At 73.8% G+C, this 55536-nt stretch carries 52 protein-coding genes; 21 read left to right on the top strand and 31 right to left on the bottom strand.

Annotated elements, in window-relative coordinates; translation table 11 throughout:
- Positions 1-147 precede the first annotated feature (147 nt).
- A complete protein-coding gene (locus ABEE00_RS26485) occupies positions 148-843 on the bottom strand; it encodes a type 1 glutamine amidotransferase domain-containing protein (protein ID WP_345748191.1) in 696 nt (231 codons plus the stop codon).
- 140 nt (positions 844-983) lie between these two features.
- A complete protein-coding gene (locus tag ABEE00_RS26490; RefSeq protein WP_345748192.1) occupies positions 984-1967 on the bottom strand; it encodes a LysR family transcriptional regulator in 984 nt (327 codons plus the stop codon).
- Positions 1968-2170: 203 nt separating this feature from the next.
- On the opposite strand from ABEE00_RS26490, the gene ABEE00_RS26495 reads away from it, so the two are divergent.
- Positions 2171-3148 (top strand): EamA family transporter, encoded by a 978-nt coding sequence (locus ABEE00_RS26495; RefSeq protein WP_345748193.1) that lies wholly within the window; start codon positions 2171-2173, stop codon positions 3146-3148.
- Between the two features lie 261 nt (positions 3149-3409).
- Here the strand turns inward: ABEE00_RS26495 and ABEE00_RS26500 are convergent, their stop codons facing one another.
- A complete protein-coding gene (locus ABEE00_RS26500) occupies positions 3410-3769 on the bottom strand; it encodes a histone-like nucleoid-structuring protein Lsr2 (protein ID WP_345748194.1) in 360 nt (119 codons plus the stop codon).
- Between the two features lie 779 nt (positions 3770-4548).
- On the opposite strand from ABEE00_RS26500, the gene ABEE00_RS26505 reads away from it, so the two are divergent.
- From ABEE00_RS26505 to ABEE00_RS26515, 3 genes are all read left to right on the top strand, one after another.
- Positions 4549-5412: an MFS transporter gene (locus tag ABEE00_RS26505; RefSeq protein WP_345748195.1), complete on the top strand. Its 864-nt coding sequence runs from the start codon at positions 4549-4551 to the stop codon at positions 5410-5412.
- A gap of 206 nt (positions 5413-5618) precedes the next feature.
- Positions 5619-6410: a VOC family protein gene (locus ABEE00_RS26510; protein WP_345748196.1), complete on the top strand. Its 792-nt coding sequence runs from the start codon at positions 5619-5621 to the stop codon at positions 6408-6410.
- A 150-nt stretch (positions 6411-6560) separates the two neighbouring features.
- Complete coding sequence (locus tag ABEE00_RS26515; RefSeq protein ID WP_345748197.1) at positions 6561-8132, top strand: MFS transporter; 1572 nt, start codon at positions 6561-6563, stop codon at positions 8130-8132.
- A 151-nt stretch (positions 8133-8283) separates the two neighbouring features.
- On the opposite strand, the gene ABEE00_RS26520 is transcribed toward ABEE00_RS26515, so the two are convergent.
- Complete coding sequence (locus ABEE00_RS26520) at positions 8284-8706, bottom strand: PPOX class F420-dependent oxidoreductase (protein ID WP_345748198.1); 423 nt, start codon at positions 8704-8706, stop codon at positions 8284-8286.
- Between the two features lie 195 nt (positions 8707-8901).
- Between ABEE00_RS26520 and ABEE00_RS26525 the strand changes: the two genes are divergently transcribed.
- Positions 8902-10437, top strand: coding sequence for an ATP-dependent DNA ligase (locus ABEE00_RS26525; protein WP_345748367.1), 1536 nt, complete (start codon positions 8902-8904; stop codon positions 10435-10437).
- A gap of 99 nt (positions 10438-10536) precedes the next feature.
- Here ABEE00_RS26525 and ABEE00_RS26530 read toward each other — a convergent pair whose 3' ends face one another.
- Complete coding sequence (locus ABEE00_RS26530) at positions 10537-13089, bottom strand: glycoside hydrolase family 3 protein (protein ID WP_345748368.1); 2553 nt, start codon at positions 13087-13089, stop codon at positions 10537-10539.
- A 168-nt stretch (positions 13090-13257) separates the two neighbouring features.
- On the opposite strand from ABEE00_RS26530, the gene ABEE00_RS26535 reads away from it, so the two are divergent.
- Positions 13258-13875, top strand: a complete 618-nt coding sequence (locus ABEE00_RS26535; protein ID WP_345748199.1) for a TetR/AcrR family transcriptional regulator — start codon at positions 13258-13260, stop codon at positions 13873-13875.
- A 165-nt stretch (positions 13876-14040) separates the two neighbouring features.
- Here the strand turns inward: ABEE00_RS26535 and ABEE00_RS26540 are convergent, their stop codons facing one another.
- Complete coding sequence (locus tag ABEE00_RS26540) at positions 14041-14418, bottom strand: ATP-binding protein (RefSeq protein WP_345748200.1); 378 nt, start codon at positions 14416-14418, stop codon at positions 14041-14043.
- Between the two features lie 434 nt (positions 14419-14852).
- Here ABEE00_RS26540 and ABEE00_RS26545 point away from each other — a divergent pair, with 434 nt between their 5' ends.
- Both ABEE00_RS26545 and ABEE00_RS26550 read left to right on the top strand, forming a co-directional pair.
- Positions 14853-15143 (top strand): hypothetical protein, encoded by a 291-nt coding sequence (locus ABEE00_RS26545; protein ID WP_345748201.1) that lies wholly within the window; start codon positions 14853-14855, stop codon positions 15141-15143.
- A gap of 194 nt (positions 15144-15337) precedes the next feature.
- On the top strand, positions 15338-15709 hold the full coding sequence (locus ABEE00_RS26550; RefSeq protein WP_345748202.1) for a hypothetical protein: 372 nt from the start codon (positions 15338-15340) through the stop codon (positions 15707-15709).
- A gap of 91 nt (positions 15710-15800) precedes the next feature.
- Here ABEE00_RS26550 and ABEE00_RS26555 read toward each other — a convergent pair whose 3' ends face one another.
- A complete protein-coding gene (locus tag ABEE00_RS26555) occupies positions 15801-17519 on the bottom strand; it encodes a hypothetical protein (RefSeq protein ID WP_345748203.1) in 1719 nt (572 codons plus the stop codon).
- Positions 17516-19351 carry a flavin-containing monooxygenase gene (locus ABEE00_RS26560; RefSeq protein WP_345748369.1) on the bottom strand — a complete coding sequence of 612 codons (1836 nt, stop codon included), beginning with the start codon at positions 19349-19351 and terminating at the stop codon, positions 17516-17518. Before ABEE00_RS26560 ends, ABEE00_RS26555 begins: the two co-directional genes overlap by 4 nt.
- 239 nt (positions 19352-19590) lie before the next feature.
- Here ABEE00_RS26560 and ABEE00_RS26565 point away from each other — a divergent pair, with 239 nt between their 5' ends.
- Positions 19591-20046, top strand: coding sequence for a MarR family winged helix-turn-helix transcriptional regulator (locus ABEE00_RS26565; RefSeq protein ID WP_345748370.1), 456 nt, complete (start codon positions 19591-19593; stop codon positions 20044-20046).
- A gap of 33 nt (positions 20047-20079) precedes the next feature.
- Here the strand turns inward: ABEE00_RS26565 and ABEE00_RS26570 are convergent, their stop codons facing one another.
- The 3 genes from ABEE00_RS26570 to ABEE00_RS26580 form a co-directional block, all read right to left on the bottom strand.
- Complete coding sequence (locus tag ABEE00_RS26570) at positions 20080-20670, bottom strand: hypothetical protein (protein ID WP_345748204.1); 591 nt, start codon at positions 20668-20670, stop codon at positions 20080-20082.
- A gap of 149 nt (positions 20671-20819) precedes the next feature.
- The gene (locus ABEE00_RS26575; RefSeq protein ID WP_345748205.1) at positions 20820-21401 is read right to left on the bottom strand and encodes a DUF6233 domain-containing protein; all 582 of its coding nucleotides are present in this window, start codon (positions 21399-21401) and stop codon (positions 20820-20822) included.
- Positions 21402-21481: 80 nt separating this feature from the next.
- Entirely contained in the window at positions 21482-22459 is a 978-nt protein-coding gene (locus ABEE00_RS26580) for a quinone oxidoreductase family protein (RefSeq protein ID WP_345748206.1), read from the bottom strand.
- Positions 22460-22557: 98 nt separating this feature from the next.
- On the opposite strand from ABEE00_RS26580, the gene ABEE00_RS26585 reads away from it, so the two are divergent.
- Positions 22558-22902, top strand: a complete 345-nt coding sequence (locus ABEE00_RS26585) for an ArsR/SmtB family transcription factor (protein ID WP_345748207.1) — start codon at positions 22558-22560, stop codon at positions 22900-22902.
- Between the two features lie 144 nt (positions 22903-23046).
- Here the strand turns inward: ABEE00_RS26585 and ABEE00_RS26590 are convergent, their stop codons facing one another.
- The 9 genes from ABEE00_RS26590 to ABEE00_RS26630 form a co-directional block, all read right to left on the bottom strand.
- Entirely contained in the window at positions 23047-24003 is a 957-nt protein-coding gene (locus ABEE00_RS26590; protein WP_345748208.1) for an NAD-dependent epimerase/dehydratase family protein, read from the bottom strand.
- Positions 24003-24194, bottom strand: a complete 192-nt coding sequence (locus ABEE00_RS26595) for a hypothetical protein (protein WP_345748209.1) — start codon at positions 24192-24194, stop codon at positions 24003-24005. Before ABEE00_RS26595 ends, ABEE00_RS26590 begins: the two co-directional genes overlap by 1 nt.
- Positions 24194-25399, bottom strand: a complete 1206-nt coding sequence (locus ABEE00_RS26600; RefSeq protein WP_345748210.1) for a cytochrome P450 — start codon at positions 25397-25399, stop codon at positions 24194-24196. Before ABEE00_RS26600 ends, ABEE00_RS26595 begins: the two co-directional genes overlap by 1 nt.
- Positions 25400-25460: 61 nt before the next feature.
- Positions 25461-26216 (bottom strand): glycosyltransferase family 2 protein, encoded by a 756-nt coding sequence (locus ABEE00_RS26605; protein WP_345748211.1) that lies wholly within the window; start codon positions 26214-26216, stop codon positions 25461-25463.
- On the bottom strand, positions 26213-27064 hold the full coding sequence (locus ABEE00_RS26610) for a YhjD/YihY/BrkB family envelope integrity protein (protein ID WP_345748212.1): 852 nt from the start codon (positions 27062-27064) through the stop codon (positions 26213-26215). The genes ABEE00_RS26605 and ABEE00_RS26610 overlap by 4 nt, the downstream gene beginning before the upstream one ends.
- Positions 27061-28620: a class I adenylate-forming enzyme family protein gene (locus tag ABEE00_RS26615; RefSeq protein ID WP_345748213.1), complete on the bottom strand. Its 1560-nt coding sequence runs from the start codon at positions 28618-28620 to the stop codon at positions 27061-27063. The genes ABEE00_RS26610 and ABEE00_RS26615 overlap by 4 nt, the downstream gene beginning before the upstream one ends.
- Positions 28621-28783: 163 nt before the next feature.
- Complete coding sequence (locus ABEE00_RS26620) at positions 28784-29548, bottom strand: glycosyltransferase family 2 protein (RefSeq protein ID WP_345748214.1); 765 nt, start codon at positions 29546-29548, stop codon at positions 28784-28786.
- Positions 29545-30654, bottom strand: a complete 1110-nt coding sequence (locus ABEE00_RS26625; RefSeq protein ID WP_345748215.1) for a 3-oxoacyl-ACP synthase III family protein — start codon at positions 30652-30654, stop codon at positions 29545-29547. Before ABEE00_RS26625 ends, ABEE00_RS26620 begins: the two co-directional genes overlap by 4 nt.
- 177 nt (positions 30655-30831) lie before the next feature.
- Positions 30832-31257, bottom strand: coding sequence for a MarR family winged helix-turn-helix transcriptional regulator (locus ABEE00_RS26630; RefSeq protein WP_345748371.1), 426 nt, complete (start codon positions 31255-31257; stop codon positions 30832-30834).
- Positions 31258-31545: 288 nt separating this feature from the next.
- Here ABEE00_RS26630 and ABEE00_RS26635 point away from each other — a divergent pair, with 288 nt between their 5' ends.
- From ABEE00_RS26635 to ABEE00_RS26660, 6 genes are all read left to right on the top strand, one after another.
- Complete coding sequence (locus ABEE00_RS26635) at positions 31546-32514, top strand: SDR family NAD(P)-dependent oxidoreductase (protein WP_345748216.1); 969 nt, start codon at positions 31546-31548, stop codon at positions 32512-32514.
- A gap of 23 nt (positions 32515-32537) precedes the next feature.
- Positions 32538-33410, top strand: coding sequence for an amidohydrolase family protein (locus ABEE00_RS26640; protein WP_345748372.1), 873 nt, complete (start codon positions 32538-32540; stop codon positions 33408-33410).
- Between the two features lie 45 nt (positions 33411-33455).
- Entirely contained in the window at positions 33456-35000 is a 1545-nt protein-coding gene (locus tag ABEE00_RS26645) for an acyl-CoA synthetase (protein ID WP_345748217.1), read from the top strand.
- Between the two features lie 52 nt (positions 35001-35052).
- Complete coding sequence (locus tag ABEE00_RS26650) at positions 35053-35523, top strand: MaoC family dehydratase (RefSeq protein WP_345748218.1); 471 nt, start codon at positions 35053-35055, stop codon at positions 35521-35523.
- 54 nt (positions 35524-35577) lie between these two features.
- The gene (locus tag ABEE00_RS26655) at positions 35578-37002 is read left to right on the top strand and encodes an alpha/beta hydrolase (protein WP_345748219.1); all 1425 of its coding nucleotides are present in this window, start codon (positions 35578-35580) and stop codon (positions 37000-37002) included.
- A 72-nt stretch (positions 37003-37074) separates the two neighbouring features.
- A complete protein-coding gene (locus ABEE00_RS26660) occupies positions 37075-38448 on the top strand; it encodes a hypothetical protein (RefSeq protein WP_345748220.1) in 1374 nt (457 codons plus the stop codon).
- A gap of 103 nt (positions 38449-38551) precedes the next feature.
- Here the strand turns inward: ABEE00_RS26660 and ABEE00_RS26665 are convergent, their stop codons facing one another.
- The 4 genes from ABEE00_RS26665 to ABEE00_RS26680 form a co-directional block, all read right to left on the bottom strand.
- Complete coding sequence (locus tag ABEE00_RS26665; RefSeq protein ID WP_345748221.1) at positions 38552-39157, bottom strand: hypothetical protein; 606 nt, start codon at positions 39155-39157, stop codon at positions 38552-38554.
- Positions 39158-39401: 244 nt separating this feature from the next.
- Positions 39402-40973 (bottom strand): MDR family MFS transporter, encoded by a 1572-nt coding sequence (locus tag ABEE00_RS26670; RefSeq protein WP_345748222.1) that lies wholly within the window; start codon positions 40971-40973, stop codon positions 39402-39404.
- Between the two features lie 217 nt (positions 40974-41190).
- Complete coding sequence (locus ABEE00_RS26675; RefSeq protein WP_345748223.1) at positions 41191-42414, bottom strand: glycosyltransferase; 1224 nt, start codon at positions 42412-42414, stop codon at positions 41191-41193.
- A gap of 213 nt (positions 42415-42627) precedes the next feature.
- Positions 42628-43962 (bottom strand): UDP-glucose dehydrogenase family protein, encoded by a 1335-nt coding sequence (locus tag ABEE00_RS26680; protein ID WP_345748224.1) that lies wholly within the window; start codon positions 43960-43962, stop codon positions 42628-42630.
- Between the two features lie 272 nt (positions 43963-44234).
- On the opposite strand from ABEE00_RS26680, the gene ABEE00_RS26685 reads away from it, so the two are divergent.
- The 4 genes from ABEE00_RS26685 to add all read left to right on the top strand — a co-directional run bounded on the left by ABEE00_RS26685 (position 44235) and on the right by add (position 48531).
- Positions 44235-44993, top strand: a complete 759-nt coding sequence (locus ABEE00_RS26685) for a TetR/AcrR family transcriptional regulator (RefSeq protein ID WP_345748225.1) — start codon at positions 44235-44237, stop codon at positions 44991-44993.
- A 164-nt stretch (positions 44994-45157) separates the two neighbouring features.
- Positions 45158-46729 (top strand): murein biosynthesis integral membrane protein MurJ, encoded by a 1572-nt coding sequence (gene murJ, locus ABEE00_RS26690; protein WP_451918674.1) that lies wholly within the window; start codon positions 45158-45160, stop codon positions 46727-46729.
- Positions 46730-46930: 201 nt separating this feature from the next.
- A complete protein-coding gene (locus tag ABEE00_RS26695) occupies positions 46931-47521 on the top strand; it encodes a histone deacetylase (protein ID WP_345748374.1) in 591 nt (196 codons plus the stop codon).
- 71 nt (positions 47522-47592) lie between these two features.
- The gene (gene add, locus ABEE00_RS26700; RefSeq protein WP_345748226.1) at positions 47593-48531 is read left to right on the top strand and encodes an adenosine deaminase; all 939 of its coding nucleotides are present in this window, start codon (positions 47593-47595) and stop codon (positions 48529-48531) included.
- On the opposite strand, the gene ABEE00_RS26705 is transcribed toward add, so the two are convergent.
- From ABEE00_RS26705 to ABEE00_RS26725, 5 genes are all read right to left on the bottom strand, one after another.
- Entirely contained in the window at positions 48512-50005 is a 1494-nt protein-coding gene (locus ABEE00_RS26705; RefSeq protein WP_345748227.1) for a sugar porter family MFS transporter, read from the bottom strand. The genes add and ABEE00_RS26705 overlap by 20 nt on opposite strands.
- 203 nt (positions 50006-50208) lie before the next feature.
- Entirely contained in the window at positions 50209-50586 is a 378-nt protein-coding gene (locus tag ABEE00_RS26710) for a hypothetical protein (protein ID WP_451918675.1), read from the bottom strand.
- A 50-nt stretch (positions 50587-50636) separates the two neighbouring features.
- Positions 50637-51071, bottom strand: coding sequence for a cupin domain-containing protein (locus tag ABEE00_RS26715; protein WP_345748229.1), 435 nt, complete (start codon positions 51069-51071; stop codon positions 50637-50639).
- 2 nt (positions 51072-51073) lie between these two features.
- Positions 51074-52375 (bottom strand): globin domain-containing protein, encoded by a 1302-nt coding sequence (locus ABEE00_RS26720; protein ID WP_345748230.1) that lies wholly within the window; start codon positions 52373-52375, stop codon positions 51074-51076.
- A 109-nt stretch (positions 52376-52484) separates the two neighbouring features.
- Positions 52485-52931 carry an RrF2 family transcriptional regulator gene (locus tag ABEE00_RS26725; RefSeq protein WP_345748231.1) on the bottom strand — a complete coding sequence of 149 codons (447 nt, stop codon included), beginning with the start codon at positions 52929-52931 and terminating at the stop codon, positions 52485-52487.
- A gap of 178 nt (positions 52932-53109) precedes the next feature.
- Here ABEE00_RS26725 and ABEE00_RS26730 point away from each other — a divergent pair, with 178 nt between their 5' ends.
- Positions 53110-53448 (top strand): hypothetical protein, encoded by a 339-nt coding sequence (locus tag ABEE00_RS26730; RefSeq protein WP_345748232.1) that lies wholly within the window; start codon positions 53110-53112, stop codon positions 53446-53448.
- Between the two features lie 130 nt (positions 53449-53578).
- On the opposite strand, the gene ABEE00_RS26735 is transcribed toward ABEE00_RS26730, so the two are convergent.
- Positions 53579-53800, bottom strand: coding sequence for a hypothetical protein (locus ABEE00_RS26735; RefSeq protein ID WP_345748233.1), 222 nt, complete (start codon positions 53798-53800; stop codon positions 53579-53581).
- A 208-nt stretch (positions 53801-54008) separates the two neighbouring features.
- Positions 54009-55466 carry a sugar porter family MFS transporter gene (locus ABEE00_RS26740; protein WP_345748234.1) on the bottom strand — a complete coding sequence of 486 codons (1458 nt, stop codon included), beginning with the start codon at positions 55464-55466 and terminating at the stop codon, positions 54009-54011.
- Positions 55467-55536: the final 70 nt, after the last annotated feature.

The following is a 55536-nucleotide window of genomic DNA, read 5'->3' on the forward strand; positions in this document are numbered from 1 at the left end:
CCGTATAATTTAATTGAGAGCTGACGCCGCCCTCCGCAACTAACGCGGTGGGGGGAGGCGGCCGTGGCGGTGCTGCGCTCAGCACCGCCACGGCCGAACATGTGCGTTCCGCGCGCGGGCGTTCCGGACGCGGAATTCCCCGCGGCCTCAGGAGATCTTCTTGAGCAGTTCCTCGGCGAGGGGCGCGGAGGACGCCGGATTCTGGCCGGTGTGGAGCGTGCGGTCCACGACCACGTGCGGCGCCCAGGGCTCGCCCTCGCGGAAATCGGCGCCGATCTCCACCAGGCGGTCCTGGAGCAGCCACTTCGCCTTGTCCGCGAGTCCGGCCTGCCGTTCCTCGGCGTTGCTGAAACCGGTCAGCCGGTAGCCGGAGAACGCGTTGCCGCCGTCCGCACCGGTGGCCGCCAGCAGCGCGGCGGGCGCGTGGCAGACCACCCCGAGCGGCGTACCCGCGGACAATGCGCCGGTCAGCAGCCGTCCGGAGTCCTCGTTCACGGCCAGGTCCTCCATCGGGCCGTGCCCGCCGGGGTAGAAGACCGCGGCGTAGTCGGCGAGGTCGACGTCCTCCAGCCGCACCGGATTCTGGAGTTCCGTGAACGCGGCCAGGCCCTCGGCCACCTTGTCGGCCGCCTCCTGCCCGCCGTTCATCTCGGCGCTCAGGCTGCCCCGGTCGACGGTGGGGACGACGCCGCCAGGCGTGGCCACGACGACCTCGTGCCCCGCGCCGCGGAAGACCTCGTACGGGGCGACGGCCTCCTCGGCCCAGAAGCCGGTCGGATGCCGGGTGCCGTCGGCGAGCGTCCAGTGATCGGCGCCGGTCAGGACGAACAGGATCTTCGACATGGTTGCTCTTCTCCGGATCGGGGAGGCGGCGGTGGTGCTGTACGCGGTGATGGCGGCCGGTTCGCGCGCCACCCCGCAGCCCCGAAACTAGGCGCGCGAACCGCGCCCGTCCAACGGACCGCCCCGAGCCTCTTCCCAGCTCAGCGCGGTGAGCCTCCATGATCGGCTTCGGCGCCTGTGCGGTCGGCTCCCGTACGGGCACCGCCGGAACCCGTACGGGCACCGCCTGCCCCCGTACGCGCGGTGAGCAGGTCCGTCATGGCGGCCAGGGGCGGCCAGTCGAGGCGGCCGTGGCGGGCGACGGCGTACGCGCGCAGCTCCACCCGCGGGTGCGCGAGCGGCAGGATGCGCACCCCGGGCAGCGGCGGGTGGTCCATGGGCAGCAGGCCCACCCCGAGCCCCGCGGCGATCATGTCCTGGACCAGGTCGAGGTTGTCGGCCTTGTGCGTGATCCGGGGCGCGAAGCCGGCCATGGACGCGAGGGTGCGCACGACGTCCTCGTCCGCGGTGTTGCGCGAGTTCACGATCCAGTCGTCGCCGCCGAACCGCGCGAAGATCTCCAGCGCCGTCCCCGCCCCGCCTTGTGCGGTGGCCCGCTCGGCCGGTACGCCCAGGCCCCACAGGGTGCTCCACAGCGGCGTCGTACGGACGGTCGCGTCGGCCTCGGCCGGCGCGAGGTTGAAGTCGTAGGTGAGCGCCAGATCCGCCTCGTCGGCCGCCAGCACCCGCAGCGCCTCGTCGGGCTCGTGCTCGCGCACCAGCAGCCGCAGCCGCGGATTGCTCTCGGCCAGCTCCGCGACGATCGGCAGCAGATGCGCGCGGATCGCGGTGCCGAAGCCCGCCACCCGCACCGTGCCGCTGGGCTCCCCCTCCGGGCTCAGGTCGAGGCGGGCCGCCTCGACCGCGGCGAGGATGGACACCGCGTGCTCGGCGAGCCTGCGCCCGGCCGGCGTCAGCCGCACCCGCCGCCCGTCGGGCTCGATCAGCGCGGCGCCGGTCTCCCGCGCCAGCGCGGCGATCTGCTGCGAGACCGTCGAGGTCGTGGTGGACAGCACCTCGGCGACGGCTCGCATCGAGCCGAGCCGGGACAGTTCCACGAGGATCTCCAGCCGCCGGGTCTCCACTCCGCCGCTCCCTTCGCTCTGCACCGCTGATCCGCTGCACCGCTACACCGCTGCTCTCTCCCGGGCCGCCGTGCCCCTCCCCCGTCCTCCTCGTCACCGGCCGCCGTGACGGCTCCATCGTTCCCATTGTTCAGGATCCGCGAACGGACCGTCCATGATCGGCACGTGGACATCAACGGTCCGCACCGCGTCTACTGCTCCGCATGACCTCGCCGACCAGCACCGCAGCACCCTCGGGGCCCTCCGGGCCCGCCGCGCCCTCCGCCTCCGCCGCCTCGCGTACGGGGTGGGGCTCGTCCGCCGGGGGCGGTGCGCTGATGGCCGTCGCGTCCATGTCCTGCGTGCAGCTCGGGCTCGCGCTCTCGGTGCAACTCTTCGACCGGATGGGCCCGTTGGGCACCGCCTGGCTGCGGCTGGCCTGGGCGGGCGTACTGCTGCTGATATTCGTACGGCCGCGCCCCTCGCATTTCACCCGCCGGGGCCTGGCCGCCTGCCTGGTGCTGGGCGCGGCGACCGGCGGGCTGATGCTGCTGTTCATGCTCGCCGTGGCGCGCATTCCGCTGGGCACGGCGAGCGCGCTGGAATTCCTGGGCCCGCTCGCGGTATCACTCGTCGGCGCGCGGGGACTGCGCAGGCTCTGGGCACTGCCCGCCGCGCTCGGGGTGCTGCTGCTCACCGAGCCCTGGCACGGCGGCACCGACCCGGTGGGCATCGCCTTCGCGCTCGCCGCCGCGGCGTGCTGGGCCGCGTACATCCTGCTCACGCAGCGGGTCGGCGACCAGGTCACCGGGCTGAAGGGGCTGGCCGTCTCGATGCCCGTCGCGGCGCTGGTCGCCACCTTCGCCGCCGGGCCCGCCGAAATCGGCAACCTCACCTGGCCGCTGCTGCTGACCGGCGCGGCGCTCGCCGCGCTCCACCCCGTACTGCCGTTCAGCCTCGAATTCCTGGCGCTGCGCCGCCTGTCCACCCACGCCTTCGGCATCCTGATGAGCCTGGAGCCGGCCATCGCCCTCCTCATCGGCCTGCTCACGCTCGGCCAGGTGCCCGGCGCGGCCCCGGCGGCCGGCGTCGCCTGCGTGGTCTTCGCGGGCATCGGCGCGACGTTCGGCGGGGGCCGCGAGACGTCCTCGGAGGGCGAGGGCGAGGCCAGGGACGCCGAGGAGGGGCAACTCTCGCGCTGACGGCGGGAGTTCCGGGGGTCGAGCCGCCCGGTTGCGAAGCACCGTGAACGACCGGCTACGCGCTCGTACGTGCGTTCCGGTGCGGGGAGCGGGATTCCCGAACTGTCCGGCTTTGCCTCGCTCAATTCAGCGGCAGCCGTCATAAATCATGCGTACCGGCGGATACGCTCCGGGCCCGGAGGCAGACATATAGCCCGAGTACGCAAAAAGCCCCCTCCCGGAAGAGGGGGCTTCTCAGGCGGGGGGCTTCCCCGGGAGACGTCAGGCGCCGGCCTTCTCGTAAGCCTCACGGATATTGGCAGGTACGCGGCCCCGCTCGTTCACCTCATAGCCCTGTTCCTTCGCCCAGGCGCGAATCTTCGCGGTGTCCTGGGTGCCGCCCTGCGAGCGGCCGGCGGACTTACGGGTGACGGCGCCGGGCTTCACGGAATCCTTGATGCGGCCCGACCTGCGGCCGGCCTTCATGTAGGGGCCCATGTCCTCGAGGAACTTGTCCTTCGATTCCGGCGAGAGGTCGATCTCATAAGCCACGCCGTCGATCGAGAAGGTGACGGTCTTCGCGTCCTCCGTCTCTTCCCCGGTGAGATCGTCGGTGTAGATGGTGATGACTTTCTGAGCCATGGGTGCCCCTCCATAGGTATCGCTATGCAGGCATCTTGAACCGTCGGCACCTTAATCGTCAATTCCCGCTGCTTTTGCTCCCGCAGCCGCCCTCGCGTTGACCGTGCTTGGGCAAGGGAAACCACCGGGGAACCCACTGCGCGCGGCAGTTCGAGTACCGCCCGGATCATTCCCGCACATCCACAATCAGCGCCGCGGCGGCCGGCGCCGTTACGCCCGGCCTCTCACGTGCTTCTTCTCACCCCGGCGCCCCGTGACTTCCGGAGAACCCGCCCCAACTGCACCCGCGCGCGGACCGGTTCGGACCCGTACGCGGCATACTCCGGCCGTACGCGGCATACTCCGGAAAACCCGCTGGACCGCGTGAGCCGGGCGTGATTACTGTGGCGGCCATGTCGAGCCCCGAGGCGTCAAGACGCTAGCCACCGGCACTCCGGTGGCTCTTCCGCGCCGCCGCCCCCGCCTTGTGCGGCGGGCTCGCGGGGCGCTGTGACCTTCGCCTCCGGAGCGCCTCGCCGCCTTCGCGCGGACTCTTCTTCCCCCGGGCCGTGAGGGCTTCCGGGCCCGCTTCCCCGCGGGTTCCCTGCGGGCTTAGTCGCGAGCGCGCGTTCCCGCTTCGGCCCGCTCCGGCCCGCTTCGGCATTCCCCGGATTCCGCGCGCCTTCCCGCACGCGGCGCTTGCCGCGGCTTCGGCAACTCGCCGGTTCTTCCCCGCAGTTCCTCGACTTCCGCTCCGCTTACGTCCCCGTGCGGTTCGCGGCGCGGCCCGGAGACTTCTCGTGCCATTCGCTCTCTACGCTCTCGCCCTGGTGGTCTTCGCGCAGGGGACTTCCGAGTTCATGCTGTCCGGGCTGATACCGGACATCGCCCGGGACATGGCGGTGTCCCTCCCGGCCGCCGGCTCGCTGACCTCGGCCTTCGCCCTCGGCATGCTCGTGGGCGCCCCCGCGGCCGCGATGCTCGGCCAAGTGTGGGGCTGGCGCGCGGCGTTCTGGGCGGTGGCGCTCCTCTCCGTGCCGGCCCTCGCGGCGATCCTCCGCTCCGTGCCCGCGGGCTCCCCGGCGCGCCGAGCGCTCCGGGCGCCCCCGAGGCCACCGGCGCCCCCTCCCCCGCTCCCGGACTCCGCTCCGAACTGCGCGCGCTGCGCCGGGCGGTACGCCGGCGCGCGGCCGGACGCCGTGCTGCTGGGCGGCGGAACGGCGCTGCTCACGGGCTGGATCGCCTTCGCGCTCTCGGCCGGCAACCCCGTCGCGGCGACCGCACTCACCCTCGTACAGGGCACGCTCTCCTTCGCCGTCGGCTCCACGCTGATCTCGCGCGTGCTGTACGCGGCGTCCGGCGCGCCCTCGCTGGCGGGCGGGTTCGCCACCGCTTCCCTCAACGTCGGCGCGGCGCTGGGCCCTTGGTGCGGCGGCCTCACCCTCTCCGCCGGCCTCGGCTGCCGCGCGCCCCTGGGCGTCAGCGCGCTGCTGGTGGGGGTGGCCTTCGCGGAGGCGGGGGTGGTGTTCGCCGCGCGGCGGGTCGTCGGGCGGCGGGTGGCTGAGCGGCAGGGTCCCGCCGCGCGTCAGGAGCTCGCCGTACGGGGTGGGGAGGGGCTCGTACGGGAGTCGGCTCGGGCGTCATGCGACGAGCTCCAAGGGTGACCGGCGACGGCCGGGCGGGGTGACGGGCGCGGCGGCCGCCAACCACTCCCGGTTGCAGCGTATCCGGCATCGCCCCTGGTCACGACGTACGGAATCGGGAGCGGAGGGCGATTGTCAGTGGGCGCTGCCATGCTGACGGCAGTCGGGGATGCGGGAGTGCGGCGGAGCGCCGCGGCCGCCCCGGCCGAACGGGAGAGGACCCCACCATGCTCACCACCGACTACGTGCCGGGCGCTCCGAACTGGCTGGATCTCGGGACGCCCGACACCGCCGCCTCAGCCGAGTTCTACGCCGCCCTCTTCGGGTGGGAATACCAGCCGGCGGGCCCCGGCGCGGGCGGCTACGGCTTCTTCCTGCACGAGGGGAAGACGGTGGCCGGGATCGGCCCGCTCACCGAGGAGGGCGCCCGGCCGTCCTGGACGGTGTATTTCCACACCCCCGACGCCGACGCGACGGCGAAGGCCGTGGAGCAGGCGGGCGGCACCGTCCGCACGGCGCCCGACGACGTCTTCACCTTCGGGCGCCTGGCCGCCTTCACCGATCCGACGGGCGCCGAGTTCGCCGTCTGGCAGCCGCGCGACACCAGCGGCCTGGAGAAGGTGGACGACCCCGGCTCGCTGTTCTGGACGGAGCTCTACACCACCGACGTGTCAGCGGCGAAGGACTTCTACCGCTCGGTGTTCTCCTGGCGGATGGACGACCTGACCGCCAGCGGACTGACGTACACGGTCCTCACCCCGGCCGACGGCGGGGAGGACGCCGCGCAGGGCGGCCTCATGCAGCTTCCGCAGGCGAATCTCGACAACGGCGCGTTCTCCGAATGGCACCCGTATTTCGCGGTCGCCGACTGCGACGCGAGCGCGGCGGCGGCCACCGAGGCCGGGGCCATGATGACCCTGATACCGCCCATGGAGGTGGAGGGCATCGGGCGCATGGCCATGTTCCTCGACCCGGCCGGCGCGGCCTTCGCCCTGCTCCAGTGCCCGGGCGGCAGGTGAGGGACGGCGGCGAGGCCTGACCGGAGCCGACCTGCCCCGCTGCCCATCCACTCCGCCTCCATGGTCCGAAATGTGTCATTTGCCTGAAGTCGGGTTACGCGGTGCCGGTGAGACCGCTGCTCACGACACCGCCCGTGACAGGAGGGCCGGATGACAGCGCACCCGGAGCACCACGCGCCACACCACACTCCGCACCGCTGGTGGGTCCTGGGAGTGATCGGTCTCGCCCAGCTCATGGTCGTGCTGGACGCCACGATCGTGAACATCGCCCTGCCCTCCGCACAGCAGGCGCTGGACTTCTCCGACGACGGCAGGCAGTGGGTCGTCACGGCCTATTCGCTGGCCTTCGGCAGCCTCCTGCTGCTCGGCGGGCGGCTGGCCGACCTGCTCGGCAGGCGTACGACGTTCCTGACCGGGCTCGTGGGCTTCGGCCTGGCCTCCGCGCTGGGCGGCGCCGCGGGCTCCTTCTCCGTGCTGATCATCGCGCGTGCGGTGCAGGGCCTTTTCGGCGCGGTCCTCGCGCCCTCCGCGCTCTCCCTGCTGACGACGACCTTCACCGACCCGCAGGAGCGCTCCCGCGCGTTCGGCATCTTCGGCGCGATCGCCGGTTCGGGCGGCGCGATCGGGCTGCTGCTGGGCGGCATCCTCACCGAGCACCTGGACTGGCGGTGGACGCTCTACGTCAACGTGGTGATCGCGGTCGTCGCGGTGCTGGGCGCGGTCACGTTCCTGCACCGGCAGCCGCCCACCGAGCGGCCGCGTCTGGACCTGCCGGGCGCCGCGCTGGCCGCGGGCGGACTGTTCTGCCTGGTGTACGGCTTCTCCAACGCCGAGACCAAGGCGTGGGGCGACCCCGCGTGCTGGGTCCTGCTGATCGCGAGCGGCGTGCTGCTGGCGCTGTTCGTGCTGCGCGAGTCCCGCACCGCGCACCCGCTGCTGCCGCTCAGGGTGCTCGCCGACCGCAACCGCGCGGGGTCGTTCCTGAGCGTGTTCCTGGCCGGTTCGGGGATGTTCGGGGTCTTCCTGTTCCTGACCTACTACTTGCAGCGGACGCTGGAGTACACCCCGGTCAAGACCGGCCTGGCGTTCCTGCCCATGGTCGGCATGCTGATGGCCACCGCACAGCTCTCAACGAACGTGCTGGTCAGGCGCGTCGGCCCGAAGCCCGTCGCGCCGACGGGAATGGCCCTGGCCGGCGCGGGCCTGGTCTGGCTCACCCGGCTGGACCTGCACAGCACGTACGCCGCGCACGTACTCCCGCCGCTCCTGCTGATGGGCGTGGGGCTCGGCCTGGTGATGCCGGTGGCGATGAGCCTGGCCACCCTGGGCGTCGCGGCGCGGGACCAGGGCGTGGCCTCGGCGACGGTGAACACCATGCAGCAGGTGGGAGGTTCGATCGGCACGGCGCTGTTCAACACCATGGCGGCGAGCGCGGCCACCCGCTATGCGCAGAGCCATCCGCGGATGCCGCAGGTCGCCCAGCACGCGGCCGTGCACAGCTACGCCACGGCGTATTGGTGGGCCGCCGCGTTCTTCGCCGGCGGACTGATACTCACCCTGCTCCTGTACCGGCCCGGCCGTCCCCCGGAGCTCGCCGAGGGCGGCAGGACGGCGCCGGGCGCGGAGGAGGAGACGGGCGGCGCGGACGAGACGGGGCGTGCGGAGGAGCCGGGCGGCGTGGAGGAGGGAGCGCGTACGGACGGCCCGCGCTCGCCCTCGTAGCCCCGAGCCCCGGGCACACCCGCACCCCGGCACAACACCGCGCCCCCGTACGGCGGTTGCGCACGGGGACGCGGGGTGCGGCGCGGAGCTTCCGGCGCTCGGGCACTTCTGACCGGCTCTCCTGGCCGGCCCTCCTGCCGGGCCCTCCTGCTCAGCCCGGCTGGCTGCTGTCCTTCATGCTCCCCCAGCCGTGCCAGCGGTCGACCTCGATCCAGGCGCTGACGCGGTCGCGGGCGCGCTCCGGGTACTGCTCGCCGAGGTACTGGTGGGCGAGCCTGTCGATGTCCTTCAGGCCCTCGTCGTCCTTGAACTCGGTGATGCGCCCGATGACGGTGATGTGGGTGTACCAGTTGTCGGCGTCGAGCACCGTGAGGGTCACCCGGGGGTCGCGGCGGACGTGCTGGAGCCTCTTGCGGGCCTCGTCCATGTTGACCAGCACCCGGCCGTCGTCCTCCCACAGGTACCAGGTGGCCGTGGACACCGGCTGGCCGTCCGAGCGCAGCGTGGTGATGACCGCCGGGTTCGCCTTCTTCATCATCGCGACGGCGGCTTCGGGAAGCGGGGGATTCGACACGGGGCACTCCTCGGTTGCGGTTCCGCTCTGTTTCCGGTTGCGGCGCTGGTCGGCCCGGGCGCCGCGGGCACGGCAGCGCACGCTCACCGTGCCACATTCGTACGCCGTACCCCGGAACGCACTCCTGCCACGCGGGGCGGCCGTGCCACGGGGCGCCTGCTGCCGCATAGGCCCGGTATGGGTGAGAATGCGGGCGTGCTGTTGACGGAGATCGCGCGGGCCTCGCGGGAGATCGCGGAGGCCGCGGGGCGCAACGAGAAGGTCGCACTGCTGGCCCGGCTGTTCGGCGCGGCCGAACCCGACGAGGTGCCGGTCGTGGTCACCTACCTCGCCGGCCGGCTGCCCCAGCGCAGAACGGGCGTGGGCTGGGCCGCCCTCAGCACCCCGCACCCGCCCGCCGCGACCCCTTCGCTGACGGTGTCCGGGGTGGACGCGGCGCTCGGCCGCATCACCGCCGTCCAGGGCAAGGGCGCGCAGGCCGAACGCGCCCGGCTGCTCGGCGAGTTGATGCGGGCGGCGACCGAGGAGGAGCAGCGGTTCCTGGTGCGGCTGATCGGCGGGGAGCTGCGGCAGGGCGCGCTGGACGCGTTCGCGGCCGAGGGCCTGGCGGAGGCGGTCGGGGCCGAGCCGGCACAGGTACGGCGGGCCGTGATGCTGGGCGGTTCGCTCGGCGCCGTGGCCCGCGAACTGCTCGCGCGCGGCCCCGGTGCGCTGGCCGACTTCCGCCTGGAGGTGGGGCGTCCGGTGCAGCCGATGCTGGCGCAGACCGCGAAGGACGTGGACGCGGCGCTGGACAAGCTGGGCCCGTGCGCGGTCGAGGAGAAGCTGGACGGCATCCGGGTGCAGGTGCACCGGGACGGCGACGGGGTGCGGATCTTCACCCGCACCCTGGACGAGATCACCGAGCGGCTTCCCGAAGTGGCCGCGGCGGCACGGGAGTTGAGCGCGGAACGCGCCGTGCTGGACGGGGAGGTGATCGCGCTGGGCGAGGACGGGATACCGCGCCCGTTCCAGGAGATCTCCTCGCGGGTCGGTTCGCGGGTGGACGTGGAGAGCGCCCGCGAGACGCTGCCGCTGTCGGTGCTCTTCTTCGACCTGCTGTCGGTGGACGGCAGGGATCTGCTGGACACCCCGGCGTCGGCGCGCCACGAGGAGCTGGTGCGCACGGTGCCGGAGCGGTTGCGCGTACGGCGTGTGGAGGTGGCCGACCCCGGCGGGGACCGCGACCGGGAGCGTGCGCGGGAGTTCGCCGACGAGGTACTGGAACGCGGACACGAGGGCGTCGTGTGCAAGGCGCTGGACGCCCCCTACAGCGCGGGCCGCAGGGGCGCCGCCTGGGTGAAGGTCAAGCCGGTGCACACGCTGGACCTGGTGGTGCTCGGCGCGGAGTGGGGGCACGGGCGGCGTACGGGAACGCTGTCCAACCTGCACTTGGGCGCTCGGCGCGCGGACGGCACGTACGCGATGCTCGGCAAGACCTTCAAGGGCCTGACCGACGCGCTCCTGTCCTGGCAGACCGAGCGCCTGCGGGAGCTCGCGGTCGACGAGGAGCGCTGGGGCGTGACGGTGCGCCCCGAACTCGTCGTGGAGATCGCCTTCGACGGCCTCCAACGCTCCACCCGCTACCCCGAGGGCGTCACCCTCCGCTTCGCCCGGGTGGTCCGCTACCGCGAGGACAAGCAGGCGGAGGAGGCCGACACGGTGGAAACGGTCCGCAGCTTCTTGCGGTGAACCCCTGGGGCGAACGAGCCCCCACCCCGAAAACCCGCGCACGGCCCCGTACGGAACCCCGTCGCTCCCCTCCCCACATGGGGAGCGACGGGGCCCGGCTCACAGGGTGACCGGAACGGTCAGGCGGGGGTCGGCCACGGAGCGGGCCACCTCGGCGGCGTAACGACCGGGGACCAGGCGCCAGTTGCCCGCTCCCCCGCTCAGGCTCTCGTCCCATATCTCGGCCGCCCGGCGCGGGATCCCGATCAGCGCCTCGGCCGTCTCGCCCGGGGCCGCCTCGACGGTGGCGAAGCCGGCGAGCCAGCGGGAGGGGCGTTCGGCCGAGGGGTCGGGGGCCTGCGGGGCGAGGTAGAGCTGGACGACCTCGCGGCCGGGGCGCGCGCCCGTGTTGCGCACGCGGACGCGCACCGTGCCCAGCAGCCCCGATTCGCCGGACCCGGCGGAATCATCGGACTCATCGGCCCCGGCGGGCTCGGCCGACTGGGCGCGGGTGAACTCCGCCTCCTCGTAAGCCCATTGCGTATAGCCGAGTCCGTGGCCGAAGGGGTACGCGGGGACTGCGCCGGCCTTCTCCCACGCGCGATAGCCGATGAACACGCCCTCGTCGTACGAGAGTTGACCGTCGGTCGGGGTGACCCGGGAAACCGGAACGTCCTCCAGCGCGGCGGGCCAGGTGGTGGGCAGCCGCCCGCCCGGCTCCTCCTCGCCGCGCAGCACCTCCGCGAGCGCGGCCCCCGCCTCCTGGCCGGGGAACCAGCTCAGCAGCACCGCCGCCACCTCCTCGCGCCACGGCATCTCCACCGGGGAACCGGAGTTGACCACCACGACGGTGCGCGGGTTGACCGCGGCCACCCTCCGCACCAGCTCGTCCTGTCTGCCCGGCAGCGCCAGCGTGGTGCGGTCGAAGCCCTCGCTCTCCACCCTGTCGGTGGTGGCGACCACGACCACCGCCGTGCCGGCGCCGCGCGCGGCGGACTCCGCCTCCGCCAGCAGCTCCTCCGGATCGTGCCGCGGCGTGCGGTGCGCGAGCGCGAAGGTGATCACGGGCAGCGGCGCGCCGCTCAGGTCCGGCACCGTATAGCGCAGCGAGACCTCGACCTGCCGCCCCGCCCTCAGGTGCACGCCGCCGCGCTCCGCCGGCGCGCCGAAGAGCGCCTCGAAGGGGTCGCCGCCCTCCAGGCCCTGCTCGCCCTCGTACAGCACCAGCCCGTCCACCTCCAGGCGGAAGCCGCCGACGCCGCGCGTGCCGAAGCGGTGCTCGCCCGACTCCTCCGGCGTGAAGGTGCCGGAGACCTCCACCGTGTGGAGCTGCTCCGGGGTGAAGTCGCCGGGCATGTCGACCATCCACTGGACCTGGCCGTTGGGCAGCGAGCCCTCGTACAGCTCATGCCCCTCGGCGTCCCTGCACCGTGCGCGCAGGGTGAAGCCCTTGTCCGCGGCGGCGAGTTCGTCGCTGGGGTCGGCGCCCAGCGCGTACGTCAGCGCCCCCTCGGGCAGCGCGGCCCGCAGCCCGTCCAGCGGCGAGACGACGTGCGCGGGGAAGACGGTCGCCGAGCCGCCGCCGAGGACCCGCGCGTCCCGGGCGGCCGCGCCGAGCAGTGCCACCGACCCCTGCGCGGGCAGCGGCAACACGGGCTCCGTACCCCGTACTTCATTGCGTACGAGGGTGAACCCGCGGCGCGCCACCTCGCGGGCCACGGCGTCCCCGTCCAGCGCGCCGGGCAGCTCGCTCGCGGGGACCGCGGGCTCAGCCCCCTCCAGCAGCCCGGCCCGCGCGGCGAGCAGCAGCACCCGGCGCACCGCGGCATCGACCGCCTCCTCGGAGGCGCGGCCCTCGCGCACGGCGCCGGCCAGCGCCTCCCCGTACACCGTCACGGGGCCCGGCATGGCCATGTCGAGGCCGCCGTCCAGGGCGCGTTCGGTGTGCCGGGCGGCGATCCAGTCGGAGACGTTCGCCCCGTCGAAGCCCCATTCGCCGCGCAGCACGTCCTGCACGAGGTGGCGGTGCTCGGTCATGGTCGGGCCGTTCACCGCGTTGTACGCGGTCATCACGCCCCAGGGCCGCGCGCCCTTCACCACCATCTCGAAGGGGCGCAGATACAGCTCGCGCAGGGTGCGGGGGGCCACGAGGTTGTCGACCGTGTACCGCTCGGTCTCCGCGTCGTTCGCCACGAAGTGCTTGACGGTGGTGCCCACTCCGCCGTCCTGCACACCGCGCACGTAACCCGCGCCGATCGCGCCGCTGAGATACGGATCCTCGCTGTAGCACTCGAAGTGCCGTCCGCCCAGGGGCGAGCGGTGCAGGTTGACGGTGGGCGCCAGGAGGACGTGCACCCCTTTTCCGCGGGCCTCCTGGGCAAGCAGCCGCCCGGCCCTGCGGGCGAGTCCCGGGTCCCAGGAGGCGGCGAGCGCGGTGGGCGAGGGCAGCGCGACCGAGGGGTCGTCGGCGGTCCAGCGGCGGCCGCGGACGCCGACGGGCCCGTCGGACATCACCAGCGAACCGAGCCCGATCTCCGGCAGCGCGGGCAGCGTCCACATGTCCTGGCCGGAGAGCAGCCGCGCCTTGGCGTCCAGGTCCAGCTTGGCGAGGGCGGCCTCGATCAGCTCGGCGTACGGGGTGTGCGCGGCTGCGTCACCGGCTGCCCCACTCATGCCGCTGCTCATGCTCGACCTCCCTGTCGTGCGGAACGCCCCGTGCGCATCCTGACGCCCATCGCCTGTAGCACGGTAGGTTCTGTTATCCATCCGTTATACAAGCCCTGCCGTAGGGTCCCCGTAAAGGACGCCGAGAATTCCACGGGAGAGGCGAAGGGAGGCCCGGTGACCGGCAGCGGAAAGACGCGGCACGGGGTACGCGGCACGGAGCGCCGCCAGGAGGTGCTGCGCGCCGCGTTCGAGGTGATCGCCGAGCGCGGGTACCGCGGCGCGACGCTCGGCGCCGTCGCCGAACGCGCCGGACTGACCCAGCAGGGGCTGCTGCACTACTTCCCCACCAAGGAGGACCTGCTGATCGGCGTGCTCCAGGAACGCGACAAGTGGGACGTCACAGGCGTCCCCGCGAACCCGGTGAGTACTGAGGGCGGAGAGCGCGAACACACCTGGCCGCTGGCCAACTTCGCGACGCTGGTCGAGTACAACGCGATGCGTCCTGCGCTCGTGCAGACCTACGCCGCACTGCTCGGCGAGAGCATCACCCGGGACCACCCGGCCCGCGACTACTTCGGCGAACGCTTCGCCGCCGCCCGCGCGTTGACCGCGGCCACGCTCCGCGCGGAGTACGGGGAGAGCCTGCCCGGCGGCGGCCTGACCCCGGAGCAGGCGGCGCCGCTGCTGATCGCGGTGATGGACGGCCTCCAGTACCAGTGGCTCCTGGACCCCGAGGCCGTCGACATGCCGCAGGCCTTCCGCGCCTTCCTGGCACTGCTGGGAGAGAGCTGAACGGGGCCGCCGCGAAAGGGAAACCGCGCAGGAGAAGTCGCGCAGGGGAAGTCGCCGGGCGGCCGCCGGAAAGCCGCCGGCAACCGGCAAAAGGCCGTCGGCAACCGGCAAGAGGAAGGGGCCCGGGGGCGGAGGGGGTCACCCCCGGGCCGTTGGCCGAGGGCGTCAGCCGAGGGCGAGGACCGCGCGTACGGTCTTGCCGCCGCGCGGATGCGGGGTCGTCTGCAGGCGCCGCGCCAGATGGTGCACGAGCGCCATGCCCCGGCCGCCCTCCCGTTCGGCGTCGGCGCGCTGCCGCCGCGGGGTGCCCTCTCCGTGGTCGTGCACCTCCACGGTGAGGTCCCCGGCCTGCGCGGTGATCCGCAGGCGGCACCTGCCGCGGCCGTGCCGCACGGCGTTGGTGACCAGTTCGGAGACGATCAGCGCCGCCTCGTCGGCCTGCCGCGCCGCGGCCTCGGGTGCCCGCGCGCCGGTGAGGAACCCGGTGGTGAGCCTGCGGGCCCAGTGTGCCGACACGAGCGTGGGCGGCAGGATGCACTCCACGCGTGCGGTATGTCGCGGTGATCTGCGGACCGCGCTCATAGTGCTCACTTCCCCCCGGAGGACTGGCCGTTCGTCGGCCGCACCGTACGCACTCCGCGCGCTTGTCGCGGGTGTGAACCTGTGAACCCCCAATTCCCGCTGCCCGCCCCGCTAACCCATGCCGTCGACGTACCGCCGGGCCCTTCACAGCATCGCCACAACCCGGATATCCGATTCACCTTCGCAACGCAGCCGCTCCAGGGGGTCGGCGCTGCGGCGCGTACGAGGGCGCACACGCCGCGGACCTGCGGGGCGCCGCCGCGGCACACCCGCGCCGACGGCGTACGCGCGTGCCCCGCCGCGGCCGGCTGTCACATCATCGGCCTCGTCGGAGTGACGTCGCCGCGGCGACCACTACTGCGCGGGGTGCGCCGCGTTGCCAGGACATGCCACATGTGACGCAGCAGACGACGCAGACACCCCAGCCCCAGTCCCAGGACGGCGCGGCGGCCGCGCGGTCGGCGCACGTCCAACTGCCCGCGGGCGCACCGCAGTTCGCCGAGCTGACCGGCGCCTACTGGCTCGACTCCCCCGCCCTCGCCCTGGTGCGCCGCCGCGACGGCCCGGCGGCCTCGGCGCCCTCGACGGCACAGACGCCTGGTCATACGGCTGCTCCCGCGCCCGTTCAGCGGCCACGGCAGATCATGGCAGTTGATGGCAGAAGCGGGCGGGACGCGGGCCGCTGAGCCACCGCGCGCTCGCCGGCCCCTCGCCGACCCTTCGCCGGCCCCTTGTCTGCCACGTACCGGCCACCTGTCGGCCATTGGAGTAACGCGCGCGGCGAAGGCGCCTGCCGCGCGCCGCACTTGGCCAGACTGGCGCGCGTACCACGTCCCCGATCCGACCTCCCGCACCGGGAGCGCAGAACCGGAGCACACCCATGAACACCCGACGCATGGCGGCCGCCGCCGCTGCCGCCACCCTGCTGTCCGCGACCGCAGCCGGCTCCGCTTCGGCGGCCGCCCCGACCCCGTCCGACCTCCTCCCGTTCCTCGGCCCGCAGCACGGGAAGTCCCAGCAGGACAAGCCGCAGCAGGACAAGGGCCAGGAGAGCAAGAAGCAGGACGGCAAGGAGCAGCAGAAGGGCGGCCAGCCGCACGGCTCGAACCAGAAGGGCACGGACCAGAGCGGCAGCGACGGCCACAGCTTCGACGGCGACCCGACCGGCGGCTTCTCCCCCGAGACCGGGGCGCCGGAGTCCGGCGGCGGGCAGCCGGAGTCCGAGGGCGGCAAGGGCGACATGCTCGGCTGAGCACCGCGGCGCCACACCCCCGCTCACTCCGCGGCGGAACGGGCACGGGCCCTGCGCCACACACGCGCAGGGCCCCGCCGCGACGTCCCCGTTACGGCGCCGATCCTGGCGTGAGCCGCAGCACCGTGCCCTCGCCGTTCGCCGACAGCAGGAGGGAACCGTCCGGGGCCGCCGCGAGCCCGGCGAAGGGCGGCGCCACCCCCGGCATGCCGTGCGTGAACAGGGCGGGCCGGGTGCGCGGCACCGTGCCGGGCGGCAGGCCGACGGCCAAGTCCTCGGCCTCGACGCGGCGTTCGCCGGTCACGCGCGAGACGGCGACCAGCCTGCGCGCCCCGGTCTCCACCGTGAACAGCTCCTCGCCCAGCACCGCCAGCCCCTGCGGCGCGTCCAGCCCGTCGGCGACCTTCACCCACGTGCCGTCGTCCTCGATCCTGAGCAGCGCGCCGAGCTGGTCGTCGCTCACATGGCAGCGCCCCTCCGCGTCCAGGGCCACGTCCACGGGGTGCGGCAGCCCCTCCACGAGAACGGTGATCTCGTCGTCCCCGTCCAGGGCGAGCACCCGCCCCGCGCCGGTCTCGGCGATGATCAACTCGCGCCCGTCGCCCCGGCCGTCGCGCGCACCTTCCCGTACGCCGTCCCGCACTCCGTCCCGCACGGCGATGCCCGTGGGCTGCTGGAGGCCGCGCGCCCGTACGCGGGTGCTGCCGGCCTCGGCGTCGTACGTCGTCACCTCGCCGTACTGCGACGTGAGGTGCAGCAGCCCGCCGTCGGCGACGATCCCGTGCGCGAACGGGCGCAGGTGCCGGGTCACGAAGCCCTCGCCGGGGCCCTCGGCGGAGCCGTCCTCCGCAGAGCCGCCCTCCGCGTGGCCGGCCACCCGGTAGTGGTCGGCCGCGAACACGCGGCCCTTGAGGTCGATCGTCACCCCGTACGGGCCGTCCAGGCCGCGGGGCGCGAGCTCACGGGTGCGGCCGTCGGGGTGCAGTTCGGTGACTCCGCCGCTCGCGTAACTGGAGACGAACATGCGGTTCTCCGCGTCGAACGCCGCGTTGTCCAGGCCCGCGAGCCCGCTGGTCACCAGCGAACGGGAGCCGGATCCGTGCAGGTCGATGCGGGTGACGATGCCCTCGACGCCGCGCGAGAGCACCATCAGCACGCCGCCCTGGTCGAAGCGGACGGCGACCGGTTCGTGCACGCCCTCGGCGACGACCTCGGGGGCGCCGCCGTCCGGGGCGATCCGCCATACCTGACCGGTCACCATATGCGGGTAGTACAGGTTCCCGTCAGGGCCGAGCTGCATCGCGTTGCCGAGGGCCAGCCCCTCCGTGAGCACCCGCGCTTCCGTACCGGGCTCCTGTGACGGGCCGGCCTCGGGGAAGAGCTCCAGCAGCCGCCCGTTCATCCGCATCTCGTTCACGAACAGCCGGTCGCCGACGCAGGTGATGCCGTTGGGCACCTTCACCTGCTCGGACACGAGGGAGTATGCGCCCTGCGGCGTGCGCCGCCAGACCCGCCCCGGCACCAGGTCGGCGATGTACATCGATCCGTCGGCGCCGAACGCGAGGTCGTCCGGGGACTGCACGGGGCCGTCCATCGGCACCACCGTCTCCACGTCCCCGCTCGCCGGGTCCACCGCGCTGATCTTGCCCGCGAGGAACTGCGCCACGTACAGCCGCCCGTCGGGCCCGAAGGCGACCCCGTTCGAACCCCACAGCGGATTGGGCGGGTTGAGCCGCCGCGCGTCCCAACGGGGGCCGGCGGACGCCCCGTTCCGTGCACCGGAACCGAACCGGTTCACGGGGTCGCTCATGCCTCCCCCTCCCCCACCAGCACCTCGTCGAGCCCGCCGTTCGCGCGCCAGTCGCGGAGCAGCGCGTGGAAGGCGACCGGGCCGTCGCCGAAGGACTCGCTGCGCTTCCGCGGCATGCCCTCGTTGTTGTAGTAGCCCGGAGTGCACTCGGCGTGGAAGGCGTACAGGTCGGCGGCCTTCTCGCGGATCGTGGCGACCCACTTCTCCTCGGCCTCGGCCGTCGGCTCCACGTACGCCGCGCCCCGCTCCCGCGCCGCGCCGACGATCTCGGCCACGTGCGTGGCCTGTTCATCCAGTACGTGGACGAAGTTGACGGAGGCGGCGTTCTGCAGCGGGCCGAGCTGGAACAGGTTCGGGAAGCCGTGCGTGGAGAAGCCGTGCAGCGTGCGCGGCCCCTCGCGCCAGGCCTCGGTGAGCGCGGTGCCGCCGCGCCCGTACACAGGGAGGCGCCCCGAGGTGATCCCGGAGACGCCCACGTCGAAGCCGGTGCCGAAGATGATGCAGTCCACCTCGTACGCGGTGTCGCCGACCCACACCGCGTTCTCGGTGATGCGGTCCACGCCGTGGTGGTCGGTGGTGTCCACGAGGGTGACGTTGGGCCTGTTGAAGGCTTGGAGGTAGTGGTCGCTGAAGGTGGGCCGCTTGCACATGTAGTGGTACCAGGGCTTGAGCTTCTCGGCCGTCTCCGCGTCCTCGACCACGGCGTCCACCCGGTCGCGGATCTCGTTCATCTTCTGGAAGTCGGCGATCTCGTAGGCGCGTTCGCGCTCCTCCTCCGGCACCTCGCGGTAGGAGTCGCTGGGGACCAGCTTCTGCTGGAGCCGGGCGCTGCTGGTCCAGCCGTCGTCCACGAGGTCCTCCTCGGCGCGTCCCCCGGTGACCAGCGCGAGGAAGTTCTCGCGGCGGCGCCGCTGCCAGCCGGGTTCGAGCGAGGCGGCCCAGTCGGGGTCGGTGGGCCGGTTGGCGCGCACGTCCACCGAGGAGGGCGTGCGCTGGAAGACGTACAACTCCCGCGCGTCGGCGCCCAGATGGGGCACGCACTGGATGGCGGTCGCACCTGTGCCGATGAGGGCGACGCGCTTGTCCGCGAGCCGGTGCAGGTTCCCGTCCGCGTCGCCGCCGGTGTACGCGTAGTCCCAGCGGCTGGTGTGGAAGGCGTGCCCCTGGAACGTCCCGATCCCGGGGATGCCCGGCAGCTTGGCCTCGCTGAGCGTGCCGCTGGCTGTCACCACGTACCGGGCGCGCATCTCATCGCCCCTATCAGTGCTCACCTTCCATTCGTACGCCTCGTCGTCCCAGGTCAGGCCGGTCACCACGGTACGGAAGACGGCGTCCCGGTAGAGCCCGAAGGTCTCTGCGATCGCCATGGCGTGCTGGCGGATCTCCTCGCCGGGTGCGTACTTCCAGCGCGGTACGTAGCCGACCTCCTCCAGCAGCGGCATGTAGATGTAGGACTCGATGTCGCAGTGGATGCCGGGGTAGCGGTTCCAGTACCAGGTCCCGCCGAAATCGGCTCCCTTCTCGATCACCCGTATCGACTCCACGCCCGCCTGCCGCAGCCGCGCCCCGGCCAGCAGCCCGCCGAACCCGCCCCCGACGACCAGCACTTCGGTCCGGTCGCCGAGCGGTTCGCGCTCCGGCGCCGGGCCCGCGTACGGATCCTCGTCGTACGCGCCGAAGTCCCCGGTCACGGGCCGGTACTGGCGCCGCCCCTCGGGACGGATCCGGCGGTCGCGCTCGGCGCGGTAGCGGGCGCGCAGCGCCTCGGGGTCGAAGCCGAGCGCCTCCGGATCACCGGTTGGCGGGGCGGACGGGGTGTGGGGGTCGGTCATGCGGTCCCTCTTCTTCCTGCTCCCGATCACGGCGCCCGCCCGGGAGGCGGTCTGCGGGGCGGCGTCCATGGCGGGGCTCCTTGTCCGGGGCGAGCGCAGGGCGCGGCGTGGTGCGGTGCGGTGCGGCAATGCGTCGTGCACTATACATATTCAGTGCATCACGCACACCATGTGTGCCATGCACATTGCATGAGAGGATGGCCCCGGCAGAAGGAAGCGAGCAGGAGGCGGCGGGACGCATGGTCAGGCCGACGCACGAGGTCGAGTACGAGCAGATGCTGCTCAGCCGGCACGCGTACTTGCACCAGAGGGGCGGGCGCAGCAAGGACGGCGTGCTGGAGCGCAGCGCCTATGTGCTGCTCAGCCGCATCCGCGTGCAGGGGCCGATGTCGATCGGCGAGCTGAGCGACGCCTTCGGCCTGGACGCCTCCACGCTCAACCGGCAGACGGCGGCCGCGATGCGGTCCGGCCTGGTGGAGCGCATCGCCGATCCCGACGGGGGCATGGCGCGGAAGTTCCGCATCACCGACAAGGGCGCGCAGGCCCTGGACCACGAACGGGACAGCACCGTAAGGGCCCTGGACCAGGTACTCGCCGACTGGTCCGACGAGGACATCGCCGCCTTCGCGGGCTTCCTCCGGCGCTTCAACACCGACATCGAGCGCCTCGACGGGCGTCCTTGGCCGCGCCCCTGAGGGAGCGTCAAGGCGCTGCGTACTGGGTGCCGGTTAGGCGGGCCCGTCGTACGCGGCGGCCAGCTCGGCGAGGATGGCCGCGCTGCGCTTCCACTGTTCCGCGTGGGCGAGTTCGCCGGTCGTACGGAAGCCGAGCGGCTGGAGCGTGATGCCCACGCTGTCGGGGGCCCGCTCGGTCACGGCGAAGACGCAGCCGAGCAGGTCGCCGTGGTCGCGGGACTCCACCAGACGCAGCTTGACGCGGTGGCAGTACGCGCCGTGCACGGCGAGGAGCGCCGCGCGTCCGTCGCGCGCCAGGTTGGCCCGGGTACGGGTGCCGGCCAGGACCGCGAACAGCGTGCCGGTGCCGGGGCCCGGCTGGAGTTCCGCGCGGGAGAGCAGGGCCGCGTGGGGGTAGCCCTGGTCGTCGACGGTGAAGAAGGGGAAGCCCTGCTCGTCGTCGCCGACGTCGGGGAAGCCGTCCAGGAGGGCGCGGACGTCTTCGCCGAGCGGCACGGTGTCGTTCGGTGCCGTGGTGTCGGCCGGACCCTGGCGGTGCGGCTCGTCTTGAGGCGGCTCGCTCCGGGACGGCTCGCCGTGAGGCTGCTCGTCGTGCGGGCTCGGACTCATGGGCGGCGGCGTCATGGGGCCATTCTCCGGGAACGGCCGCGCGCTCCGGCGCACACCCCGGGAGAGCGAACGGGAGGCCCCCGCCGACGGGGGAAAACGGCAGGGGCCCCTCGCGCCAGTGTGGCACCGGGGCGCGCGGGTGCGGAAGCCGCGGGGTGAGCCTGTCAGCGCGGCAGCGCACGGTCGGGACGGCACACGGCGCACACCTCGCAGCGGCCGGGGCCGGGTGACGGTGCGCCGGGTCCGCCGGATCCACCGGGGGCCGCGCTCGCCCCCGTACCCGACCTCGTACTCCATCCCGCGTCCACGTCCACATCCACGTCCATGTCCGCGCCCGCGCCCAGGAGTCGGGCGGCCTCGCGTTCCGTGATGCGGCGCTGTTCGCCGCTCGCCTGGCCGCAGTCGCCGCGGTGGAGGCGCCAGCCGGGGTCGTCCGGCGCGCGCGGCGGTACGCGGGCGAGCAGCCAGCGGCGCCCGGCGACGGCACCCGTGGTGGGCACCGACGTGTAGTCCTCGCCGGGCAGCGGCGCGATGCGGTCGGCGTGCACGCTGAGCGGGGTCGGTACGGCGGCCGGCTCGGTCCTGCCGTCCGGGTGTCGCCTGCGGTCCGGGAGGATCGCCTCGCACTCGTACCACCAGCGGCCGTCCGGCGTGCGCTCGCGGGCGTTGACGATCACGTCCAGCTCCTGCCCGTCGGGCAGCACCGCCCTCGCCCAGGGACCTGCTCGCCGTTGCCACTCGCTCACCACCGTTCGATATTAGTTCGAATCTGGTGGCGCGTGCCAAACGGAGGCGGCCCGGGCGAGGGCGCGCGGCGGCTCCCGGCTCAGCCGGCGATGCGCAGGAGCAGCTTGCCCGTGGACGTGCGGCCGCCCATGAGCCGGTGCGCCGCGGCCGCCTCCGACAGCGGGAACTCGGCCGTGACGGGCAGCGCGACCGTCCCGTCCGAGACGGCGCGCAGGGCGCGTTCGGTCAGCGCGCGGAGGGCGTCGGGCGCCGACTGCGCGAGGGCGAGCACGGAGAAGCCGCCGACGGAGCGCCCCTGCGCGTACAGCTCGGCCTGTCCGGCGTGCCAGGGTTCGGCGCCGCTGGCGTTGCCGAAGGAGACCAGGCGGCCGAAGGCGGCGAGCGCTTCCAGGCCGCGGCGCAGGGTGTCCCCGCCGATCGGGTCCAGTACGAGGTCGACGCCCCTGCCGCCGGTCGCCCGGCGGACGTCGCCCTCGAAGCCGTCCGGGCCGAACACCTCGTCGTAGCCGTGCTTGCGCGCGTACGCGGCCTTGGCCTCGGTGGAGGCCACCCCGTACACCGCTCCGGCGCCCGCGGCGCGGGCCAACTGCCCTGCCACCGTGCCGATGCCGCCGGCCGCGCCGTGCACCAGCACGCTCTCGCCTGCGCGCAGCCGTCCGACCTCGTGGATCAGGGCGTGTGCGGTCGGCAGCACGGTCGGGAGGGTGGCAGCGGTACGCAGGTCCACGCCCTCGGGCAGGGGGAACACGGTGGCGGCCGCGGCGCGTACGACCTCGGCGTAGCCGCCGCCGTCGACCAGGGCCGCGACCTCCTGCCCGACGCGCAGGCCCTCGACGCCCTCACCCAGCGCCCTGACGTGCCCGGAGACCTCCAGGCCCGGGCGGTGGGGCAGCGAAGCGACCCGGTATCCCTCGGCGCGGGCCTTCACGTCGGCGAAGTTCACCCCGGCCCACGCGGCGTCGATGGTCACCTGACCGGGGCCCGGTTCGGGTGCCTCGGCCTCGACGGTCCGCAGCACCTCGGGGCCGCCGTACTCCTCGAACTCGGCCGTACGCATACGGCACACCACCCCTCCGCGAGTGAGTGTTCAATGGGCGTCGAACACTAGCAGTGTACGATGACGATTGAACACTGGGTGGAGAGAGCGAGGGAACGATGACGGACCGGGCCGAGGGGTCGAGCCACCGTCCGGCGCCGGTGCACACGCACCCCGACGACGTTCCCCTGCTCACCGCCCTGACGGCGCTCGCCGACCCCGTGCGCCTCCGGCTGGTCCGCGATCTGGCCGGCCACCCCGACTGGACGCTGAGCTGCAGCAACTTCGACGTCCCCGTCGGCAGGGCGGCCAAGAGCCACCACTTCACGGTCCTGCGCGACGCGGGCCTGGTCGAACAGCGCGACCAGGGCCCGAAACGCCTCAACCGCCTACGCCGCGAGGAGTTCGACGCCCGCTTTCCGGGGTTGCTCGCTTTGACTCTGCGGGAGGAGGGGGCGGGGTAGCGGGGGGCTTCGCGGATGGGCTGACGGCCCTGACTCGGGCTGCGCCCGGGGCTGTTCGGCGGCGTACGGCGACAACGGGCCGTGAAGTCGGCGGCAGGCGGCGGGAGATGACGCATGCCGCGCCCGCCAGCCGTCGTACAGGGCTCAGACCCGGGCCGCCCCAGTCCCGCTCGCGCTCAGTTCACTCAAGTAATCCGTCAGTGTGCGGTGCGGGGTCCACCCCTGGGTGCGGGCTCGGGTCAGGTCCAGGACCACGGGGTGGGAAAGCTGGTCCACCGCGTACGGGGTCAAAGGTGGGGCGGTGTCGCCCGGGGTGTGGCGGGCGAGCGTTTCGGCTATGCGGGATGCCAACTGGGCCAGCGGCAGGGGGAGGTGGCGGATGCGGGCGCGGATGGCGTGTGCGCGGAGTACGGCTGTGAGTGTGGCGTCGCGGTCGTACGGGGTCGCGTCGGCGATGTTGTAGGGGCCCGGGGACCAGCTCAGGGCTGCGAGGCAGGCGTCGGCGAGGTTCTCGGCCGCGGTGAGGCTCAGGGGGACGTCGGAGCCGGGGAGCAGGAGGGTTCCCGCGCGGACGCGGTCGAGCAGGCGGGGCAGGAGCTGGGTGTCCCCGCGGCCGTAGACGGCGCGCGGGCGCAGCGCCACCGCGCCCGCGTCCAGGGCCAGTCGCTCGCCCGCCGCCTTGGTACGCCCGTACGCGTTGAGCTGCCCGGAACGCGGATGATCCTCCGTCACCAGCGAACGGTCCCGGCGCGGGTCGTACACGCTCGCGCTGCTCACCCACACCAGCGGCCGCCCGGCCGCCGCCTCCAGGAGCCGGGCCGTGCCGTCGACGTTGACCGCGCGCATGGCCGCCTCGCCCGGCGAACCCGGTACCGGATCGCCGACGGCCGCGGCGCAGTGCACCACCGCGTCGACGCCGCTCAGGTCGGGCGCGCCCCGGGAGGCGTCCCAGTAACGGTGCTCACCCACCGGCCCAGGACGCCGTCCCAGCGCGATCACCCGGGCCCCGCGCGCATGCGCCGCACGAGCGACATGCCCACCACAGAAACCGCTGGCCCCGGTGACCCCCAGACACAGCCCCTCGACCTCGTACGCCGTCATCAGCGCGCCATCTCCCCTGCTAGCACGGCCAATTCGGCCCAGGACGGCGGCGCCCCGCGGCGGCTCGCCCGTGGGCGGTACGGGGCGAGGCGGGCCAGCGCGTCGGCGAGCAGGGCGGCCATGTGGCCGTCGCGGAAACCACTCGCGCCGGTGACGCCCAGGCGCAATCCCTCAACCTCGTACGCCGCCATCAACGCGCCACCTCCCCTGCCCGCACGGCCAGTTCCCCCCAAGACGGCAGCGCCGCCCGGCGGTCCGCCCGGGCGCGTACGACCCGCGGGCCGTACGGGGCGAGATAGCCCAGCGCGTCTGTGAGCTGCGCTCGGGCCATTCGGGCGCCGGGGCAGGTGTGCGGGCCCGCGCCGAACACCGAATGGGTCAGGGAAGGTTCGGCTGGGTGGTGTGCGTCGGGGGCGGTGCGGTGGGCTTCGGCTGCGTGGCGGGCGATCAGGAGGAGGCGGTCGCCTGGGCGTACCGGGTGGCCGGACAGTTCGGCCGGCTCGGCCGCCACGCGGGGCAGCAGCGGGGAGGGCGCGGTCACGCGGAGGAGTTCGTCGGCGAGTGCGGGGCGGAGGGCGGGATCGGCCGCCTGGCCCCAGAGGCCGGCGTCGGCGCACCAGGCCGCGGCGCGGGGCAGCGCGGCGACGGTGGTGTTGACCGCGGCGACCGCCACCATCGCGGGCAGCGGGTCGCCCTCGGCGCCGAGGAGGCGGTCGAGTTCGGCGGCGGTACGGGCCGCGGCCCGCTCCGCGCGCCGGTTGCGCGGCCCCGGCAGGTGCGCGCGTACGGAGGCGGACGCGGCACTCGCGCACGCCTCCGCCACCGCGCGCGGCGGCGCGGAACAGTCCAGCAGCCCGCACACCACGGCCCCCGACACCTCCCGGGCCAGCGCGACGAGGTCGACCTCGCCGCCGTGCGCGAGCGGCTCCAGCCCAGCGGCGAGGGCGCGCTGCCACACCGGCCGCAGGCGCTCCACGCCCGCCGCGCCGAACTGGTCGGCCGCTGCCCGCCGTTCCGCGCGGTGGTCGGCGCCGTCCTGGTCGAAGAGGACGCCGCCGCGCGCAGGGCAGCCACCGCCCTCGGGACCGCTGCCACCCCCGGGACCACTGCCCGCAAGAGCCGCGCGCGCCGCGCCTCCTGTCGTGCCCTCGGCCGTGCGGTCGAGCCGGATGCGGGTCAGGGCCTCGCGGTACGGCTCGGCCCCGTGCACCAGGAGGGTGCGGCCGATGCGGCGTACGGGGCGGCCGCGGGTGGCGGCGAGGAGGCCGAACAGCAGCGGGTGGCCGCGCAGATAGACGCGGCGGTCACGGCGGCGCGCACGGGCGAGCGCGCCGGGACTCGCCGCGGCGGCCTCCGGGGCCCCGGCCGCGGCCGGGCTCTCGACGTGCGGCGTCATCGGACGTGAACCTCCATGAAGTCGACAGAAACAACAGCCCCGGACAGCACACCGCGCACCCTCACCGCACATGCGCCTCCCCCGCCTCCGCAGGCCGGTAGCGGCGGTCCCAGTACCACAGCAAGGTGCGGCGGGGCCCCCAGGCGCGGAGCCTGCGGAGGCTGTTGTGGACCACCAACTGCTCGCAGCGTTCGATGCGTTCGGAGTGCTGCCGGGCGCGGTTGAGGAGCTCGACGTCCTCGGGGCGCTCGTGCAGGGGCACCCGGGCGGCACCGCCGCAGCGCAGGTAGAGGTCCGCCGTGAGGGCCAGGTTGTGGCCGTGGCACAGCACGTACGGGGTGAGGTAGCAGGGCTTGCGGTGTTCCGCGCGGAAACGCCCGTACAGCGCGCAGAGCCGGATCGCGGCGGGCAGCACGCGCGCCTCGGCGAAGGTCGGGCGCTCGTCGCGGCGCGGCACGCTGCGGCCGCACAGCATCTCGGCGCCGGCCAGGAAACGGGCCCTGGCCACCGCCGTCCAGTCGGGCGCGGGCAGGCAGTCGGCGTCCGTACGCAGCAACAACGTGGCGCCCCGCGCGATCGCGTGGCGGAAGCCGGTGTCGGCCGCCGCGCCCGCGCCCGGCTCGGACTCGGCGGTCAGCTCGACGGGGAAGGGCGCGTCGCGCGCGAACGCGCGCACCGCGTCCGCCGTGCCGTCGGTGCACGCGTTGTCCACCACCAGCAGCGTGAATCCGGTGTCCCGCTGGGCCGCGAGCGCGGCCAGGGTGGCGGGCAGCGAGGCCGCCTCGTTGTACGCGGGGATGATCACCCAGAGGTTCAACCGCCACCTCCTGGGGGCGATTCGGGCAGCACCGAATGGGGCGCCGCGGAAACGGAAGGAGCGCACGCCGTCGCCGCCCACGCCGCCGCGCGCAGCAGGACGCGGGCGCACAGTCCGCACCAGATCAGTACGCCGACGAGCAGCCCGGCCGAGCGGTACAGCGTGTCGTGCAGCTCCGCCGTCGCGGCCAGGTAGTGCCGCCCTGCGAACATCAGCGCCTGGCAGGCCAGCGCGGCGGCGAGTGCCGCGCGCAGCACGGGCCCCGTTCCGGGGCGGCCGCCGGGACGCGGCGTGCCCAGCAGCACGGCCGCGAACAGCGCCCACAGGGCGGGCACGGCCGCCCCCGCGCCGCCGCCACCGAGCCGTACGGCCACCGCGACCAGCGCGAACGCCGCGCACAGCGCGAGCGCCAGCACGACATCCCGTACGGCGTCCCTGAACGGGTTGCCGCTCCCCGCGTTCTGCCCGCACATGGCGCGCACGCCGGTGCGCAGCGCGCGCGTCATGCGCACCACGGCCCAGCCGAGCGCGAGCACGAGCAGCGGCCGCCAGTGCGCGGTGCCGAGCGGGAGCCGGGCGGCGGCCGCGGCGCCCTGGCCTGGCAGTACGGCGGCGGTGAACCGGGCCAGCGTCTCGCGGACCGGCCCGGCGCCCGGGCCGACGTGCGTGGCGAGGGTGCCGAGGAGCAGGACGGCGGGGGCCGTGCCGGTCAGCAGCGCGTACGTGAGCGCGCCCGCCAGCGCGTCGCCGTTGGCGGAGGTGTAGCGGCGGTGTGCGCGCAGGGAGCGGTCGACGGCGGGCCGCAGCGCGGTCACGAGCCGGGCTTTCGCGTGGTGCGGAGCCTTCAACTGCCGCGCTCCCCCGCCGAGTTCGTCGAGGCCGTCGAGTCCGTTGGGGCCACCGAGCCCGTTGGGGCCACCGGGCCGCCGCCCGCCATCAGCCCCGCCGCGATCCGCGACGCCGCCTCCCTGTCGGGCTTGCGCGAACGTCCCGACAGCGGCACCTCGGCGAAGAGCACGGCGTCGGGCCGCGCAGTGCCCATCCGGCGCAGCGGTTCCTCCAGGGCCGCGCGGAGGGCGCGCACCGAGACGCCGGGGCGCGGCTGGACGAGGGCGGCCAGGCGTTCGTCGCCGTCGCCCGCCGGTACGCCGACCAGCAGGGCGAGCTCGACGCCCGGGAGCTGCAACCGCGGTTCGTACAGGCCCGGGTAGATGTTCTCCGCGCCGCGCAGCACCATCTCCTTGCAGCGGCCCTCCAGCACGATGCGGCCCGCGTCGTCGAGGTGCGCGCGGTCTCCGGTGCGCACCCAGGGATCGGGCTCCTCGCCCAGGTAGCGGTGGCGGGCAGCGGGGCCGGCGAGGAGGAGTTCGCCGTCCGCTTCCGGCTTCGCGGAGACGCCGGGCAGCGGGGCGCCCACGAGGTCGCCGAGGCCCGGTCCCTCCTCCTCGTACGCGGCCTTCTCGCGGGACTCGACGGCCGCGGCGGGGAACAGTTCCGTCAGCGCGTACACGCCCCACGCCTCGTCGGCGCCCGACTCCCGTACGCGGCCGAGGAGTTCGCGGCTCGCGGGCGCCGAGCCCGTCCACACGCTGCCGGCGAAGGGTGCGTCCTCGGCCAGCGCCGCGCGCAGTTGAGGGGGCGTCAGGTAGGTGCTCTGGGGCACGGTCCTGTGCAGCTGGCGGGCGAGGGTACGGGGCGAGCGCGCGGGCAGTGCGACGGGGGCGCCCTGGGCCAGGCACGGTACGAGGACGAAGAACGTGCCGCCCAGCACCGGGAGTCCGGGCCGCGCGGGCACCATCGAGGCGACCGCCTCCATGCCGGCGGCCAGGCTGGAGCGGGTGTGCACGACCGCGCGGGGGCGGGTCGTGGTGCCGGAGGTGAAGACGATCACGGCGTCGGCGTCACCGTCGCCTCCGCTCAAGGGGCCTGCTGTGGTGGCGGGCTCCAACTTCGGCGCGCAGCCCGGGAGTCGGCGGCCGACCGTGGCCACCGGGCCCAGACCGTCCAGCGCGGGCAGCGAGAGTCCGGCGCGGCGGGCCAGCGGGCGGGCCCAGCCCGCCGCCGCCTGCGCGGTGGCGTCGGCGAGGATCAGCGCGGGCGGCGCGAGGGCCAGGCGGGCGCGCAGCACCTCGGGGCCCGCGCCGGGGTCGAGTACGGCGCCTCGGAGGTGGAGGCGCCAGAGGGCGAGCATGATGGCAAGGGCGCGTGGGCCGGGGCGTACGGCTACGCCCACGGTGTCGCCGGGGCGCAGGCCGCGGGCGTGCAGGGCTGTGGCGTAGGCGTCGGCCATGGCTGTGAGGTCGCCTCGGGTGGCGAGCACCTTGGGGGCGCCTGCGCGGGTGGCGCCCAGGATCGCTGGGCGTTCTGGGGCCGCGCGCAGCGAGTGGTCGAGGCGGTCGAGCATCAGCGCGGCTCCTTTCGGCGCGGGGCGCCTGCGGGGCTGCGCCGCGGGCCCCGTTGGGTGCGTGGCTGGGTGGGCGCGGGGGCGGCGGTCCGCTGTGCCCACCCGTTCCGCCCCTCGCGCTGACCGATCGCCCACAGCTCAAAGGGGGTCGAGTACACCCACCTCATCTCGGGTCCTCCCCCATCGCGCCGCTCCCCCTGTCCAAGTACCAGCGGGCCGTGCCTCGCAGGCCGTAGGCGCGGATTCGGCGGGTGGAGTTCTCCACCGCCATGGAGCGGGAGTGAGCTATGCGGGCGGTATGCGTGCGTACGCGGTTGAGGAAGAGGCGGTCTGTGGGGGACGGGCGGCGGGGCATGCCGCCCACTGCCTCGTACGTGGCAGCCGTGATGGCCATGTTGTTGCCCGCGTGCATGCGGTACGGGGCGCGGTACCCGTTCCTGCGCGCGTGCGCGGGGCGCAGCCGCCCGAACAGCGCGGCCAACCCGACCAGTACGCGGAAACCGGCGCGCCCCAGCACCCCGTGCTCGTCGCGCCGCGCGAGGATGCGCCCGCACACCATGTCGGCGCGCCCGCTCTCGAGCGCCGAACGCGCGGCGGCGGTCCAACCGGGGCGCGGCAGGCAGTCCGCGTCGGTGCGGGCCAGCAGCACGGCGCCGCGCTCGACGGCGTACCGGAAACCGGTGTCCACCGCGCAGCCCACGCCCTTCTCTGGCTCCTCCAGCACCTCCACGGGGAACGGCGCGTCCGCCGCGAACTTCCGCGCCAGCGCCGCCGTCCCGTCCGCCGACCCGTTGTCCACGACCAGCAGCGTGAAGTCCCGGTCACGCTGGGCCTCCAGGGCCCGCAGCGTGCCGGGGAGCCTGGCCTCCTCCTCGTACGCGGGGACGATCACCCACAGGCGGTTGCGGTCCTGAGCGGCCGCGGTCACGACTTCTCCCACAGCATCGTCATCATGCTGATCCCGCCGCCGAGCCCGACGAACAGCACGCGCTCACCGGGGGCTATCTCGCCGTACGCGCGGTCCAGTTGTACGCCGAGGGCCGCGCTGGCGATGTTGCCCAGCTCGGGGACGGTGACCACGAGCTTGTCCTCCGGCACGCCGGTCAGCTCCTGGAAGCGCTCCAGATACGGCAGGGTCACCTGGTGCACGAGCACCTTGGCGATGCCGTCCCAGCCCGAGCCGGCGCCGGTCCCCATACCGTCCAGGCCCGCACCGTGCAGGCCGGCCCGGTGCAGCGTGCGGTCGATGACGGCCGTGCCCACCTTCTCGAAGACGCCGCGCAGTTCGTGGCCGTCGCCGCGGAAGTAGGTGTGCTCGTCGCCGCGCGGGTGCCGGGAGCCGCCGCCGGGTATGCCGCCCACGCGCCAGTGCTCGGAGTGCGTCTCGGTGTCCACGTCCAGGATGCCGCCGCTCTCCACCTCCTCGACCAGCACTGCCGCGCCCGCGTCGCCGAAGGTGTAGCCCGCGAAGGACGCGCGGAACGCGGCGTGGTCCTCCGGCGCCGTGCGCACCGAGCGGCTCGGGGTCTCCCCCGTGACCACCAGGGCCCGCCGCGCACGCCCCGCGAGGATCATGGAGCGGGCCAGGTCGATCCCGTTGAGGAAGCTGTTGCAGGCGTTGGTGACGTCCAGCGCGTGCGCCCTGCTGCCCAGTTCGTCCTGCACCATGTGCGCCGTGGCGGGCTCGATCATGTCCCGCGTCGCGGAGGCGAACAGCAGCAGGTCCACGTCCAGCGGGTCGAGCCCGGCCGAGGCCAGCGCGCGCCGGCCCGCCGCGACCGCCAGCGTGGAGGCGTACACCCCCTCATCCGCGACCCGTCGCGTACGGATGCCGGTGGCCTGCCGCAGCAGTCCGGGCGGCAGGGCTGGACCGCCGTTCCCGGCGACGTGGCGCAGCAACTCCTCGGAGGTCAGCTCCCGTCCGGGCAGCTCTCTCCCGGGCAACGCGCTGCCCGTGGCGGTGATCCCCGCCCGTCTGCTCCCCGCCGGGGCGGCGTGTTCCCGCGCGTGCGGAGTGCGTGGTGTATCGGGCATGCGCCCCATGCTTTCCTCGGCGCGGGGCGTGTGGCCTGAGTACATGTACTCAGGAGCGGAGGCCGGTGAGTGAGCGGTTTACGCAGGTGAGGGCCGCAGTTCGCGCGAAAAGGGACGGGGCGGACCGGACCGCGCGGACCCCCGCCTACCTCTCGTACGACGCGTACCCCCGTACCCCTAGGGCTCGTCGGGGTGCGCGACGCGCAGCAACAGCGCGTGCAGCGTCTCGCGCTCCTCGGCGGAGAGCTGCCCGGTCAGCTCGTCGGTGACGCGGCGGCTCGCCTCGTCGGTGTCCCGCAGGAACGCGCTGCCCGCGCCCGTGAGCGCGACCAGCCTGGTCCGCCGGTCGTTCGGCGCGGGCCCCCGCTCCACGAACCCCTGCCGCTCCAGGTCGTCGACGAGGCCGACGATGGCGCTGGGGTCGTAGCCGAGCCGGGAGCTGAGCTCGCGCTGCGGCGCGCCCTCCACGGTGGCGAGGTAGCGCAGCAGCGCATAGTGGCGCAGCCGCAGTCCGTGCTCCTGGAGCGCCGCGTTGAAGAGCTGCCCCGAGCGCAGGCCGATCCGGTAGAGCAGATAGCCGGTGTCGGCGTGCAGCCCCCGCATCCACGGTTCGCCCGCGTCGACGGGCTGCTGCACCTGCGGAGTCGCGGGCGTTCTCTGGGCGGCGATGGCACTGCTCCCTGCTCAAGGCCCCGTACGGGCGCGGTCGTTCGGTTCCGCTCAGCATGCAGCACGACGCCTCGCAAGAACAACTATTGACGTCGACAATGATTGCTCTTAGCTTCCTTTCAGGTCGTGCGCCACTCCAACTCCCGACCGGGCGCCGCACGTTGAGCGGCCCGTGTCGAGCCCGTGCCGACCGCCCCGCACCCCCGGCGAAAGGACCGCGCAGTGTCACCCACCCCCTCAGCCCCCTCTCCCGGCTCCCCCGTGGACCTCACCGGCAAGGCAGCCGTGGTCACCGGCGCCGGGCGCGGGCTCGGGCTCGCGTACGCCGAGGCCCTGGCACGCTCCGGCGCCCGTGTCGTCGTCAACGACGCGGACCCGCAGGCCGCGCGGGAGGCCGCCGACGCGATCGTGAAGGCGGGCGGCGAGGCCGTCGCCGAGGCCGCAGCGGTCGGCACGGCGGAGGCGGCCGACCGCCTGGTCGCCCGCGCCGTCGAGGAGTTCGGGCGGCTCGACGTGCTGGTCACCAACGCCGGGATCCTGCGGGACCGGGTGCTGTGGAAGATGACCGACGAGGACTTCGACGACGTGGTGACCACCCACCTGCGGGGCACCTTCACGTGTGCGCGCGCCGCCGCCGTACGGATGCGGGAGCAAGGCGAGGGCGGCAGCCTCGTCCTGGTCGGCTCGCCCGCGGGCCAGCGCGGCAACTTCGGGCAGACCAACTACGCGGCAGCCAAGGCCGGCATCGCCGCGATGGCCCGCACCTGGTCGATGGAGCTGGCCAGGGCGCGGATCACGGTGAACGCCGTCATCCCGGTGGCGGCCACCGCGATGACCGAGACGATCCCGGCCTTCGCCCCGTACGTGCGCGAGCTGCGCGAGAACGGGACGCCGCTGCCCGAATTCCTGCGCAAGGGCGAGGGCTTCGGCACCGCCGAGGACTGCGCCGCGCTCGTGCCCTTCCTCGCCTCGGACGCCGCGCGCGACGTCACGGGCCAGTGCATCGGCATCGGCGGCGACCGGCTCTCGCTCTGGTCGCACCCGCAGGAGGTGAGCACCGCGTACGCGGACGGCGGCTGGACCCCCGGGGCGCTGGCCGCCTCCTGGCACGGCGGGGTCGGCGCGGAACCGCAGGGCGTGGGCATCCCCGCGCCCCGCGTACCCGGTACCGGCACCGGGGAGGAGGGCTGATGACGGCCGCACAGCGCCCCACGATGGACGTCTCCCGCCTCAAGGCCATCGACGTGCATACCCACGCCGAGGTCTCCGCGAACGGCGCCGCCTCACTGGACGAGGACCTGCACGCCGCCTCCAGCGCGTACTTCAAGGTGGAGGGGAACCGTAAGCCGACCCTGCCGGAGATCGCCCGTTACTACCGGGAGCGGGAGATGGCGGCCGTCGTCTTCCCGCTGGACGCGCAGGCGGCCACCGGCACCGAGCCCGTGCCGAACGAGGAGGTCGCGGAGGCCGCCGCCGAACACCCCGACGTCCTCCTGCCCTTCGCCTCCCTCGACCCCTTCCGCGGGAAGGCGGCGGTGCGCCAGGTACGGCGGCTGGTGGAGGAGTACGGGGTGCGGGGCTTCAAGTTCCACCCCAGCATCCAGGGGTTCTTCCCCGACGACCGCATGGCGTACGGGCTCTACGAGGAGATCGAGGCGGCGGGCGCCGTCGCGCTCTTCCACACCGGGCAGACCGGCATCGGCGCGGGCGTGCCCGGGGGCGCGGGAATCCGGCTGAAGTTCAGCAATCCGCTGCTCCTCGACGACGTCGCCGCCGACTTCCCGCACTTGAAGATCATCCTGGCGCATCCGTCCTTCCCCTGGCAGGACGAGGCGCTGGCGGTGGCCACCCACAAGCCGGGCGTGCACATCGACCTGTCCGGCTGGTCGCCGAAGTATTTCCCTCCGCAACTGGTCAAGTACGCCAACAGCCTGCTCAAGGACAAGGTCCTCTTCGGCTCCGACTACCCGGTGCTCACCCCGGACAGGTGGCTGGCCGACTTCGCGAAGCTCGACATCAAGGACGAGGTCCGCCCCAAGATCCTGAAGGAGAACGCGGCGCGCCTGCTGGGACTCGACGGCGCCTGAACCCGGTCACCCCCGACTCCGACCGCGTCCGAAGGAGCCACGTTCATGCGCAACGAGGGCATCGGTTCATGGCCCGCACGCCGGGCCCGCAAGACGCCGCACCGCACCGCCCTGATCCACCACCCGGACCCCGCCGTCCCCGGCGGCGACCCCGGGGAGCCCGTCTCCTCCACGTACGCCGAACTGCACGACCGCACCGCGCGGTTGGCCCTCTCCCTCAGCGAGCGCGGGATACGCCGCGGTGACCGGGTCGCCTATCTCGGGCCCAACCACCCCGCGTACCTCGAAACCCTCTTCGCCGCCGGCCTGCTCGGCGCGGTCTTCGTCCCGCTCAACACCCGGCTCTCCGGGCCCGAACTCGCCTATCAACTGGACGACTCGGGCGCACGGCTCCTCGTGCACGCCCCCGCGCACCGGGATCTGGTGGACGGCTTGGAGACCGTGTACGGGGCCCCGTACCGCGTCGAACTCGGCCCGGCGTACGAGGAGTTGGTGGCCGGACCGCCGCCGCAGGATGGGGAGCTGGACGAACCCGTCACCGGCGACGACCACTGCCTCATCATGTACACCTCGGGCACCACGGGCCGCCCCAAGGGCGCGGTGCTCACGCACGCCAACCTCACCTGGAACGCGGTCAACGTGCTGGTCGACACCGACCTCACGGCCGGCGAGGTGGCCCTGGCCTCCGCGCCGCTCTTCCACACCGCGGGCCTCAACATGCTCACCCTGCCGGTCCTGCTCAAGGGCGGCACCTGCGTGCTCACCGAGTCCTTCGCGCCCGGCGCCACGCTGGAACTGATCGAACGGCACCGGATCAGCTTCGTGTTCGGCGTGCCCACGATGTACGAGATGATCGCGCGCCAACCCCGCTGGGAGAGCGCCGACCTGTCCTCGCTGCGCCTCCTGAGCTGCGGCGGGGCGCCCGTACCCGAGGGCCTGATCCGCGCATACCAGCGGCGCGGGCTGACCTTCCTGCAGGGGTACGGGATGACCGAGGCCGCGCCCGGCGTGCTCTTCCTCGACGCCGAGCACTCCGTCAGCAAGGCGGGCTCGGCCGGGGTGCCGCACTTCTTCAGCGACGTACGGGTGGTCCGCGAAGGGCTCACCCCTGCCGCACCCGGCGAGACCGGCGAAGTGCTGGTGCGCGGCCCCCATGTGATGCCCGGCTACTGGGGGCTGCCGGACGCCACGGCGGCGGCCTTCACCGAGGGCTGGCTGCGTACGGGCGACGCGGCGCGCACCGACGCGGACGGCTATGTGACCCTCGTCGACCGCCTCAAGGACATGATCATCTCCGGCGGCGAGAACATCTACCCCGCCGAGGTGGAGGCCGCCGTGCTCGGGCTGCCGGGCGTCGCGGAGTGCGCCGTGATCGGGGTGCCGGACGCGCGGTGGGGGCAGGTGGCGCGCGCTGTCGTGGTGCCGGAGGAGGGCGCGGCGCCGGACGCGGAGGTGCTGCTGTCCTCGCTCGCCGGGCGGCTCGCCAAGTACAAGATCCCCAAGTCGGTCGTCTTCGCGGACGCGCTGCCGCGCACGGCCTCGGGCAAGCTCCGCAAGCCGCTGCTGCGCGAGCGCTACGGGACGCCCTGACCAGGGCCCCTCTCCCTCAACTCCCCTTCGTACGAACGGAGAACGCACACCCATGAGCACCTCCACGCACACCACCGTCGTCGACGGCCTCGACGCTCTGCGCGGGCTCGCCGGGAAGGACCTGGGCGCCGGGGAGTGGCTGACCGTCGGCCAGGAGCGGATCGACACCTTCGCTGACGCGACAGGCGACCACCAGTGGATCCACACCGATCCGGCGCGAGCCGCGGAGGGCCCCTTCGGCGGGACGATCGCGCACGGGTACCTGACGCTCTCCCTCTTCATCCCGCTCTTCACGGACCTGCTGGACGTGCGCGGCGTGACCACCAAGGTCAACTACGGCCTGGACAAGGTGCGTTTCCCCGCCCCGGTGCGGGCCGGTTCGCGCATCCGGCTCGCCGCGCGGCTGTCCTCCGTGGACGACGTGCCCGGCGGCGTGCAGATCGCGGTGGACGGCACGGTCGAGATCGAGGACGGCGAGAAGCCGGCGGCCGTCCTGCGCAGCCTCTCCCGCTTCTACGCCTGAGGCGGGGGTGCCGCGATGCCACAGCCCCCGCCCCACGAAGGGAGCCCCGACCCGATGACCGGAAGACCAACTCCCGGCCCCATACGACCACTTCGTGCCCCTCGCAAACGCACCGCCTCCGCCGCCCTCGCCGCCCTGCTCCTCATCGCGGGCGCCGGGACCGCCGGGTGCTCGCCGGCCTCCGCCGCGCAGCAGCGCACGGCCCGGCACCTCGACGGCACGCTGCGCTCCGGCGCCCGCTACGTCATCGACGTACCCGGGAAGTGGAACGGGACCGTGCTGCTGTTCAGCCACGGATACCGGCCCGAGGGGGCGGCGAACCCGGCGACCGACGCGCCGGACACGGCCGTTCGGGAGAAGCTGCTCAAGGAGGGGTACGCCCTCGCCGGGTCCTCGTACGCGCGCACCGGGTGGGCCGCCGAGCAGGCCGTACCGGATCAGCTGCGCACGCTCGACGCCTTCGCGCGGCGGGTCGGCGAGGCCCACCGCACCCTCGCCTGGGGCGAGTCGTACGGCGGGCTGGTCACCACGGCGCTGGCCGAGCGACATGCGGGGCGCATCGACGGTTCGCTGTCGCTGTGCGGGCTGGTGCAGGGCGGGGTCGCCAACTGGAACTCCACCCTGGACCCCGCGTACGCACTCACAACCCTCCTCGCGCCCCGCTCCGGAATCCGCCTCACCCGCTTCTCCTCCTCAGCGCAGGCCGCCTCCTCCGCCAAGAGGCTCGGCTCCGCCGTCGCCCGCGCGCAGAAGACCGCGCGGGGCCGCGCCCGCATCGCCCTCGCCGCCGCGCTGCACGGCATCCCGCGCTGGAACGACCCGAAACAGCCGCGCCCTTCGCCGGGCGACCACGCCCGCGCACAGGCCAACCAGTACGCGGCGGTGCGCTCGCTGGTGCAGGCCCCCGCCTTCGTCTGGCGGCAGGAGGCGGAGAGCCGCGCCGGCGGCAGCATGTCGGGCAACGCGGGCGTGGACTACACCGCGATGCTGCGCAGGTCAGACGACTACCGGGAGGTCAAGGCCCGCTACAAGGCGGCGGGCCTGAACCTCGGGGGCGATCTCGACACCCTGGCCCGGTCCCCGCGCCTCACGGCCGACCCCCAGGCCGAGCGCTACATGTCCCGCCACGTCTCCTTCACCGGACGGCTGAGCAAGCCGCAGCTCGACGTGCACACCACGGGCGACGGGCTGATCCCCGTACGGGCGGAGAGCGCCTACCGCGCCGCCGTCCGCTCGGCGGGCCGCGCCCCGCTGCTGCGCCAGGCGTACGTGGACAACGCGGGGCACTGCACCTTCTCCCCCGCCGAACAGCTCGCGGCCGTGCGCACCCTGGAGGCGCGCCTGGACACGGGGCGCTGGGGCGACACCTCGCCGCGCGCCCTCAACTCCCGTGCGCGCAGGGCCGATCCGAGGACGGCGGCGCGCTATGTGCGCTATGCGCCGGGGCCGTATCCGCGGCCGTACACGGTGCGGGAGTGAGCGCACCGCCGTTGCCCCGCCGTTTCCGCCCGACTCCTCCCGTTTACGGGATTCCGGGCGGACACTGGGGACATGGCGCACCCATCCGCTGGCCCCCGCGCCCGCCGCCCGCGCGGCGGAGGCAGGCGCGCGGCGCTGTTCACCGCCCTTCTCGCCCTCGTGGCACTGCTGGCCCTGGCCGCACCGGCACAGGCCGCCGGACCCTCCACCCCCGAGCAGATCGGCAAGGGGCTCCGCTCCACCCCCGTCTATGTCGACCCGGGCGCACGCGACCGGCTGAGCACCGCCGAGCAGCACGCCCTCGCCGAGGACATCGCCTCGCGCGGCCAGCCCGTCTACCTCGTGGTGCTGCCGCGCAGCGCGGCGTACCACAAGCAGACGATCCTCTCCGACATCCGCGAGGCCACCGGCCGCGCCGGGGTCTACGGGGTGCTGCTGGGCGACGACTTCGGCGCGGGTTCCGACCGCGCGCTGCTGCCGGGCGCCCGCGCGCAGTCGCTGGCGCGGGAGACCGAGCGGCAGGCGAGCACGGTGGACGCCGCGTCGCTGAAGGACTTCGCCGCGCGCGCGGCCACCGCGGTCGAGACGGGCGCCGACCAGGGCTCGGGCACCGTCGGCTCGGGCGGTCAGGGCTCCGGCGCCGCGGGGACGGTGCTGGGCGTGCTGGTGCTCGGCGGGCTGCTGCTCGCGGTGTTCTACGTCGCGCGCGGCGGACTCCGGGTGCGCAAGGAGGCGGCGGCCGACCTGGCGCGCGTGAAGGCCACCGTGGACGAGGACGTGACCTCGTACGGCGAGGAGCTGGAGCGGCTGGACTTCACCCCGTCGGCGCCCGGCGGCGCCTCGGCGGAGGAGGACGCCGCGATGGTGTCCGAGTACGAGGAGGCGCTGGACGCGTACGAGGAGGCCAAGTCCGCCATGGCGAAGGTGCGGTCGCCGCGCGATGTGCGGGCGGTCACCGGGGCGCTGGAGAGCGGCAGGTTCGCGCTGGCCACGCTGCGCGCACGCCGTGCCGGTGAACCGCTGCCCGAGCGCCGCGCGCCGTGCTTCTTCGACCCGCGGCACGGCCCCTCGGTCAAGGACCGCCAGTGGGCGCCGCCGGGCGGCGAGGTGCGCACCGTCCCGATCTGCGCGGCCGACGCGGCCCGCCTCGACGACGGCGAACCCCCGCTGGTCCGCGACGTCCCGACCGCCTACGGCCGCCGCCCCTACTGGGAGGCGGGCCCCGCGTACGCACCGTGGGCCGGCGGCTTCTTCGGCGGCTACGGCTCGGCCCTGCTGCCCGCCATGCTCGCCGGCACCCTCCTCGGCTCGTCCCTGCACACGGGCGCGGCCTGGGCGGCGGGCCCGAGCCTGGGCGGCGACGGCTTCGGCCTGGGCGGCCACGACTTCGGCGGCGGCTTCGGAGGGGGCGGCTTCGACGGAGGGGGCTTCGGGGGAGGCTTCTGAGCGGGAGCGGGCGCGCGCTGAACGGCCGCCGAGCTGCGGCGCGTCGTCCCCGACCTGGCCCCGGCCTGATGCCGGCCCGGCCCCGCCCTGATCCGAGCCCGCCCTAGAGCGACTTCGGTGACGGGGCCTTGTTGGGGGTGCGGGCTCTGGTGGTGGTGCGGGACTCGGCGCGTTCCACGCGGTGTTGGAGCGTCATCAGCCCCGTACCGCCCGGCAGCGCCAGCACCGCGCCGTCGTCGGAGCGCGCGCTGCCCGCGAGCCAGACGCCCTGCTCCATCGCGGGGTCCCAGCGGTACCAGCGCAGCGGGTCGCGGGCGGTGAACACCCGCGACCACTCGCCGAGTTCCGTCAGGAACTGCACGGCCACCCCGTTCGGGTCGCGCTCGGGCAGCCTGCGGGCGCCGCCGCGCGCCTTCCACGGGTGGGCGCGCAGTATCCGGCGGATGCGGCGCAGCCTGAGCAGCGCGTTGATGTACGCATAGAGCCCCGCGGGCACCACGATGCCGAAGAACACCGCCGGGACCACCCCCGCACCCGCGCTCCTGATCGTTCCGGCGTACACGCCGGTGAGGATCAGCGCCGCGCATCCGGCGGTCAGGAAGCAGAGCATCCGCAGCACCACCCGCCGCCGCGCACGGTGCCACGCGCGCCGCGTCCCCTCGTGCTCGAAGGCGCAAGTGCCGGACGGCACGGGGATGTTCTGCGTCATGGTGCCGCCGCTCCTGTCACCTGCCGGGACCGGGACCACGCGCGGCCCGGGGTCCCGAGGATCGTACGACACCCCCGCACAGCGGGGCCTTGTGCGGCCTCTCACCTGCGTACGGGCGGACGGCCGTGTGGAGAGGCGGCGGGGAAGCCCCCGGACCACGGGCGGCCCGGGGGACGGGGTGGCTACTCCCCTACAACGGTTTAGAAGTTAACAGACACGCCGGGGCCACCGTGAAACCCCTGTCTCACTCGTCCGACAGCTTCACATTCGGCACCCGCCACACCGCCACGGTGAACGCCAGCAGCAGCACCGCCGCCCCCGTCACGAAGACCACCTGCATCGCGCTCACGTACCCCTCCAGGAAGGGGCGCGCCAGGCGCGGATCGAGAGTGTGGAGGAAGGCCGAGTCCTCCATGTTGACCTGGCCGCCGGGACCGATCACGCCCTTCAGCGCCTCGGCGTTCTCAGGCCGTTGGGCCAGCGCGTGCAGCTCGGGCTCGCGGAGTGCCGGGGTCAGGCGCTCGGCGATCCGGGAGCCCGCGAGGGAGAAGAGGATGGAGAGGAAGGCGGCGGCGCCGACCGTTCCGCCGTTGGAGCGGAAGAAGTTGACCGAGGCGGTGGCCGCTCCCATGTCGCCGCGCGGCACCTCGGACTGGGCGAGCGTGGTCATGGTCTGCATGGACGCGCCGAGCCCCGCGCCCATGAAGAGCATGCCGATCGCGACGTGCCACAGCGGGCTGTCGGCGCGCAGGGTCGCGTACACCAGCATCGCCGCGGTGAAGCAGCCGGTGCCGAAGACCAGATGGACCTTGAAGCTGCCCGTACGGGAGATGAGCCGGCCGACGGTCAGCGTGACCGCGACGTTCGCCGCCATGGTCGGCAGCATGGCCAGCCCTGCGCCCATCGGGCTCATGCCCTGCACGAGCTGGAGGTAGAGGGGCAGGGTCGTCATCGCGCCGAACATGCCGATGCCGACGGTGAAGTGCAGCGCCGTGCCGAGCCGGAAGCTGCGTATCCGGAACAGCCGCAGCGGCAGCAGGGCCGCCTCCCCCATCCGCCGCTCGACCCGCAGGAAGACCACGAGACCCGCAGCGCCGACCGCGTACATGCACAGCGCGAGCGGCGAGGTCCAGCCCCAGTTGCGGCCCTGTTCCGCCACGGTGAGCAGCGGGACGACGCCGACGGCCAGGGCCATCGCGCCGCCGTAGTCCAGGCGGTGGCGTACGGGGGTGTGCGGGACCCGGCGCAGGACGCGCGCGATCACCGCCATGGTGAGCGCGGCGAGCGGCACGTTGACGAGGAAGATCCACCGCCAGCCGTCCAGGCCGAGCAGCGTCTCGCGCCCGGCGAGAATGCCGCCGACGAGCGGGCCCACGATGCTGGAGCCGGCGAAGACGGCCATGAAGTAGCCCTGGTAGCGGCCGCGTTCGCGGGGCGAGGTGATGTCCGCGATCACCGTCATGGCGAGCGACATGAGCCCGCCGCCGCCAAGGCCCTGCACCGCGCGGAACGCGGCGAGCTGGTGGATCGACCCCGCGAAGCCGCACAGCAGCGACCCGGCGGCGAACAGCACGATCGCGACCAGGTAGATGCGGCGGCGCCCGTAGATGTCGGAGAGCTTCCCGTACAGCGGGGTCGCGATGGTGGCGGTGACCAGGTACGCGGTGGTGACCCACGCCTGCGCGGTCAGCCCGTGCAGGTCGTCGGCGATGGTGCGCAGGGCCGCTGAGATCACGGTCTGGTCGAGCGCGCCGAGAAACATGCCGAGCATCAGCCCGGACAGGACGACGACCACCTCGCGGTGCGAGAGGCGCACGGGCGGGCCGCCCGTGGCGGATGCTCCACTGTCTGAGGCTGGGCCGCCTTCGGGACGGGGGGCCGTCTCGGGGGCCTGGGAGGACGTCACGTGCGGCTTCCTTGGGTGGTCGGGGCGTGGCGGCGCGGACCGCCGGGCCCGGCGCGCGGCCGGACCCGGCGGGTCGCCCGGGGCGTCGCTGCTCGCCCCGGGCGGTGCTTCGCGGGCTTCCTGGGCGTTACTTCGCGAGCTTCTCCAGGTCGGGGACCGCGTTCTCGATCTCGGGCAGGGCCAGCATGGCGAGCCGGGCGCGGCGCGCGGTGGCCGCCACGTCGCGGTCGGCGAGCAGTTCGCGCGCCGCCTTGGCCGTGCCCTCGGGAGTGGTCTCGGTGACCTCGCGGCCCAGGCCCAGATCCTGCACCCGCTTGGCGTTCACCGGCTGGTCGCCGAACTGCGGCAGCACCGCCAGCGGCGTGGCCGTGCGCATCGATTCGCGGATGCTGTTGAAGCCGCCGTGGGTGAGGAACAGGTCCGTCGACTCCAGCAGCAGCGGCTGCGCCAGCCGCTCGGTGAGGTGGACGTGCGGGGGCAGCCCCTCGCCGTCCACGGGCAGCCCGCCGGTGGCCACGATGACGTTGCACTCCTCCAGCAGCGCGGCGGCGCCCACCACGGTGCGCAGCGTCTCGACCGGGTCGGGCATCGGGAAGGGCATCTGCGCCGCACCCTCGCCCTCCTCTTCCTGCCTCTTGTGCAGCATCGGCAGGGCGGTGCCCAGCGCCGCGAACACCAGCGGCCTGTCGGTGGGCAGGTCGGCGACCCAGCGGGGCAGCGCGGCCGTGCGGTCCACGTTCACGGTCTGCCGGTACGCCAGCGAGCCCGGCAGCTTCTCGGCGAAGGAGAACTCCGGGGGCACGTAGTCCACCCGCCCGTGCGCCGCCAGCGACAGCGGGTCCTCCTGCTCGGGCAGTCCGAACTCGGTGCGCAGCGCGTTCAGTCCCGGCAGCAGCAGCTCGGGGTTCATGACGTTGCTCGCGCCCGAGGGCGTGGGCAACTGCGGTATGCCGCGCTGCTCGGAGAAGAGGACCGCGCTCAGGTCCATGCCGTCGCGCAGGATCAGGTCGGGGCGCAGCTCCTCCACCACAGGACCCAGCGCCTCGTGCAGAAACCGGGCCATCGGGCCCGAGAGCGCCCGCGACATGACCTGCATCATGACCTCGCGCTGCTCCTCGGGGCCCGCGTCCTTCATGGACTCGACGAGCTCGGGCGCGGCCTCCATGAAGGTGCCGGGATGGAGCTCGGGCAGAACGGTGCGCACGGTCACGTCGTCGTGCTGGAAGACCTCGGCGAGCCCCGGCGTGGTGGCCACATGGACCTCGTGCCCGGCCCCGGCCAGCGCGCGGAGCAGGGGGAGTTGGGCGCGCCCGTGCGAAGGGCTGCCGAGGGTGGTGCACAGAACCCGCATCAGGGGGCCTTTCTGTTCGGTCCGGGGCGCACCGCTGGTCGAACGGTGCGCCGGTACGGACGGTGGGGTGGTGCGGTCTCGTACGGGCCGGTGGTGCTGAGTCGTACGGGGCCGGTGGTGCTGTGTCGTACGCGGCCGCTGGTGCTGAGTCGTACGCGGCCGGCCGTGCTGTTCCGTGCACGGCCGGCGGCACGTCGTACGGGCTGCCGTGGCTCAGGGCGTCAGCGCCGGCGTGCGGCCGATGCCCTGCCAGTGCAGCCCGGCGCGCTCCAGGCGCGCGGGGTCCAGGAAGTTGCGGAAGTCGTAGACGTGGCCGCCTTCCAGTCGTGCGGCCAGCTCCTCCCAGTCCAGGTCGTGGAAGTGCGGCCACTCGGTGAGCACCAGGCAGGCCGCGGCTCCCTTCGCCGCCTCCTCCGGGGTCTCCGCGAGGGTGAGCAGGTCGCTCAGGTCGGGGCGGGTCTCGCACAGCGCGGGGTCGTACGCGGTCAGTTCGGCGCCGCGCTCGCGCAGTGCGCGGGCGATGGCCAGCGCCGGGGAGTCCCGCAGGTCGGAGGTCCCGGCCTTGAAGGCGAGGCCGAACAGGGCCAGCCGCACGCCCTCCAGCGAGCCCTCGCCGCCTGGGCCGCCCGCGCCGCCGCGCCCGCAGCCCGCCACGACGCGCTCCACAAGCTGCCGCTGGTGCTCCACGTTGGTCTCGATCGTGGCGCGCAGCAGCGGGAACTCGACCCCGGCCTGCTCGCAGACGCTCAGCAGCGCGTGGGTGTCCTTGGGCAGGCAGGAGCCGCCCCAGCCGGGGCCCGGCTGGAGGAAGGCGCCGCCGATGCGCGGGTCGTGCCCGATGCCCGCCGTCACGTCGCCGATGTCCGCGGAGAAGCGCTCGCACACGGAGGCCAGGTTGTTGGCGAAGGAGAGCTTCATCGCGAGGAAGAAGTTCGCGGCGTACTTGGTCAGTTCGGCGCTCGCCGCGTCGGTGAGCACCAGCGGGGCGCCGAGGTCCGCGTACAGGCCGGCCACCCGCTGCGCCGCCTCACGGTCGGCCGAGCCGACCACGACGCGGTCGGGGTGCAGGAAGTCGTGCACCGCGCGGCCCTCGCGCAGGAACTCCGGGTTGCTCACCACGGCCACGTCCTCGCGCGCGAGCAGCGCGGCGACCCGCTCCGAAGTACCCACAGGGACGGTCGACTTGTTGACCACCGCACACCCCTGCGGCAGCACCGTGCGGACCTCGGCGGCGACCGCCTCGACGGCGGCCAGGTCGGCGGCGCCGCCCGCGCCCATCGGGGTGGGCAGGCACAGGAAGACGACCTCGGCCTCGGCGACGGCCGACGGGGTGTCCCCGGTGAACTCCAGGCGGCCCGACTCCGCGCCGTCCCGTACGAGTTCGGACAGCCCGGGCTCCATGATGTCCACCTCGGCCCGGCGCAGCCTGCGCACCTTGTGCGGGTCGGCGTCGGCGCACACCACGCGGTGCCCGAGCGAGGCCAGACAGGCGCCGGTGGTCAGTCCGACGTAGCCGGTCCCGATGACGGCTATGTGTCTTTCACGCATGGTTGATCACCATCTTCTGCGGTGGGGGTGCGCCGGAGACGTACGGGAACGGAGCCCCGGCAGTCGTTCACATGATCGCCTTGCGTCACGAACATAAGCCATCGACGGTGGTGTTGGTCAACGATCGATGACAACGAGCGATGACTTCCGGACAGTCTCGGGAAACTGGACGATTGCCGTTTGAACGGCCAACCTGCGGCACAGGCGAGCCGGGCGACGGCCGTACGGGCCGCGGCGTGGCCGCAGCAGCGCGACAGGCAGGGGTACGACAGGTGAACGCATCGAGGGCAGAGGCAGCAGACGGGGCGAACGCGGCCGACGCGGCGCGCGCGGGGGCGCATTGCGCGGCCGGGGCCGCGGCGGGCGAAGGGGCGGGTGAGCCGGCCGGTGCCGCACCCGCCGCAGGGCCGCCGCGCGGTCCGCGCAAGCAGAGCGCGGCCGGCACCCGTTCTGCGCTGCTGGGCGCGGCGGCCCTGCGATTCGGCCGGTACGGCTACGACGGCGCGAGCATCCGCGACATCGCGCGGGACGCGGGCGTGGACGCGGCGCTGGTCTACCGCTACTTCGGCTCCAAGGAGGCGCTGTTCCGCAGCGTCTCGGAGGACAGCACAGCACTGTTCAAGCCGCTCCTGGAGACCCCGCTCGACGAAGTGGCGGGCTGGGTCTGCGACTTCGTCACCAGCGGCCCGCCGGACGAGGAGATACCCCACCCGGTCCTCACGGTGCTGCGCTCCTCCAGCCGCGAGGAGGCGCTGAGCCAGTTCCGCGACCACGTCGCCGAGGTCTTCTCGCACCGCTTCGCCGAACGCCTCGAGGGCCCCGACCGCGAGGTGCGCGCCGAGCTCGTCGCCGCGTGGATGCTCGGCGCCAGCCTGATGCGCAAGGCGTTCCGCACCCCCGCACTGGAAGCGGCCTCAGGAGCAACCCTCCACCACCACCTCCAGGCAGGAATGGCCAACCTCCTCAACGCCCCCAAGCAGGACGCCCACCGGGCTTGTTGCTGCTGCGGCGGGGAGGGTCCGCCGGAGTGACGCGTGCACCCGGCACGTAGGTTGTCGGGATGACAGATGGGACAAAGGCCGCGGACCCCGGCACAGCACGCGAGGCGCCCCGCGACACCGCGCCCGGCACCGCACGCGACGCCCCACCCTCACCCGCACCGGCCGCCCGCGGAATGGCGCGCTCCTCCCTGCTGATGGCGGCGGGCACCGTGGTGTCCCGGGCGACGGGCCTCATACGCCAGGTGCTCCAGGCCGCCGCGCTCGGCACGGGACTGCTCGCCAGCACGTACAACACGGCGAACACCGTGCCGACCAGCCTCTACACGCTGCTCGTCGGCGGCGCGCTCAACGCGGTGCTGGTCCCGCAGCTCGTGCGGGCCAGGGCGACGCACGCCGACGGCGGCCGCGCCTACGAACAGCGGCTCGTGACGCTGGTGCTGTGCGTCCTGGCCGCGGGCACGGCGCTCGCGGTGTGGGCGGCCCCGCAGATCGTGGGCGTCTACATGCGGGACAGCCCCGCGCATCACGAGGCCTTCGAGCTCACGGTCGCCTTCGCCAGGTTTCTGCTGCCGCAGATCTTCTTCTACGGCCTGTACGGCATTTTCGGCCAAGTGCTGAACGCCCGCGAGAAGTTCGGCGCCATGATGTGGTCGCCGGTGCTCAACAACCTCGTGCTGCTGGGCATGTTCGGTGCCTATCTGGGGCTGATGGCGGCGCCGGAGCGGGTCGCCGATGTCAGCGAGGGGCAGGTGCGGCTGCTCGGGCTGGGCACCACGGCGGGCGTCGCGCTCCAGGCGCTCGCGCTGATCCCGTTCGCGCGGGCCGCGGGCTTCCGCTTCCGGCCCCGGTTCGACTGGCGGGGTACGGGGCTCGGCGGCGGGATCCACGCGGCGAAGTGGACGCTGCTGTTCGTGCTGGCCAACCAGGCGGCGATGGCCGTCGTCACGAACTTCGCCAACTCCGCCGACCAGCGACTGCCGCACAGCGGAGCGGGCTACACCGCGTACACCTACGCGCAGACGATCTGGATGCTCCCGCAGTCCATCGTCACCGTCTCCCTGGTCACCGCGCTGCTGCCGCGCATGAGCAGGGCCGTGGCCGAGGGGCGCCCCGACGGCCTGCGCGCCGACCTCTCCCGCGCGCTGCGCGCCTCGGGCGCGCTGATCGTGCCCGCGGCGTTCTGCTTCCTCGCGCTGGGCCCGTGGATCGCCGGGCTGCTGTTCGCGCACGGCGCCGCCGACCCGGAGAGCGCCAGGCCGCTGGGGTGGATGCTGCAGTGCTTCGGGCTCGGCCTGATCCCCTTCTCCGCGCAGTACGTGCTACTGCGCGGCTTCTACGCGCACGAGGACACCCGCACGCCGTTCCTCATGGCCGCCTGGACCGCCGGGATCAACATCGCCCTGGCCACCGCCTGCCACCTGCTGCTTCCCGTGCAGTGGTCGGTCACCGGCATGGCCGCCGCGTACTCCCTCTCCTACGCGGCCGGACTCGCCCTCACCGCCCGCGCCTTGCGCCGGAAGCTGGGCGGTCCCCTTGATGACGGAGCACTGCGGCGTACGTACACCAAGCTGCTGGCGGCGGGCGGGACCGCAGCGGCGCTGGGCTGGGTCGCGGCGCGCGGCTGCGAGGCGGCGACGGCCGGGAGCGCCTGGTCGGTGCCGGCGGCGCTCGCGGCGGGTGTGGCGGTGCTGGGACCGGCGTTCCTGCTCCTGGCACGGCTGTTGGGGATTCCCGAGGTAAGCGGGTGGCGCCGGCGACGCGGGTGACGTGCATCGCGGTGAACGGGGGAACGAGTGGTTAGCGTGGGCTGGTCCTGGCCGCGAGGGGCGCGAGACGCCCCGGGAGTCGACGGAGCGGTGATCGTGCACATGTCCGGCAGCGAGGAGAACCCGGTGCGGGCGCTCGCGCCGCGCGACGCGGCGGCGCCGGGCGGCGACCGGGTCTGGTACGCCTCGTTCGGCTCCAACATGCACCGCGTGCGGCTCGACGCGTATCTGCGCGGCGGAAGGCCGCCGGGCGGCGCACGAACCTACCCCGGGTGCAGGGACAAGCGGGAGCCGGCCGGCGCCGCGCCCCTGCTGCTGCCCGGCGCGCTGTACTTCGCGCACGAGTCCTCGGTGTGGACGGGCGGCATGGCCTTCTACGACCCGGACGGCGCGGGCGTCACCGCGGCGCGGGCCTACCTCGTCACGCCGCAGCAGTTCTCCGACATCGCCGAGCAGGAGGCGCACCGCGTGCCGGGCCGCGACCTGGACCTGGACGAGGTGCTGAAGACGGGGCGCTGCGAACTGGGCCCGGGCTGCTACGAGACGCTGGTGTGCCCCGGCTCCCTGGACGGTGTCCCGGTGCTGACCTTCACCGCGCCGTGGGGCCTCGACGCGGTGCGGCACACCCGGCCCTCGGCGGCGTATCTGCGCCATATCGCCGCCGGGCTGGCCGACTCGCACGGCTGGGACCCCGCGCGCATTGGCGCGTATCTGACGGCGTGCCCCGGCGCGGCGGGGCGCTGGGAGCCGGACGAGGTGGCCGCCCTGCTGCGCGGGGAGCCGACCGGCTGACGGGCCGCACACCCCCGCCGCGCACCGCGTTCCCGCGCACGAGACGAGCAGAGCCAGGAGCCCCGACCCCCATGTCCCGCTACGAGCTGCACTGCCACCTCGACGGCTCGGTGCGCCCCGGAACCCTCGCCGAACTGGCGCGGGAGGCGGGCGTCGCGCTGGAGCGGCCGGTCGCCGAGCTGGTCGTCGCGCCGCCGCGCTGCGGCAGCCTCGGCCGCTTCCTCACCTACATCGACCTGCCGCTGCGCCTGCTCCAGACCCCGGACGCCCTGACCCGCGCGGCCCGCGAACTGGTCGAGGACTGGTACGCGGACGACGTACTGCACGGCGAGGTCCGCTTCGCTCCCCAACTCCACGGCGCGCAGGGCATGTCGCAGGACGACGCCGTACGGGCGGTGGCCGCAGGACTGGCGCAGGGCGAGGCGGCGACCGGCGTCCGCACCGGGCTGCTGCTGTGCTGCCTGCGCCACCAGACGCCCGACGAGAGCGCGGCGGTGGCCGAGACGGCGGTGCGGCACAGCGGCACGGTGACCGGCCTCGACCTGGCGGGAGACGAGCAGGCGTACGCCGCGGCCCCGCACGCCGAGGCCTTCGCGCTGGCGGCCTCCGCCGGACTCCCCTGCACCGTGCACGCCGGGGAGGCGGCGGGCCCCGCGTCCATGTGGGAGGCCCTGGACGTGCTGGGCGCCCGGCGCATCGGGCACGGGGTGCGCTGCACCGGGGACGCCGCGCTGCTGGACCGGCTGCGCCGCGACGGCATCGCGCTGGAGACCTGTCCGACCAGCAACGTGCAGACGGCGGCGGTACCGAGCCTCGCGGAGCACCCGGTCACGCGGCTGCTCGGCGAGGGCGTGCCGGTCACGGTCAGCACGGATACCCGTACGACCTCGGGCACCACGCTGGAGCGGGAGTTCGGCGCGCTGCGGGAGCACGCGGGCTGGGGCGCCGAGGAAGAGGCGCGGGTCCAGGAGCACGCGGCACGCGCGGTGTTCACCGCCCCGCGCTCTTGACCCGGCCTCCGCGGAAGTGCTCCTCGATCTCTTCCAGCGAGCGGTTGCGGGTCTCCGGCACGGCCTTGGCCGCGCCGATCGCCGCCGCCACGTTCAGCACGGCGAAGAACAGGAAGGTGGCCGTGCCGCCGATGCCCGCGAGCAGGATCGGGAAGGTGAAGGTGACCAGCGCGTTCACCAGCCACAGCACCAGCACGGCGCCGCCCATGCCGAGCCCGCGGATGCGCGCGGGGAAGATCTCCGAGAGCATCACCCACGTAACCGGCGAGACGGCCATCTGCTGGAAGACCAGGAACGCCAGCATGCAGCCGAGGATCACGTAGCTGCGCACCAGCGCGCCGTGGCTGCCGGGCGCGGCGTCGAGCGAGAAGGTCAGCGCGATCGCCACCAGCGAGCCGACGATCCCCCACTGCCCCGTGAACAGCAGCGGACGCCGCCCGACGCGGCCCACCACGTACAGCGCGGCGCCCGCCGCCAGCACGGAGACCACGCCGTTGGCGATGGTGGCGGTGAGCGCGGCCTGCGAGCCGAGCCCGGTCTCCTGGAGGATGGTCGGCGCGAAGTACATGATCGTGTTGATGCCGGTGATCTGCTGGAGCACCGCGAGCCCGAGCCCGATCAGGAAGATCCGGCGCACCCACGGCACGGACAGGTCGCGCCAGCTCCCGCGCTCCCGCGCCGAGCGTTCCTCTGCCGCCACGACCTCGCTCATCTCGGCGAGTTCGCCCTCCACGTCCGAGCCAGGCGCGCGGACCCGCAGCAGCACGGCGCGCGCCTCGGCGATCCGCTTCTTCGAGGCGTACCAGCGGGGCGTCTCCGGCATGAGCAGCATGCCGAGGTAGAGCAGCACGGCCGGGAGGGTGGCGACGCCGAGCATCCACCGCCAGGTCTGCTCGCCGCCCCAGGCGGCGGCGAGCGCCGCGTTGGAGGTGTACGCGATCAACTGCCCCGTGACGATCATGAGTTGGTCGACCGCCACCAGGCGCCCGCGCGCCTCCACCGGGGCGATCTCGGCCAGGTACACGGGAACGGTCGTGGAGGCCGCGCCCACCCCGACGCCGAGCACCACGCGGGCGATCACCATCGTGGCGGTGTCGGGAGCCAGCGCCGTGCCCAGGCTGCCGAGCACGAACACCAGGGCCAGCATCAGGAGGTTGTGCCGCCGCCCGTAACGGTCCGACAGCCGCCCTCCGAAGGCCGCGCCCGCCGCGGCGCCCAGCAGCAGCGAGGCCGTGATCAGCCCCTCGGTGAGCGGGGTCAGGCCCAGTCCCCCGGCCGCCTCCCCGCGGGTCATGAACGGCAGCGCCCCGGCGATCACGCCGGTGTCGTAGCCGAAGGACAGCCCGCCCAGCGTGGCGACCGCGGCGATGGCCCGGGTGGAGCGCCGCCCCTTCGCCGGCGGCGCCTGCGGTTCAGAACCACCCGCACCCGGACTTGCTGACGTCGCCGCACCTGAGGCGGAGGCGCTCGGCATCGTGACTCCTCTCGGCGTACGCCCCGAAGGGGTCCGCTTCATCGCGGTTCCACTCTGCCGCGGTACGAGGACATGCCGGACGGCGGCAGGGAGAGACGCCGATCAGAGAACGCGTCGGCTCTGCCTAATGTCAAGACATACGCATGACTTGCTCCGCGCGGCGTGCCGCCCCGCACACCCCACCCCCGCGGACCGGACCCGCCCTACACCGCGCCCAGCGCCGCCACCCCCAGCACCACCAGACCCGCGATCTTCAGCAGCTCCAGGGCGATGTAGACGAAGTGCACCCGGGAGCGCGGGTGCTCCTCGCCGGCCAGCAGGCGGTCGCTGCGGCGGTTCAGCACCGGCCGCACCGCGAGGAGTTGCACGGCCAGCAGGACCAGCACCGCGGCTGCCGGGACCGCCACGCCCGCACTCGTCCCGCCGGCGACGACCGCCACCGCCGTGACCGCGGCGAGCAGCACCTCGACGGCGTTCAGCGCGCGGAAGACCCGGCGGCCGATGCCCACGCCGATCTCCAGCGTGACACCCGGAGCGCCGAACTTGAGCGGCGCCTCCAGGAAGGAGATCGCCGCCACCATCCCGAACCAGCTGAAGGCGGCCGCGGCGACGACGCCCGCCGCCCCCGCGCTCACAGCAGCTCCGCCGCGCGCTCGGGCCCGCGTATCCGCAGCCCAGGACGCCGGCGGTGGACGGTCAGATAGGCCAGCCCCGCGCCGTCGGCGACCAGCGCGCGGGTCGATCCGCGCGGCAGCCACACCACGGCGCCCGGGTACAGCGCGAGGGGCTCCTCGCCGGTGTGCGGCGGGGCGCCGGTGACCACCGTGCCGCGGCCGGCTGTGACCATCAGCAGCACGTCGAGGTCCGGCTCGCTGTGCAGCTCTATGCGGTCGTGCGGGGGCAGCCGCACGAGGTTCGCGTCGAGTTGGCGGCCCGGCGCGTCCAGGCTCCAGGCCGCGCCCCTGCGCGCGCCGGGGAGGTCGCCGGCGAGGGCCAGCGCGTCGCCGACCAGCCGCGGGGCGTCGGCGGGGTCGGGGTCCGCCGGAGCGGACGGTGTGCTCCGCATGTTCACTCTCCTGTGCCGCGCGCGTCCGCTTCGGGCGAGGGCACGTCCGCGTCCGGGTGCGCGCCCGGCGACTGGTCGGGACCGAAGATCTCGTAACGGATGTCGGCGGCCGGAACGCCGCCGCGCAGCAGATCGCCGCGCACCGCGCGCAGGAAGGGCGACGGGCCGCACACGTACGCGGTCAGCCCCTCGGGCAGCTCCAGCGCGCCCAGGTCCGCGCGGCCCGCCCGTGCCCCGGGCACCGCTGCGTGCGCCTCCTCGTACCAGAGATGCGCCTCGGCGCCGGGCAGTTCCCCTACGAGGCGGTCCAGTTCGGCGTGGTGCGCGTGGTGCGCGGGCGAGCGGTCGGCGTGCACCACGATCACCCGGCGGCGGCTGCCGGAGGCGGCGAGGTGGTCGAGCATGGACACCATCGGGGTGCAGCCGATGCCCGCCGAGACGAGCAGCAGCGGACCGTCGCCCGAGGAGTCGGCGCCGTCCTGGCCGCCGGTGTCGAGGGCCACTCCGCCGAAGGGCGCGGAGACGGTGAGGAGGTCGCCGGGCCGCACCCGCGCGTGCAGCCAGTGGGAGACCTCGCCCTCGGGGTCCACCGCGGCGTCGCCGCCCTCGCCGGCCGGTCCGCCGCCGGCACGCTTGACGGTGATCCGCCACTCCTCGCGGTGCGGTCCCGCGGAGAGGCTGTACTGCCTGATCTGCCGCGCCCCGTCCGGCAGTTCGGACCGTACGCTGACGAACTGGCCCGGCAGGAAGGGACCGTTGGGCCCGCCGTCTGCCCTGGTCAGGGTGAAGGAGACCACTCCCGGCGCCTCCTCGGTACGGCCCGTCACCCGCATCGCGCGCCAGATGTCGCCCTCGGCCACGCCGGCCTCCTGGTACAGCCGGGCCTCGCGGGCGATGAGGGCGTTCGCCATGAGCCAGTACACCTCGTCCCAGGCCGCCGCGACCTCGGGCGTGACCGCGTCGCCCAGCACCTCGGCCAGCGCGCCGAAGAGGTAGCGCTGCACGAGCTTGTACTGCTCGGAGGTCACGCCGAGCGCGGCGTGCCGGTGCGCGATGCGCTCCAGCAGCACGTCGGGCCGGGTGCCGGGCTCGCCGGTGAGCGCGCCGGCGAAGTGCACGACGGAGCCGGCGAGGGCGCGGCGCTGCGCGCCGTTGGCCTGGTTGCCGCGGTTGAACAGGTCCCGCAGCAGCTCGGGACGGTCGGCGAACATGCCGGCGTAGAAGCGCTCGGCCACCTCGTCGAGGGCGTTCCGCACGGCGGGCAGAGTGGCCCGGACGACCGGGGCCGACTGCGGGGAGAGCACCGCTGCCTCCAATAATTGGTATCTGATCTTCTAGTTTTAGGGTGTACGAGGGCACGGAACGGGTCACGGAGCGCGCGGAACCCGCGCCGGCGCCGCCCGGCGGCGACCGTCAGGAGCCCGTGCCGGGCCCCGTGAGCGCGAGCAGCACCGGCTCGGCCGGGGACTCCACCAGGTCGGAAACGGTCAGCGGGTCGAGGGAGTCGTAGAACGCCTGCTGCGCGGAGCGCAGCGCGCCGCGCAGGCGGCAGGCGCCGCGCAGCGGGCAGGGAGCCTCGCCCTCGCAGGCGACGACCTCCTCCTCGCCCTCCAGCTCCCGCAGCAGCCAGCCGATCGAGGCGCCGCGGCCCAGCCGCGTGAGCTCCAGGCCGCCGCCGCGCCCCCGCCGCGACTCCAGTACGCCGAGGCGCTGGAGCCTGGCCACGGCCTTCGCCATGTGGGCCTGGGGAACGTTCATCGCCCCCGCCACTTCCCGCGTGGTCAGGGACTCGCCCTCGGGGAGCACCGCGAGACGCATCACGGCGCGCAGGGCCAGATCGCTGAACTTGGTCAACCGCACGCACTGAGGCTAGCAAATACACATTCTGGATACCTATTCAGGGATGGTTCCCGGCCACCCCTGCGGCCCCGGAGCTCCGGTCCACGCCAAGTCCACCCCCTTCGTACAGGGTTGACCCGTACGTACCACCGCGGGGCGAACGCCAGCGCCCCTGCGGCCGCGTTGCTACGTTCGGCGGATGGACCCCCTCGACGACGCCACCCTGCGCGCGGCCCTGGTCCGGCCCTATGTGAACGCGGACGGCGTCTCCTTCGACATCCGCGGCGTCGAGGTGCGGCACACCGAGGACGAGGTCCAGCTCACCGTCACGGTGCGGGTCACCCCCGAGGACGGGCGGGCCGCCGGGCGCTGGACCGTGGCGCTGGACCGCTACGACATCCACGAGGACCTGGACGGGCTGCGCTCGGCGCACGCGCTCCGCGAGCTGGTGCTGCTGGTCGAGGCGCACCTGGAGGAGTGGTGGCACACCAGGGGCGAGGAGCGCCTCGCGGACGAGCGCGGCCGGCGCCTCGACTGACCGCCCGCGCCGGACCGTTCACCCCTCCTCGTACGCACGAATCCCCCGTACACACGAACCCGCCGTACACACGAAACCGCCGGCCCGGTCGCAGGGACCGGGCCGGCGGGCGGGGAAGGTACGGGGCGCCTCAGATGACGGGCAGCGTGGTGAGCGACTGCTCGCTGCTGGGCAGTTGGAACTCGCCCAGCGGCGTGCCCAGGCCGTCCTTGGTGACCTGCCAGGGGCCCGCGGGAGTGTCAGGCCCCACCTGACCGTTCTGCGGCACCGGCGGAGGGTCGGCGCTGGCCGGTGCGGCGAGCCCTCCGACGAGTGCGGTGGCCCCGATGGCGGCAGCGGCGAAACGGCGCATAACTTCTCTTTCTCCTTGTACCGGTTGCTGGGCCACCCCATGATCCACGCATCACTCCGGAAAATCCGGCATCTCACTCAAACGTGTGCACACACTCCCCGTACGGGGGTCGGCGGCCCGGCACCGGCGGGGGCCAGGAGTTCGAGGCGCGCACCCCAGGGCGCCCAGGGCGCCCAGGGCGCCCGCACGGAGCCGCGTACCCCCGCGGTCAGCCCTGCGGGGACGGCGTCTCGCGGCTCTCCGGGCGCTGGTAGGTCTCGCCCGTCATGTCCTCCAGCTCCTGCTGCTTGGTCTCCGGGATCTTGCGCAGCACGAAGAAGAAGGACAGCAGCGCGAACAGCGCGAAGGCCCCGTACAGCCAGGACAGGCCGACCTTCGAGGTCATCGGCTCGAAGGCGAAGGTGACGATGAAGTTGAAGATCCAGTTGGAGGCCGTGCCGATGGCCAGCGCCATGGCCCGCATCCGGTTCGGGAACATCTCCGCGAGCAGGATCCACATGATCGGGCCCCAGGACAGGGCGAAGAAGACCACGAAGAGGTTCGCGCCGATCAGCGCCATCGGCCCGTACGGGCTGGGCAGCGAGACGTCCTGGCCCGCGCCGTGCTGCTGCGAGAAGGCCACGGCGGTGAGCGCCAGCGAGAGGAACATGCCGATCGAGCCGATGGTCAGCAGCCTGCGGCGGCCCACACGGTCCACGAAGAGCATCGAGACCACGGTCATCACCACGTTGATCCCGGCGGTGATCACCGAGGTGGTGAAGGAGCTGGACTCGCTGAAGCCGACCGACTTCCACAGCGTCGTGGAGTAGTAGAAGATCGCGTTGATGCCCACGAGCTGCTGGAACGCGGCCAGGATGATGCCGACCCAGACCAGCGGGTGAAGCCCGAAGCGGGCGCCCCGGATGTCCTTGAAGCTGCTCTTGTGCTCCTTCTGCAGGGTCTCCCTGATCTCCTCGACCTTGGCCCTGCCGTCACGCTCGCCCGACACCCGCTCCAGGACCTCGGCGGCCTTGTTGAACTGGCCCTTGAGCACCAGGTAGCGCGGCGACTCCGGGATCATCATGGCCAGCACGCCGTAGACCAGCGCCGGGATCACGCCGACCAGGAACATCCAGCGCCAGGCCGGCATGCCCAGCCACAGGTCCTTCGCGGCGCCGCCCGCGGCACCGGCCAGGCCCTTGTTGGAGCTGAGCACCACGAGCTGGCCGATGGTGATGGCGAGCTGCTGGAGCGAGCCGAGCGCGCCGCGGCCGCTGGCCGGGGCGACCTCGGAGATGTACGCGGGCGCGATCACCGAGGCGATGCCGATGCCGAGGCCGCCGATCACGCGCCACACCAGCAGGTCGGGCACCGAGAAGGCGAAGGCCGAGCCCGCCGAGCTGACGATGAACATGCCGGCGCCCAGCAGCATCACGTTCCGCCGGCCCCAGCCGTCCGCCAGCCGGCCCGCGTACCAGGCGCCGACCGCGCAGCCGAGCAGTGCGATGGAGACGACGAACCCCGAGAGGAAGGAGTTCAGCGCGAAGTGTGAACTCAGCGCGTCCACCGCACCGTTGATCACCGAGGAGTCGAAGCCGAAGAGGAAGCCGCCGACGGCGGCCGCGATGGAGATCCCGACGGCCTTGCCGCGGTTGTGGAGCTGGGGTGGAGAGGCCGTACGGGCCATGAGCGCTGTCACCTGACCTTGTGGTGCCGTTTGCTGCCTTGCCGCCGTCGCACGGGCCGCGCGCTCCGGC

The sequence above is a fragment of the Streptomyces odontomachicola genome (assembly GCF_039605595.1).
In the GTDB taxonomy this organism is placed as follows: Bacteria; Actinomycetota; Actinomycetes; order Streptomycetales; family Streptomycetaceae; genus Streptomyces.

Excerpts from the sequence above, each read along its gene's own strand:
- ABEE00_RS26485 (WP_345748191.1), bottom strand. The coding sequence starts at position 843 with ATGTCGAAGATCCTGTTCGTCCTGACCGGCGCCGATCACTGGACGCTC.
- ABEE00_RS26495 (WP_345748193.1), top strand. The coding sequence starts at position 2,171 with ATGACCTCGCCGACCAGCACCGCAGCACCCTCGGGGCCCTCCGGGCCC.
- ABEE00_RS26500 (WP_345748194.1), bottom strand. The coding sequence starts at position 3,769 with ATGGCTCAGAAAGTCATCACCATCTACACCGACGATCTCACCGGGGAA.
- ABEE00_RS26510 (WP_345748196.1), top strand. The coding sequence starts at position 5,619 with ATGCTCACCACCGACTACGTGCCGGGCGCTCCGAACTGGCTGGATCTC.
- ABEE00_RS26515 (WP_345748197.1), top strand. The coding sequence starts at position 6,561 with ATGACAGCGCACCCGGAGCACCACGCGCCACACCACACTCCGCACCGC.
- ABEE00_RS26530 (WP_345748368.1), bottom strand. The coding sequence starts at position 13,089 with ATGAGTGGGGCAGCCGGTGACGCAGCCGCGCACACCCCGTACGCCGAG.
- ABEE00_RS26550 (WP_345748202.1), top strand. The coding sequence starts at position 15,338 with ATGAACACCCGACGCATGGCGGCCGCCGCCGCTGCCGCCACCCTGCTG.
- ABEE00_RS26555 (WP_345748203.1), bottom strand. The coding sequence starts at position 17,519 with ATGAGCGACCCCGTGAACCGGTTCGGTTCCGGTGCACGGAACGGGGCG.
- ABEE00_RS26560 (WP_345748369.1), bottom strand. The coding sequence starts at position 19,351 with ATGACCGACCCCCACACCCCGTCCGCCCCGCCAACCGGTGATCCGGAG.
- ABEE00_RS26565 (WP_345748370.1), top strand. The coding sequence starts at position 19,591 with ATGGTCAGGCCGACGCACGAGGTCGAGTACGAGCAGATGCTGCTCAGC.
- ABEE00_RS26570 (WP_345748204.1), bottom strand. The coding sequence starts at position 20,670 with ATGACGCCGCCGCCCATGAGTCCGAGCCCGCACGACGAGCAGCCTCAC.
- ABEE00_RS26580 (WP_345748206.1), bottom strand. The coding sequence starts at position 22,459 with ATGCGTACGGCCGAGTTCGAGGAGTACGGCGGCCCCGAGGTGCTGCGG.
- ABEE00_RS26585 (WP_345748207.1), top strand. The coding sequence starts at position 22,558 with ATGACGGACCGGGCCGAGGGGTCGAGCCACCGTCCGGCGCCGGTGCAC.
- ABEE00_RS26590 (WP_345748208.1), bottom strand. The coding sequence starts at position 24,003 with ATGACGGCGTACGAGGTCGAGGGGCTGTGTCTGGGGGTCACCGGGGCC.
- ABEE00_RS26595 (WP_345748209.1), bottom strand. The coding sequence starts at position 24,194 with ATGGCGGCGTACGAGGTTGAGGGATTGCGCCTGGGCGTCACCGGCGCG.
- ABEE00_RS26600 (WP_345748210.1), bottom strand. The coding sequence starts at position 25,399 with ATGACGCCGCACGTCGAGAGCCCGGCCGCGGCCGGGGCCCCGGAGGCC.
- ABEE00_RS26615 (WP_345748213.1), bottom strand. The coding sequence starts at position 28,620 with ATGCTCGACCGCCTCGACCACTCGCTGCGCGCGGCCCCAGAACGCCCA.
- ABEE00_RS26625 (WP_345748215.1), bottom strand. The coding sequence starts at position 30,654 with ATGCCCGATACACCACGCACTCCGCACGCGCGGGAACACGCCGCCCCG.
- ABEE00_RS26630 (WP_345748371.1), bottom strand. The coding sequence starts at position 31,257 with ATGCGGGGGCTGCACGCCGACACCGGCTATCTGCTCTACCGGATCGGC.
- ABEE00_RS26640 (WP_345748372.1), top strand. The coding sequence starts at position 32,538 with ATGGACGTCTCCCGCCTCAAGGCCATCGACGTGCATACCCACGCCGAG.
- ABEE00_RS26645 (WP_345748217.1), top strand. The coding sequence starts at position 33,456 with ATGCGCAACGAGGGCATCGGTTCATGGCCCGCACGCCGGGCCCGCAAG.
- ABEE00_RS26650 (WP_345748218.1), top strand. The coding sequence starts at position 35,053 with ATGAGCACCTCCACGCACACCACCGTCGTCGACGGCCTCGACGCTCTG.
- ABEE00_RS26655 (WP_345748219.1), top strand. The coding sequence starts at position 35,578 with ATGACCGGAAGACCAACTCCCGGCCCCATACGACCACTTCGTGCCCCT.
- ABEE00_RS26660 (WP_345748220.1), top strand. The coding sequence starts at position 37,075 with ATGGCGCACCCATCCGCTGGCCCCCGCGCCCGCCGCCCGCGCGGCGGA.
- ABEE00_RS26665 (WP_345748221.1), bottom strand. The coding sequence starts at position 39,157 with ATGACGCAGAACATCCCCGTGCCGTCCGGCACTTGCGCCTTCGAGCAC.
- ABEE00_RS26675 (WP_345748223.1), bottom strand. The coding sequence starts at position 42,414 with ATGCGGGTTCTGTGCACCACCCTCGGCAGCCCTTCGCACGGGCGCGCC.
- ABEE00_RS26680 (WP_345748224.1), bottom strand. The coding sequence starts at position 43,962 with ATGCGTGAAAGACACATAGCCGTCATCGGGACCGGCTACGTCGGACTG.
- murJ (WP_451918674.1), top strand. The coding sequence starts at position 45,158 with ATGGCGGCGGGCACCGTGGTGTCCCGGGCGACGGGCCTCATACGCCAG.
- ABEE00_RS26695 (WP_345748374.1), top strand. The coding sequence starts at position 46,931 with ATGCACCGCGTGCGGCTCGACGCGTATCTGCGCGGCGGAAGGCCGCCG.
- add (WP_345748226.1), top strand. The coding sequence starts at position 47,593 with ATGTCCCGCTACGAGCTGCACTGCCACCTCGACGGCTCGGTGCGCCCC.
- ABEE00_RS26705 (WP_345748227.1), bottom strand. The coding sequence starts at position 50,005 with ATGCCGAGCGCCTCCGCCTCAGGTGCGGCGACGTCAGCAAGTCCGGGT.
- ABEE00_RS26710 (WP_451918675.1), bottom strand. The coding sequence starts at position 50,586 with ATGGTGGCGGCGATCTCCTTCCTGGAGGCGCCGCTCAAGTTCGGCGCT.
- ABEE00_RS26715 (WP_345748229.1), bottom strand. The coding sequence starts at position 51,071 with ATGCGGAGCACACCGTCCGCTCCGGCGGACCCCGACCCCGCCGACGCC.
- ABEE00_RS26730 (WP_345748232.1), top strand. The coding sequence starts at position 53,110 with ATGGACCCCCTCGACGACGCCACCCTGCGCGCGGCCCTGGTCCGGCCC.
- ABEE00_RS26735 (WP_345748233.1), bottom strand. The coding sequence starts at position 53,800 with ATGCGCCGTTTCGCCGCTGCCGCCATCGGGGCCACCGCACTCGTCGGA.
- ABEE00_RS26740 (WP_345748234.1), bottom strand. The coding sequence starts at position 55,466 with ATGGCCCGTACGGCCTCTCCACCCCAGCTCCACAACCGCGGCAAGGCC.